This is a genomic window from Mesorhizobium sp. WSM2561, from assembly GCF_000513915.1.
Classification (GTDB): Bacteria; Pseudomonadota; Alphaproteobacteria; order Rhizobiales; family Rhizobiaceae; genus Mesorhizobium; species Mesorhizobium muleiense.
On the sequence record NZ_KI911325.1, the window covers coordinates 1 to 57,671 of the forward strand.

Consider the following 57,671-nt stretch of genomic DNA (forward strand, 5'->3'; position numbering starts at 1 on the left):
CCAGGGAAATCACATCGGGCAGGTCGAAAGGCTGATCCTCGAGAAGAGGGGCGGCAGGNTATCCTATGCCGTTCTCAGCTTTGGTGGTTTTCTTGGAATTGGCGACGACTACTATCCGCTGCCGTGGCAGAAGCTCGACTATGACGAGAGCCTTGCAGGCTTCCGCATTGACATCACGAAGGAGCAAGTTGAAGGCGCTCCGCGCTATGCTCGCGACCAGGATTTCGACTGGAATGCCGAGAGTGGCCGCCGCGTTTACGACTACTACGGCGTCCGACCGTATTGGGTGTAGCGAAGCCTCTATTGCGCGTTCGTGCCGGCAAGGCGAGTTGGACCGACGGGCCCTTCGCAGAGACCAAGGAGCATCTGGGTGGCTTCCTGCTCATCGAGCGAAGAACCTGGCGGAGGCGATGGAGATCGCGGAGCGGGACTCGCTCGCTCGGATGGGGGCGATCGAGGTGCGCGAAACCGCCGGTTTTTTAGCTTCGAAATGCCCCGGCTACTTCCACCAGCCGCAAACGTCCGCTTCCGTGACTCCAATAGGCGGCCGGAATGGCCGATTCGGGTCATGCGCGCTGGTTGGGCCCGAATGTCCGGTTTCTGAAAGTAAAATCGGTCCCGGAAGGTCCGGTCAGGGTCAACTTATTCCGTAGCGCGAGCGAATCTGGACGACTGGAACGGGTCGACCTTTGCCGTTCCCTAACGACGCAGAACCACTCAACACTGCATCCCTCGATGTGTTTAATGCCCTTCTTAAGGAGATAGGACAGCATGTCTGCCCTGAAGGCAGCGTAGTGGCCAAAAGGGCAAAGTAGCGTGGCAATCGACAACCGCCAAAAGGGCGGCCACGAGCCGCCCTTTTCACTGCAGCGCGAATTCCGCCGCGTTGTTTCCGAATGCGCTGGCGCCGTGGTCGGCACGGCCGACCATTTGCCGCAACCCGGCGAAAAGCTCGCGGCCGAAGCCGAATTCATTGCCGACAAGATCGCTGTCCGCCGCCCGCCGCAGCGCGAAATCGCCTGCCGGCACCAGAACTTCCAGCGTTCCGGCGTCGGCGTCGAGCCTGATGATGTCGCCGTCATGGATCCTGGCGATCGGCCCGTCCTCGACCGCCTCCGGCGTCACATGGATCGCCGCCGGCACCTTGCCGCTGGCGCCCGACATGCGCCCGTCGGTGACCAGCGCCACATGCTGGCCGCGATCCTGCAGCACGCCGAGCACGGTGGTCAGCTTGTGCAACTCCGGCATGCCGTTGGCTTTCGGCCCCTGGAAGCGGATGACGGCGATGAAATCGCCGGTCAACGTGCCGGCCTTGAACGCCTCGTTGAGCCCTTGCTGGCTGTCGAAAACCTTGGCAGGCGCCTCGATGATGCGCCGTTCCGGTTTCACGGCGGAAGTCTTGATGACGGCGTGGCCGAGATTGCCTGACAGCATCTTCAGCCCGCCCGTCGGCTGGAACGCCTTCTTGAACGGCGCCAGCACCTTCTCGTCGCCGCTTTCGCGGGGCGAGGCCTCGCGCACCACGCCGCCATCGGCGCCGAGCTTGGCCTCGACCGCATAAGGCCGCAGCCCTTCGCCCCAAACCGTCTGGACGTCCTCGTGCAATATTCCCTCGTCGAGCAGTTCGCGGATCAGGAAGCCGAGCCCGCCAGCTGCGTGGAAATGGTTCACGTCGGCAAGGCCGTTCGGATAGACCCGCGCCAGCAGCGGCACGGCTTCCGAAAGGTCCGAAATATCCTGCCAGGTAATGGCGATGCCCGCCGCGGCCGCCATGGCGATCAGGTGGATGGTGTGATTGGTCGATCCGCCGGTGGCGTGCAGGCCGACGATGCCGTTGACGAACGAGCGCTCGTCGATCATCCGGCCGACCGGCGTGTAGGCGTTGCCGAGCGCGGTGATCGCCAGCGCCCGCTTCGTCGCCTCCCGGGTCAGCGCGTCGCGCAACGGCGTGCCGGGGTTGACGAAGGAGGCGCCCGGCGTGTGCAGGCCCATGATCTCCATCAGCATCTGGTTGGAGTTCGCCGTGCCGTAGAAGGTGCAGGTTCCCGGCCCGTGATAGGATTTGGACTCGGCCTCGAGCAGCTCGGCCCGTCCTGCCTTGCCTTCGGCATAGAGCTGACGGACCTTGGCTTTCTCGTCGTTGGGCAGGCCCGTCGTCATCGGCCCGGCCGGGATGAACACCGCCGGCAGATGGCCGAAGCTCAGCGCCGCGATCACCAGCCCCGGCACGATCTTGTCGCAGACGCCGAGATGGACGGCGGCGTCGAACATGTTGTGCGACAGGCCGATCGCCGCCGCCATGGCGATCACGTCGCGCGAGAACAGCGACAGCTCCATGCCGGGCTGGCCCTGGGTGACGCCGTCGCACATCGCCGGCACGCCGCCGGCGACCTGGGCAATGCCGCCGGCCTCGCGCGCCGCGTCCTTGATCAGCGCTGGAAATGTCTCGAAAGGCTGATGCGCCGACAGCATGTCGTTATAGGAGGTGATGATGCCGAGGTTCGGCAGGCGGTCGCCGCCCAATGCCAGCTTTTCCGAAGGGCTGCACACGGCAAAGCCGTGGGCGAGGTTGCCGCAGGACAGCACGGCCCGGTTGGCGGTGCGGCTCGATGCCTCGGCGATGCGGCCGAGATAGGCCTCGCGCCGCGGTCTGGAGCGTTGGCGGATGCGCTCGGTGATGGCTTCGATGTCGCGTCTCGCGGTCATGGCGTCGGTCCTTTCAGGCGAGGTCCCGCAAACACGGTCCGTGCGGGATCCCTTGGCAAGTTGAAATCAGGGTGCCCAGAAAACCTGTACGGGTCTCTCGGCTGCGTCGAGCACGGCGCGAATGGGCTTTCGCATTTCCGATGCCATCGCGCTTTCGAATGCCTTGCGCTTGTCCTCACCCTCGATGTGCAGCGCGACGAAGCCGGCCCTGACGATCCGCGCCAGCGACAGCGTCAGCCGCGGCTCGCCGGCGCTTGTCGCGTGAACCGGGAGCACGACCCTTTCCGACGACGGGTCGAGCAGTGTTTCCAGATTGTCGGCGTCAGGAAAAAACGACGCGGTATGGCCATCGGTTCCCATGCCAAGCACGACCACATCGAGCGGCCAGGGCAGCGACCGCAACATCCTGCTATCGGCCTCCGACGTATTGCCGACGCTTTCTGCCTCTTGGTAGAGCGGCACGAAACGTGCGGCTGCGGCGGCGTGTTGCAAAAGATTGGCGGCGACCAGCCCGGCATTGGAGCGCGGCGAGGACGCCGGCACGCAACGCTCGTCGACCAGCGTCACCGTGACCTTGTTCCAGGCGATCGGGATGCTCGAAAGCGATGCGAAAAATTTCGCCGGCGTCGTGCCGCCGGAAACGGCGAGCAATGCCGTGCCGCGCTCAGCGATCGCAGTGGTCAGGCGGCCTGCGACGTGGCCGGCAAGTGCAGCCGCCAGATCCTGGCGTTCGGCAAATGCGTGCCAGTTGTAGGCGTCACCGTTCAATTGCTCTCGTGCCATGTCCGCCCGTCGCGTTCGATCAGCGCAATCGAGGCCGAGGGGCCCCATGTGCCGGCGGTATAGCCCTGCGCCTCCTGCCTGGCGCCTTCCCATGCGTCCTGGATCGGGTCGATCCATTTCCACGCCGCCTCGACCTCGTCGCGGCGCATGAAAAGCGTCTGGTTGCCACGGATGACGTCCATGATCAGTCGCTCATAGGCGTCGGGGGCGCGGCCGTCGAAGGATTGCGCGAAGCTCATATCGAGCGGGATCTGGCGCAGCCGCATGCCGCCAGGCCCCGGATCCTTGATCATGATGAACTGCTTGACGCCTTCGTCGGGCTGCAGCCGGATGACCAGCTGGTTGGCCGAGATCGGCCCGGCGCTGTCGCCGAAGATCGAATGCGGGATCGGCTTGAATTCGATGACGATCTCCGAAACGCGTGTCGCCAGCCGCTTGCCCGTTCTGAGGTAGAACGGCACGCCCGCCCAGCGCCAGTTGCCGATTTCGGCCTTGAGCGCAACGAAGGTCTCGGTGTTGCTGTTCTTGCCGAGCTCCTCGACATAGCCTTTCACCGGCCCGCCGGCCGAGGCCCCGGCACGGTACTGGCCGCGTACCGTGTGCTTGGGCGCTTCATTGCCGTTGATGCGTTTCAGCGCGCGCAGAACCTTCAGCTTTTCGTCGCGCACCGCGTCGGCGTCCATCGACGACGGCGCCTCCATGGCGACGAGGCAGAGAAGCTGCAGCATGTGGTTCTGAACCATGTCGCGCAAGGCGCCCGCCTTGTCGTAATAGGTGACGCGGTCTTCTAGGCCGACGGTCTCGGCCACGGTGATCTGCACATGATCGACATTGGCGGAATTCCACAGCGGCTCGTAGAGCGCATTGGCAAAGCGCAGCGCCATCAGGTTCTGCACCGTTTCCTTGCCGAGATAGTGATCGATGCGGAAAATCTGGCTTTCATGGAAATCGTCGCCGACCACATCGTTGAGCTGGCGCGCGGAGGCGAGATCGCGCCCGATCGGCTTCTCCAGCACGATGCGCGAGTTCGGCGTGATCAGCCCGTTCTCTTTCAGCTTGTGCGAGATGTCGCCGAACAGCGCCGGCGCAACCGCCAGGTAGAAGGCGCGGATGCATTCGCTGTCGCCGATCGCCGTCTTCAATTTGTCGAAGCCCGCGCCGGTCGTCGCGTCAGCCGAGACGTAGGAAAGCCGGGCAAGGAACGTCTCCAATTCCGCGGCGTCGATATCGGCCGGTTTCACATGGTCGGAAATCGCCTGCCTGGCGAAAGCCTGGAATTCCTCGTCGGTCATTTTCGAGCGCGACGTGCCGATGATGCGCGTCGGTTCGGAAAACTGATGGCCGCGCTGGCGATGATAGAGTGACGGCAAAAGCTTGCGTTCCGACAGATCGCCGGTGCCGCCGAAAATGATGAAGTCGAATGGGTCGACGGGAATGATCTGGCTGGTCATGGTCTGTCCGCTCTGACGCCGCTCGCTATGGTGCGGTGGATATAATCTAATCGATTTAGATTTTCCAGTGACACGGAGTCACATCCCAGGGCCAATCGATGTTTGCCGATTGTTCTGAGGTGTGCCCTTGACACTGGCGCAACCCGGACGCTTGTCGGCGAGGTGGTTCCGGGAGGCCTTCGCAGATGCAGCATAGAGCGGGATCGAGGCGAAAGCCAAAGGAGAAATCGAGAGTATGTTGATCTTTCGGCGGCCATTGCCGGAGGCTGCCGGAGCGGGGAGTCTTCAATCATGAGTAAGAAAGCCATCGAATCATGAGTGAGAAAGCCATGCGCCTGGAAAACAAAGTTGCCATCATCACCGGTGCCGCGTCAGGCTTCGGCGAGGGCATGGCCAAGCGTTTTGCCGAGGAGGGCGCCAAGGTCGTTGTCGCCGACCTCAACGCCAAGGGCGCCGAACGCGTCGCCAACGAGATCGGCCGGGCGGCGATCTGGACCCAGACGGACGTCTCGACCCGTTCCGAGTTCGACGAGATGGTCTATGCCGCAAAGAGTGCCTTTGGCCGCATCGACATCATGGTCAACAATGCCGGCTACACCCATCGCAACGGCGATATGCTCGAGGTCGACGAGACGACCTTCGATCTGATCACGGCCGTCAACATGAAGGCGATCTACCACGCTGCTCTGGCGGTCGTGCCGGTGATGGATAGGCAAGGCGGCGGCGTCATCCTGACCACGGCCTCGACCGCCGGCATCAGGCCGCGGCCCGGCCTCACCTGGTACAATGCGTCGAAGGGCTGGGCGATCATCGCGACCAAATCCATGGCGGTGGAACTCGCGCCGAAGAACATCCGCGTCAACTGCCTGTGCCCGGTCGCCGGCGAGACCGGCATGCTGGAAAAATTCATGGGCGCCGACACGCCCGAAATCCGCGAGAAATTCCGCGCGTCGATCCCGCTTGGCCGGCTTTCGACGCCGCTCGACATAGCCAACGCGGCGCTCTGGCTGGCTTCGGACGAGGCGGCCTTCATCACTGGCGTGGCGCTGGAGGTCGACGGCGGACGGTGCATCTGAGCCGTCCGGCCCTCGCACCCGGGCGGCTGATTGCGGCAGCCAAATGAGCCGTGGGCAATCACGTCACGTCAAAGAATGGCGTGACCAATCCTACGCGCCGGTCTTGACGAAGCTCTTGTAGATCCAGCCGCGTTTGCCGTTGTAGACGATCTGGCACCATTTCTTGCAGCCCATCACCTGAACCGAGGTCTTGGCGGGAATGGTGACGATGGCGGCCGCACTGTTCTTCGGACCGGTGCGCATGGTGACGCCCCTGAGGATGCGTCCGGTATCTGCCGCGCTCCGCTGCTTGGCCTCGACTTTGGCCTGGGTGCCATCCTTCTGTGTCGCGGCCGGCAGCGGCTTCGGGGTGGGGATGGCCGCGGTTGGCGCACCGTCCGTCGCCGCCTTGGCGGGAGCAGCGACTTTGGCAATCAATGCTGCCACTTTGGTTTTCGCTGCCGGATCGGCGAATGCTGCCGCAGTGGACGGCTTGTCTGCTTTTTCAGCCTGGCCCGCCATCTGGCCGCCCGCCGTCTGGCCGCCCGCCGTCTGGCCGCCCGCCGTCTGGCCGGTTGTGGTCTTCGGTCCCGATCCTGTCCAGCGGGGATCATTGGGCGCCAGCGCCGCTATCTCGGCCTTCGCTGCAACCACCGCCGACGAAATCGCATCGGTCTTGCTCGCAGCCTGCTGCGCCGCTTCTATCCTCGCGGCCGCGGCCGCGGCCGGCACGATCTTTGTCGTTTTCACCGGAATGCTGGAAACGATCTGCTCGGGACTGGCGACCGCTTGTCTCTCGGTGGCCGGCAATGCCAGCCATAGCGCCACCGCTGCCACGCCAAGCAGCGCTGCTGTACCAAACGCGGCGATGACCAGATGCAGGTTCGACCGGATTTGCCGCCAGAACCTGGGCTGCATGTCGTAGCCAAACTGCATGGCAAAGCGCCGTCGTTCCGGCGCGCCGAAACTGAAGGGCTCTCTCACTCTTACAACCTCCATTTGCGGGCCAACGTTCTTACGACCTGTGCCGGGAAACCGGCATCTGGTCGGCATCGGTCCCAATCCAACGCGGGCAGGCCCGCAAAATCCCCCTTCGACTGCCCAGAACCGGCATCCTTTGCCGGCGATTGTGGCTTCACTGCGCCCTTGCCGGGCGGATTCTGCACGTTTACCATCGATTCTGCAACTTGCAAGGGATTTTACAACCTGTGGTTATATGCGGTCCCTCAAGGCATACCAGTTGAGCGCAAGAAACAGCAGAGGCGCGCGCAAGCGCCGGCCACCGGGAAAGGCCGGGATGTTCAGGTCCTCGATCAGCCTCAGCCGGTCCCGGTTGCCGGCGACGGTTTCGGCATAGAGCTTGCCGAAAAAGTTCGACAGCATGACGCCGTGGCCGGAATAGCCGCCGACCGAGATCACATTGGGCATCACCTCGCGCACGAACGGTTTTCTCGGCATCGTGATGCCGACATAGCCGCCCCAGCCATGGGTGATCTCGACATCCCTGAGGTCGGGATAAAGCTCGGCGATCTGCCGGCGGATGTGGACATGGATGTCTTTCGGATCGTTGACGGCGTAGATCTCGCGCCCGCCGAACAGCAGCCGCCCATCCGTCGATTTGCGGAAGTAGCGCACGACGAAGCGGGAATCATCGACCGCCTCACCGCCCGGCAACACGTTTGAATCCGCAAGCGGCACCGTCGCGCCGATGAAGGAGCCGATCGGCATGATATGCGCGGCACTGATCGGCTCGAGCGTGCCGCCATGGGCGTTGACGCCGATCAGACATTTCTCGGCTGATATCGTGCCTTTCGGCGTCGTGACCCTGACCTTGCCGCCAACGGACGCGATGCTGGTCGCCGGAGTCTGCTCGAACAGCTGCGCGCCCGCCTGCGCCGCCACTTGTGCCGTGCCGATCACCAGCTTCAGCGGATGGATGTGCCCGGTGCCGGTGTCACGGGTGCCGCCGAAATAGCGCGCCGAGCCCAACCGCTCCGCCGTCTCCGTCGCGTCCATGAAGGTGATGTGCGGATAGCCGAAGCGGTTCGCCATGATCTCGGCATGCGCCTTGTAGTCGTCGACATAGCGCTGCTGGTGCGCCACCGACATCTGGCCGGGCATGTAGTCGATCTCGATCTTGTTGACGGCGGCGAATTCGAGGAGATGCGCCTTGGCCTCTTCGGCGAGGTCGAACAGCGCCTTGGCCCGGGAAAAGCCGTATTCCGCTTCGAGCTCCTCGGCCCAGGCGCGCTGACCGGTGCCGAGTTGGCCGCCATTGCGGCCCGATGCGCCGTCGCCGAAACGATGCGCTTCGACCAGCACGACATTGCTGCCGGCCCTGGCGAGGTGCACCGCCGCCGACAGGCCGGTAAAACCGCCGCCAACGACGACGACGTCGCACCTCAGGTCACCGTCGAGCGCCTTGTATTCGGGCCGTGGACCGGCCGTGTCCTCATACCAGGAGCGGCCGGGGGAGATTGGGGATTGGTAGGGCATGATGCTCGGAGTAGGGGAGTAGGGGAGTAGGGGAGTAGGGGAGTAGGGGAGTAGGGGAGTAGGGGAGTAGGGCAGTAGGGCAGTAAGGAGATGTTAGTCGGCTGAAAGTTTGCGGATTAGGAGCCGAAGAAGCTTTCCCACACTTTCGGTGCTCGCCAATAATGAAGCCGCTGTCCCGTTCGGCGCGATGCCGGTACGCTCAGCGATCAGAAGCTGCGTTTCCAGCTCCTTCAGTGACCCTTGAGCGATACGGAGAAATTGCTGATAGGAACCCCGTACCTCTCTGCCATAGCCTTCCGCTATGTTCGCCGGCACCGAGCTTGCGGCGCGCCGCACTTGGCTGGTCAGTCCGTAAAGCTCCTCCTTCGGCCACGATTTCGTCGCGCCGTAAACCGCCACCGCAAGGTCCATTGCCTGCTGCCAAACTATTAAATCCTTGTAAGAACCCGTTTTCTCAGTCATTCGCCCTACTCCCCTACTCCCCTACTCCCCTACTCCCCTACTCCCCTACCCCTCCTACACATTCAACAACAGATACTCCCGCTCCCACGGGCTGATCACTTCCATGAAGGTCTCGAATTCCGCCCGCTTGATCGCCGCATAGGTGGCGGCGAACGACTTGCCGAGCAGCGCGCAGAGTTCCTCGTCGGCTTCGAACAGGTCGACCGCCTCGAGCAGGCTGCGCGGCAGGTCGATCTCGGCCGCGTTGGCGGTGGTGAGAACCGGCGGTTCGGCCTTGATCTTGTTGGTCATGCCGATCAGCCCGCAGGCGAGCGATGCGGCCATCGCCAGATAGGGATTGGCGTCGGAGGAGGGGATGCGGTTCTCGACGCGTCTGGCTGCCGGGTCGGAGCGCGGGACGCGGAAGGCGGTGGTGCGGTTGTCGTAGCCCCATTTGTTGTTGACCGGCGCCGAAGCCGACTGCGTCAGCCGGCGATAGGAATTGACGTAGGGCGCAAACATCACCAGCGCGTTCGGCACATGTTTCTGCATGCCGCCGAGGAAATGGAAGAAGGCTTCGGTTTCCGAGCCGTCCTCGGCAGAAAAGACGTTCCTGCCGGTCTTCTTGTCGATGATCGATTGGTGGATATGCATGGCCGACCCGGGCTGCCCCTGGATCGGCTTGGCCATGAAGGTGGCATAGATCTCATGCTTCAGCGCCGCCTCGCGGATGGTGCGCTTGAACATGAACACCTGGTCGGCCAGTTCGATCGGATCGCCGTGGCGCAGATTGATCTCGAGCTGGCCGGCGCCTTCCTCGTGGATCAGCGTGTCGATTTCCAGGCCCTGGCTTTCGGAGAAATGGTAGATGTCGTCGATCAGTTCGTCGAACTCGTTGACGCCGGCGATCGAATAGCCGGCGCCACCGCCGATCGCCCGTCCCGAACGCCCGACCGGCGGGGTCAGCGGGTAGTCCGGATCGGGATTCTTGCGCACCAGGTAGAACTCGATCTCGGGCGCCACCACCGGCTTCAGCCCGCGCTTGTCGTAAGCGGCAAGCACACGCTTCAGCACGTTGCGCGGCGTGAACTCGACCGAGCGGCCGTCCTGGTGGACGAGGTCGCAGATGACCGCCGCCGTCGGGTCCTCTTCCCACGGCACCACGGTCAGCGTCGAAAGGTCCGGCATCAGCTTGAGGTCGCCGTCGTCTTCCGGATAGTTGAAGCCGTTGCCGTTCTCGGGGTAGCCGCCGGAGATCGTCGTCATGAACACCGCCGAAGGCAGCGCAAGCGAGGTGTTGGAGGTGAATTTCTTCGACGGCATCATCTTGCCGCGCGCAACGCCGGCCTGGTCGGGCGTGATGCATTCGATATCCTCGATGCCGCGCCACGCCAGCCAGGCGCCGACTTCCTTCCAGTTTTTCACACCACGTTGATTTTTCACGAAGGCAGGCGTGCGGATACGTCCTCCGCGGCTCGACGGACGGACTTCCTTTTTTGCAGGCGGCATCATTCACCAGATTGGGTTGCGGATTTGGGAGTATAGCCGGGGCCGGTGATGGAAGGGAAGGGGAGCCGGCCTTGCCTTCGCCCGCCAGTTGAAAATCGCTCCAGGCAGCTTAGGTTCGACGCAAGTTCAATGACCTCGTTTGAAGACGTCGAATGCGGAACAATTATGAATTGACCACGATCGGCTTCGATGCCGATGACACGCTCTGGCAGAACGAGCAGTTCTTCCGCATCACCGAAAAGCGCTTTGCCGCGCTGCTCGCCGATCATGCCGAGGAGGAGCATATCTCGGCAAGATTGCTGGAGGCCGAGAAGCGCAACCTCGCCGTTTACGGCTTCGGCATCAAGGGGTTTACGCTGTCGATGATCGAAACGGCGATCGAGATTACCGACGGCCGCGCGCCGGCCTCGGTCATCGCCGAAATTCTCGCCGCGGGCCGCGAGATGCTTGGCCATCCGATCGAGGCGCTGCCTCATGCGCGCGAAACCGTTGAAAAACTGGCGGATGCGTATCGGCTGGTGCTGATCACCAAGGGCGACCTTTTCGATCAGGAACGCAAGCTGGCGCAATCGGGCCTCGGTGACCTGTTCGATGCCGTCGAGATCGTCAGCGACAAGAGCCCCGCCACTTATACCAGCATCTTCAGCCGCCACGGTGATGGCGCCGAAAAAAGCATGATGGTCGGCAATTCGCTCAAGTCGGACGTGGTGCCGGCCATCGAGGCCGGCAGTTGGGGCATCCACGTGCCGCATGAGCTGACCTGGGCGCTGGAACATGTCGAGCCGCCGGTCACCGCGCCTCGCTTCCGCCAGATAGCCGATCTCTCGGAATTGCCCCGGCTGGTCGAAAGCATCGGGAAAGCCGGCTGATCGCATGTCTCGGCGTCGAACCGGACGTGCGCGGCAGGCGTATCGATGCCGGACATAGCGCGTCGCAATCCTTGTTGTTCGCTCCGCCAAAGAGCCGCGCTGTCGCTGACCCTCCATCGTGCGGCCCCTCCATCGCGCGGCCCCTCCATCGCGCGGCTCTTGAACAATCGATGCTGTAAAATCGTTTTCTACTTGCAAATCAGTCGCAATTGCAGAATATGCGACATGCGCGGCGTTACAGCGCCCGCGCGGCATGCGAGTAATCGCGGACAGGAGATTTTGATGATCGAGAGATACGGGCGATGGGTTGCCGTCGGGTTGATGGCTGCGGTTTTCGCTGCGGCAGTGGCTTCAAGCCCAGCGAAAGCGCAGGAAAAATTCAAGGCCGTGACGACCTTCACCGTCATCGCCGACATGGCGAAGAACGTGGCGGGCGACGCAGCGATCGTGGAATCGATCACCAAGCCGGGGGCGGAGATCCACAATTACGCGCCGACGCCGGGCGACATTCAGCGGGCTCAGGGCGCAAAGCTCATTCTGTGGAACGGGCTCAACCTCGAAGTCTGGTTCGAAAAATTCTTCCAGAACCTCAGCGACGTGCCCGGCGCCATCGTCTCCGAGGGCGTCCAGCCGATGAGCATCGCCGAGGGACCCTATACCGGCAAACCGAATCCGCATGCCTGGATGTCGCCGACAAACGCGCTGATCTACGTCGACAACATCCGCGACGCCTTCGTCGAGCACGATCCGGCGCATGCCGAGACCTACAAGGCCAATGCGGAAGCCTACAAGGCAAAGATAGAGGCGGCCGTCGCGCCGATCCGCGATAAGCTTGCCTCGATCCCGCAGGACAGGCGCTGGCTGGCGTCGAGCGAAGGCGCTTTCTCCTACCTCGCACGCGATTTCGCGCTGAAGGAGCTTTATTTGTGGCCGATCAACGCTGACCAGCAAGGCACCCCGCAGCAGGTTCGCAAGGTGATCGACGCCGTCAGGGACAACAAGATCGTCGCCGTCTTCAGTGAAAGCACCGTGTCGGACAAGCCGGCCCGGCAGGTCGCGCGCGAGACGGGGGTCCATTACGGTGGCGTGCTCTACGTCGATTCCCTCAGCGAGGCGGACGGCCCGGTGCCGACCTATATCGACCTGCTGCGTGTGACATCGGATACAATTCAGAAAGGCCTCGCCGCAGGGCTGTCGCAATGAACGAAGCCGTTCCGCCTCTTGCCGCCGCGTCCGAGGATGCGGGAGGCGGTCTCGCCGTGCGCGGCGCGACCGTCACCTACCGCAACGGCCTCACGGCGCTGCGCGATGCGAGCTTTGAAATTCCGACAGGCACGATCACGGCACTTGTCGGCGTCAACGGCTCGGGCAAGTCGACGCTGTTCAAAGCCATCATGGGCTTCGTGCGGCTGGCAAAGGGAGAGATTCTTGTTCTCGGACGGCCGGCCGCGGCCGCGCTGAGGAAGAACGTCGTCGCCTATGTGCCGCAGGCCGAGGAGGTCGACTGGGACTTTCCAGTACTGGTCGAGGACGTCGTCATGATGGGGCGTTACGGCCATATGGGCATGATGCGCATTCCGAAGGCTGCCGATCGCGAGGCGGTTACATCGGCGCTTGCGCGTGTCGGCATGAGCGATTTCCGCAAGCGCCAGATCGGCGAGCTTTCGGGCGGGCAGAAGAAGCGCGTCTTTCTCGCTCGGGCGCTGGCGCAGGACGGGCGCGTCATCCTGCTCGACGAGCCCTTCACTGGCGTCGACGTCAGGACCGAGGACGCTATCATCGAACTGCTGCGCGCGCTCCGGGACGAAGGCCGGGTGATGCTGGTCTCGACGCACAATCTGGGTAGCGTGCCGGAGTTCTGCGACCGTGCCGTGCTGCTCCGGAACACGGTCCTTGCCTACGGGCCGACAGGCCAGACCTTCACGCAGGCGAACCTGGAAAAGGCTTTCGGCGGCGTCTTGCGTCATTTCGTGCTGGGCGGCGCCGGGCTGCATGAGGACGACGACAGGCGCCGCCTTGCCGTCATCACCGACGACGAGCGGCCACTGGTCTTCTACGGAGAGAACGGAGCCATGCAGCACAAGATGCGGGAACCGGACGAATGAGTGTCCTGCTCGAGCCGTTCGGCTACGAATATATGCTCAATGCCATGTGGGTGTCCGCCCTGGTCGGAGGTGTCTGCGCCTTCCTGTCCTGCTATCTGATGCTGAAAGGCTGGTCGCTGATCGGTGACGCGCTCTCGCATTCGATCGTGCCGGGCGTCGCCGGCGCCTATATGCTGGGCCTTCCCTTCTCGATCGGCGCCTTCTTCTCCGGCGGGCTCGCCGCTGCGGCGATGCTCTTCCTCAACCAGCGCACCAAGCTGAAGGAAGACGCCATCATCGGCCTGATCTTCTCCTCCTTCTTCGGCCTCGGCTTGTTCATGGTGTCGCTGTCGCCGACCTCGGTGAATATCCAGACGATCGTGCTCGGCAACATCCTGGCCATCACTCCGGAAGACACGCTTCAACTCGCCATCATAGGCTTCGTCTCGCTCGCCGTCCTGCTGGTGAAATGGAAGGATCTGATGGTGGTCTTCTTCGACGAGAGCCATGCCCGCTCGATCGGCCTCAACCCGAGCGCGCTCAAGATCATGTTCTTCATGCTGCTTTCGGCCTCCACGGTCGCCGCGCTCCAGACCGTCGGCGCCTTTCTCGTCATCTGCATGGTGGTGACGCCCGGCGCGACCGCTTATCTTCTGACGGACCGCTTTCCGCGCCTGCTGGTCATCGCGGTTGTCATCGGCGCGGTCACGAGTTTCACCGGCGCCTATGCCAGCTATTTCCTCGACGGCGCCACCGGCGGCATCATCGTCGTGTTGCAGACGCTGATCTTTCTCGCCGCCTTCTTCTTCGCTCCCAAGCATGGAATGCTGGCAGCCCGCCGCCGCGCGGCGAGCGCCATGGAGGCCAGCCTATGAGCATCCTCGATACACTGCTTGCCCCCTTCCAGTTCGGCTTCATGGTCAATGCGCTGATTGCTTCGGTCCTGGTCGCCGTGCCGACGGCGCTGCTCTCCTGCTTTCTCGTTCTCAAGGGCTGGTCGCTGATGGGCGATGCCATCAGCCACGCCGTCTTTCCCGGCGTGGTCATCGCTTACATCCTCGGATTCCCCTATTCGATCGGCGCCTTCGCCGCCGGGATGGTCTGCGCTCTCGCCACCGGCTTCCTCAAGGACAATAGCCGCATCAAGCAGGACACGGTAATGGGTATCGTCTTCTCCGGCATGTTCGGCTTCGGCCTGGTGCTCTACGTAAAAATTCAGTCCGACGTGCATCTCGACCACATATTGTTCGGCGACGTTCTGGGCATTGGCCTGCGCGACATCGTCGAAACGGGGCTCATTGCTGCGATCACGGCCGGCATCATCGGCATCAAGTGGCGCGACTTCCTGCTGCACGCCTTCGACCCGGCTCAGGCTCGCGCGGTTGGTCTTCGGGTCAACCTGCTCCATTACGGCCTGCTTTGCCTGATCTCGCTCACCATCGTCGGCGCGCTGAAGGCGGTCGGCATTATCATGGCCATCGCCATGCTGATCGCGCCTGGCGCCATTGCCTTCCTGCTGACAAGGAAGTTCAGCGCCATGCTGATCCTGTCGGTGGCGATTGCGGTCGCCGCATCGTTCCTAGGCGTCTATATGTCCTTCTTCATCGACAGCGCACCGGCGCCGACCATCGTTCTCATGCTGTCTGCCGCCTTCATTGCTGCCTTCGTCGTCACCACACTCAAAGCGGGCCGAATGGAGCTCGGCGAGGAGGGCTAATGCTAATGCATGTCGCCCAAAAGCATGCCCTCGGGCCTGACCCGGGGGTGCACAGCGGTTTTGGGATAACGACATGCATAAAACAAGAACTTAAGCGCGTCGCATGAATCCCTTCAGACGCGACGCGCTTTAGAACTGGCGGTCATTCTCTGGTTGACGAGAGCGTCGCGCTTTCTGGATCGGCTTCACGTAGATCTCCAGTCTGTGGCTGATGATCGTGAATCCGTGCTGTCGAGCGATTTCCTCCTGGAGCCGCTCGATCTCCGCCGACTGGAACTCGATGACGTCTCCGGTCTCGATGTTGATGAGATGATCGTGATGCTCGCGGGGGGCGGTTTCGTATCTGGCGCGCCGATCGCCAAAGGTGTGCCGCTCCAGAATGCCCTTTTCGCGCAGAAGGCTGACGGTGCGATAGACAGTGGCGAGCGCGATCGTCGGCTCGATGGCGACAACACGGCGATGGAGTTCCACCACATCCGGATGGTCGCTGGATTCGGATAGAACGCGCATGATGACGCGGCGCGGACCGGTGATGCGCAGTCCGAGTTCCCTGCAAAGCGCGGCGATGGTCTGTTCTGAGGACATGTCATGATCCGCCAATATCGACAGCCATGTCGCGAAGTCGGAACATGCCTGCGGATTTGTTCGAAGGTGCTATCCCAGATGCGTCGCAATTGCAAAAGGACATCGGACTGGGTTCGCTGTCAGGCGGCACCGATCGGTCCCGTACTGACATAAATGTCCAGATTCGATCGCAAGAGCGAGGAAAGGCGTATGCGCCGGATCGGATGCCGGCTAGCTGCGTCCGAGCCCGATCAAATGGTCGATCACCGGCTGCAGCCGTTCGGTCGTGATCGGCTTGACGACCACCGCATCGACGACGCTCGACAGGCCGAGGCTCTCCGGTGTGCCGCTTTTGGTCGAGAGCAGGATCACCGAGGGACGCGACCTGCCCGAGGTGCGCCGCAGCGCATCGATGTCAGACATCAGCGCGTCGCAGTCCTTGTTGTCGGCTCCGCCATCGAGAACGACAGCTCCGGGAATCAGCGACCGCAGCGTCGTTGCTGCCGTTTCGGGCGATTCCGAGATTGGTTTGAGCCCGGACCGTTCGACGATTTTCGACACCACCACCCGGTTGACCGGCGATTTTCCGACGACGAGCACGCGGGTGAAGTCGGTGAGCATTTCGGGGTCCACATTCCGGCTCATCAAACTCAACTGGTTCACAGTGCGATTCAAGGGGCGCATGAGCAGGGCGGGCACTCGTTGGTTTCAATGCAGGGTTGTACTTTGGGAACAACTGCCGTGAGATCGCTGCCTATGTCAAGCTGAAATGGCCGGCGCCGAGAACATCGCAAGAAAGGTTAAAATTTAAAGCAAGTTCTTTTCTGGCCGTGCATGCAAACTGGTTGTGCAAGTGCAAATCACCTGCGCAGAGAACTGCGCAGGTGATGCCGGATCCGCCAGCAGGATTTCGTCGGATTCGATCAGCCGACGCTCCGCTGCGTGACGATGACCGGGATCAGCAGGTCGCCCCAGTTGCCGTCGCCGCCATGGTGTCGTGCCGAGCGCACGAGTTCTACCGACACACCGGCCTCGACCGCCTTCATCACCGACTGGTTGAGCCTGTGCAGGTCGTTGGCCAGCATGCGGATGGTCGCCTGCTGGTCGACGGTCATGGTGGTGGCCTGTTCTTCGGCCCGTTCCTTGACGCGGCTTATCGATGCCATTGGTCTTCTCCTTGCGTATTTTTACCCCTTTTGGGGCGTTGCCTCTATTTTGTTGCGTTCGTGCTATTCCGCCGCCGGTTTAAACTGGGCGTGCTCGGTCGATTCATGCATCGCCGTGGTCGAAGACCGGCCACCGGTGATCGCCATCGACACGGCGTCGAAATAGCCGGTGCCGACTTCGCGCTGGTGCTTGGTCGCGGTGTAGCCGTGGGCTTCCGCCGCGAATTCAGCCTCCTGCAGTTCGGAATAAGCCGCCATCTGACGCGCCTTGTAGCCGCGGGCGAGTTCGAACATGCCGAAATTGAGCTGGTGAAAACCGGCCAGCGTGATGAACTGGAACTTGTAGCCCATGGCGCCGAGTTCCTTCTGGAACCTGGCGATGGTGGCATCGTCGAGGTTCTTCTTCCAGTTGAACGACGGCGAGCAATTATAGGCGAGAAGCTTGCCTGGATGCTGCCTGTGCACGCCCTCGGCGAACTTCTTGGCCTGCGCCAGATCGGGCTTGGAGGTTTCGCACCAGATCAGGTCGGCGTGGGGCGCATAGGCAACGGCCCGTGCGATGCAGGGCTCGATGCCGTTCCTGACTTGATAGAAGCCCTCCACCGTACGGCCGGCGCCATAGTCGACGAAGGGCTGGTCGCGCTCGTCGATGTCGGAGGTGAGCAGCTTTGCCGCTTCCGCGTCGGTGCGCGCGACGACCAGCGTCGGCGTGCCCATGACGTCGGCGGCAAGCCGCGCGGCGTTGAGGTTGCGGATGTGTGCGGCGGTCGGGATCAGCACCTTGCCGCCGAGATGGCCGCACTTCTTCTCCGACGCCAGCTGGTCCTCGTAGTGGACGCCGGCGGCACCCGCCTCGATGAAGGCCTTCATGATCTCGAAGGCGTTGAGCGGTCCGCCGAAGCCGGCTTCCGCATCGGCGACAACAGGGGCGAACCACGTGTCGACCGAAAGCCCCTTGCCTTCGGAGGTCTCGATCTGGTCGGCGCGCTGCAGGGTGCGGTTGATGCGCTTGACCAGTTCGGGCGCCGCATTGGCGGGATAAAGCGACTGGTCCGGATACATGGCGGATGCGGTGTTGGCATCGGCCGCGACCTGCCATCCGGACAGGTAGATCGCCTTCAGCCCGGCCCGGACCTGCTGCATCGCCTGGTTGCCCGACATGGCGCCGAGCGCGTTGACGAAGTCCTCTTCGTGGATGAGCTTCCAGAGCCGGTTGGCGCCCATTTCGGCGAGGCTCTGCCGGATCTGGACCGAACCGCGCAGCCGCTTCACATCGTCCGGCGAGTAGGGCCGCTCGATGCCGTCGAAGCGGCCTTCCGGCGCCGAGGGGACGAGGTTGTAAAAATCAGTCATTGGTCGCTCCGACAGATCGTTGTTGGGATAGGAACGCCGCTTCATGAAAATTTCTGCGCCGTTTTGGTATGACAGCATTTACATTTTGGCGCGGGCCAGGCGAGGAAAACCAGAGGATTGGCTGGAAAATAAGGGAAAATCTGTGTTGCGTTTGACAGTCAGGCGCTGTAAATTTGTCATGACTGTAAAAGGCCGGCATGGCAGCGCCGCGCGGAAGTCATGTAAATTCTGTCAAGGACAGCCGAATGGCCGATCAAAAGATCTTCGCCGGGCCGCGCATCCGCCGCATCCGCAGCGCCAAGGGCCTGACCCAGACGGCGATGGCCGAAGGGCTCGGCATCTCGCCGTCCTACCTCAATCTCATCGAGCGCAACCAGCGGCCGCTGACGGTTCAGCTGATCCTCAAGCTGGCATCTGTCTACAAGGTCGACCCGCATGAATTGCAGGGCGAGGCGAGGGGGTCGGTCACCGCCTTGAAGGAAGTGTTTTCCGATCCGCTGCTGGTCGGCGAATTGCCTGGCGACCAGGAACTGATCGAGCTTGCCGAGGCGGCGCCCAACGCTTCCGCCGCGGTGATAAAACTGTTTCGCGCTTATCGCGAGCAGGCCGAGCGCCTTTCCGACCTCAACGAACTCCTGGCGCGTGAGGGCAAAGCGACGGCGCTGTCCGGCGCCCGCTTGCCGATCGACGAGGTGCAGGAGATTTTCGAGCGCCGTCCGAACCATTTTGCCGCGCTCGAAGAGGAGGCCGAGGCATTCATTTCGGTGCTCGATCCCGGCGACGATCTGCTCGGTGTGCTGAAGGCTTGGCTGAAGCGCGAATACGGCATCGTCGTCAAGGTGCTGCCGGTCGCCACCATGCCGAACTGGCGCCGCCGCTACGACCGCCACTCGCAGCGTCTGTTCCTGTCCGAGCGCCTGTCGCCGTTCGACCAGTTGCGCGAGGTGGCGATGGAGGCCTGCCTGATCCGCATGACGGTCGCCGTGGCAAGCGAGATCCAGGCGCTGAAGCTGACCACGGATGAGGCCCGCCGGCTCGCCCGCTTCGAGCTTGGCCGCTACGCTGCCCACGGGCTGATGATGCCCTATCAATCCTTTCACGCAGCCGCCACACGCGCGCGCTACGACATCGACGTGCTGCGCTCGCGCTTCGGCGTCTCCTTCGAGCAGGCGGCGAACCGGTTGACCACGCTGCAGCGGCCGGGCACGCCGGGCGTGCCGTTCTTCATGCTCGAGGTCGACAATGCCGGCAACCGCTTCCGCAAGGCTGGCAGCCAGGGTTTTCCGCAGAGCCGCTTCGGCGGCGGCTGTCCAAAACTTCCCGTGCATGCCGCCTTTACCCAGCCCGGCCAGATCTTCGTCGAGGCGGTGGAAATGCCCGACGGCGCCGAATTCCTCTGCGTCGCCCGCACGCTCGAGGGGCCGCAAGGCTCGTTTGCGGAGCGCCCACGCCGTACCGCACTTCTGCTCGGCTGCGACATCGGCTTTCGTGACGAGATCGTCTATGGCGCGGCACTGCCGGGGCCGGCTGCCGCTGCGAGCGGAAAAGCCGGACAGGGCACAAATCCGGCCACGCCGGTTGGCCCGGCCTGCCGGCTGTGCGAACGCATCGGCTGCCTCGCCCGCGCCGAGCCGCCGGTGACGCGCCCGCTCGGCCTCGACGAGATGGTGACCGGATTAAGCGCCTTCGATTTCCAGTGAGGTCCCGGCAGGCGAACTGCCGTCTTTGCCACAACCGTCGCTGCCCGGTGGACCACGCTCCGCCGCTGCCTTTGCGCTACGCGAATGTGGCACGTTTCTGTCGTCCGCTATGCATCGTGTTGCCTCGAAACCGCCGACAGTCGCCATCATGACCGATACATCATCACCGTTAGCCGTTTCGCCTTTCGTCTCGCCGCGTGACGAGCGTGTCGGCTTCCTGTTGATATTCCTGTCGGCGCTGATGTGGAGTTTCGGCGGCGCCATCGCCCGTTTCATCGACGCCGGCGACAGCTGGACGGTGGTGTTCTGGCGCTCGGTCTGGGCCGCCGCCTTCCTGATCTGCTTCATGGTCTGGCGCGACGGCTGGCACGGCACGGTAAGGTTGTTCCGCGGCATGGGCCTGCCCGGCCTTGCCGTGGCGTTCTGCTTCGCCACCGCATCGACCTCATTCGTCGTGGCGCTTGCCTACACCACCGTCGCCAACATCCTTTTGATGCAGGCCGGCGTGCCGCTCCTGGCAGCGCTGTTTGCCTGGGTGCTGTTTCGCGAACGGGTGGCGTTGGCGACCTGGGTGGCGATTGCCGCCGTCATTGCCGGCGTTGCCATCATGGTATCGGAATCGCTCGATGGCGCCGTCTCACCCGTCGGCGACGGCCTGGCGCTGCTCATCGCCGTGATGTTTTCGATCGCCACCGTCATCACGCGACGCTTTGCCCATGTGCGCATGACGCCGGCGACCTGCCTCGGCACGATGATTGCCGCCGCATTCGCGGCGTCCCAGGCATCGCAATTCGGCGTTTCCAGCAGCGACATGGGCTTCCTGTTTGCATTCGGCGTGGTCAATCTCGGTCTCGGTCTTGCCTTTTTCGCCACCGGCGCCCGGCTCGTTCCGGCTGCTGTCGCAGCACTGCTCGGCACTTTCGAGCCGATCCTCGGCCCGATCTGGGTCTGGCTCATCCATTCCGAGGTGCCGTCGGGACGCACCATCCTTGGCGGAACGGTCGTGGTCACCGCGCTGCTCGTCCATATCGGGCTCGAATTCAAGCGTCAGACGCGGCCGGTGCGGCCGGGTGTCACCGGCATGCCGTCGCCTAATTGATGCAGCGCACGCGCCAAAGCGAGATGAGCCATTGACAATGGCGCAGCCGCGCGGGCAGGCTGTCAATACGGCAACAACAAGACAGGCTCATCTTGCCAAGTCTCCCCTCCGGCCCGACCGAGACCGGACAACATCGTCGTATCCCTGCCCGCGCCGTGGCGAGAGCCTTTGACGGCGCCGGAATGCCACCTGGATCACGACATGGAAACCGGGGGCTCGGCCGTTGCGCATCGAACCGCTGTCGTGTTGGCGGTTCGCGCTTGTCGCTTGTCGGAAAGCCCAATAATCTGAAGCAAACGCCCAGCCGCGCAGCCCCGCGACGAGCTGGCGATGGAACACTCATCAAAGGAGAGACGCATGATCCGCAAAGCATTCTGGCTTTCGGCGACCTCGGCATTTCTGGCGCTTTTCACCCTCGGCGCTCATGCCCAGGAGCGCGTCGTCAACGTCTATAACTGGTCGGATTACATCGACAGCTCGATCATCGACGACTTCACCAAGGAAACGGGCATCAAGGTCACCTACGACACCTTCGATTCCAACGAGCTGCTTGAGACGAAACTGCTTGCCGGCGGCAGCGGCTACGACGTTGTCGTACCGACCGCCAATTTCCTCGCACGCCAGATCCAGGCAGGGGTGTTCCAGAAGCTCGACAAGTCGAAGCTGCCCAACATTTCCAACATGTGGGACGTCGTTTCGGAGCGCACGACCAAGTACGATCCCGGCAACGAATATTCGATCAACTACATGTGGGGCACGGTCGGCCTCGGCTATAACGTCAAGAAAGTGCAGGAAGCGCTCGGCACCGACAAGATCGACAGCTGGGACGTGTTCTTCAACCCGGAAAAGCTGGCCAAGCTGAAGGATTGCGGCGTCTATGTCCTCGATTCTCCGAGCGACATCCTGCCGAACGCCTTCAAATATCTGGGCATCGATCCCGAGACCACGTCGCCGGACGATTTCGCCAGGGCCGAAGAAGTGATGCTGAAGGTCAGGCCTTACATCCGCAAGTTCCACTCGTCGGAATATATCAACGCGCTGGCCAACGGCGACATCTGCCTGGCTGTCGGCTGGTCGGGAGACGTGTTCCAGGCCCGCGACCGTGCGACGGAGGCAAACCAGGGCGTTGAGATCGGCTATTCCGTGCCGAAGGAAGGCGCCGAAATGTGGTTCGACCAGATGGCGATCCCGGCCGACGCGCCGCATGTCGCCGAGGCGCATGAATTCCTGAACTACATGATGAAGCCGGAAGTCATCGCCAAGGCGAGCAATTTCGTCTTCTACGCCAATGGCAACAGGGCGTCGCAGCAGTTCATCGACAAGGAGATACTCGAGGATCCGGCGATCTACCCGGACGAGGCGACGCTGGCGAAACTGTTCACCATCGCCCCCTACGATTCCAAGTCCCAGCGCGTCGTCACCCGCACCTGGACCAGGATCGTCACCGGGCAGTAAGCGACAATCAGCGACCCCGGCAGGTGCTGCCGGGGTCAAGTCCTTTTGGGGATAGAACGCAGGACGGAGTGGGACATGAAATCGCTTGGCAGCATCCGCAGGGATTTCGCGCCGTGGAACGATCCGAACGCCAAGCCATATATCCAGTTCGACAAAGTGACCAAGAAGTTCGGTGACTTCACTGCCGTCAACAATTTGTCGCTGACCATATTCGAACGCGAGTTCTTTGCCCTGCTCGGAGCGTCGGGCTGTGGAAAATCGACGCTACTGCGGATGCTCGCCGGCTTCGAGGAGCCGACCGCCGGCCGCATCCTGCTTGATGGCCAGGATCTGCGCGGCATCCCGCCGTACCGGCGGCCGGTCAACATGATGTTCCAGTCCTATGCGCTGTTCCCGCATATGACGGTCGAAAATAACATCGCCTTCGGCCTCAAGCAGGACGGCATGCCGAAGCCCGAGATCGCGGCGCGCGTTGGAGAGATGCTGAAGCTGGTCAAGCTCGAGCAGTTCGCCAAGCGCAAGCCGCACCAATTGTCCGGCGGCCAACGCCAGCGCGTCGCGCTTGCCCGTTCGGTCGCCAAGCGGCCGAAAGTGCTGCTGCTCGACGAGCCGCTGGGCGCGCTGGACAAGAAGCTGCGCGAGGAAACGCAGTTCGAGCTGATGGATCTGCAGCAGTCACTCGGCCTCACCTTCGTTGTCGTCACCCACGACCAGGAAGAGGCGATGACCATGGCCGACCGCATCGCCATCATCGACAAGGGCGAGGTGATGCAGGTGGCAACGCCGGCCGAAGTCTACGAGGCGCCGGGTTCCCGTTTCGTCGCCGGCTTTGTCGGCAACGTCAACATGTTCGAAGGCAAGGTTGCGCATGGCGGGGCGGGTGCTGCAAGCATAGATGCCGGCAATGGCATCACCATCCGGACCGAGAATGCCGGCGATGCCGCAACTGGCGCGGCCGTCGCCTTCGCCATCAGGCCGGAGAAGATCAGGATATCGTCGACGAGACCGGCCGGCGCCGTCAACGCCATCGAGGGCGAGGTCTACGATATCGCCTATCTCGGCGATATGACCGTCTATCACGTCAGGCTGGACGACGGCCAGGTGGTGCGAGCGAGCACGATGAACGCGGCCCGCATCACCGAGGATCCGCTGAGTTGGAACGACCGTGCCTGGGTGTCGTTCCGGCCGGATGCCGGCGTCGTGCTGACGCGATAGGGGGCGGCCATGTCGAATGCCGCTGTCACCGCTGCAACAAGCTCCCGAGCCACCGCAGCCGGCAAATCCGCCCTGGCCAGACTGGGAGAGGCCTTCGTTGGCCGTCTTGTCATCCTCATCCCGTATCTCTGGCTGGTCTTCTTCTTCCTCATTCCGTTCGTCATCGTCTTCAAGATCTCGCTGTCGCAGACGGCGATCGCAATACCGCCCTACACACCGGTGCTCGGCTTCGGGGATGGGCTTGCCGGTTTCTTCGCCCAGCTGAATGAGCTCAGCGTCGACAACTACACGTGGCTGACGCAGGACGCGCTCTACGTCAACGCCTATGTGACCAGCGTCATCGTCGCCGCCATCTCGACGGTGCTGACATTGCTTGTCGGCTACCCGATCGCCTACGGCATGGCCCGCGCCCCGGCGATGCTGCGCCCGACTTTGCTGATGCTGGTGATCCTGCCGTTCTGGACCTCGTTCCTGATCCGGGTCTACGCCTGGATCGGCATCCTCAAGCCTGAGGGGCTGCTCAACCAGCTGCTGCTCGCCACCGGCGTAATCAGCCAGCCGCTGATCATCCTCAACACCTATACGGCGATCTTCATCGGCATCGTCTATTCCTACCTGCCGTTCATGGTGCTGCCGCTCTATTCGTCGCTGGAAAAGATGGACTATTCGCTGATCGAGGCGGCCAAGGATCTCGGCTGCCCACCGACCAGCGCCTTCTGGAAGATCACCTTTCCATTGTCGCTGCCCGGCGTCATCGCCGGCTGCCTGCTGGTGTTCATCCCCGCGGTCGGCGAGTTCGTCATTCCCGACCTGCTCGGCGGCTCACAGACGCTGATGATCGGCAAGACTTTGTGGAACGAGTTCTTCGCCAATCGCGACTGGCCGGTGTCTTCGGCCGTCGCCGTCATCCTGCTGTTGCTGCTGATCGTGCCGATCATGCTGTTCCAGCGGGCCCAGGCCCGCGCCCAGGAACAGGATCGGTAGACCCATGAACCCGACCTGGAGCCGCTTCAACATCACTTCGATCGTGCTCGGCTTTGCCTTTCTTTACCTGCCGATCGTCCTGCTCGTCGTCTTCTCATTCAACGAATCGAAACTGGTCACCGTCTGGGGCGGCTTCTCGACCAGATGGTACGTCTCGCTGTTCCACAACCAGGGCCTCATGGACGCCACCTGGGTAACGGCCCGCGTCGCCGTCATCTCGGCCACCGTGGCGACCGTGCTCGGCACGCTGGCGGCTCTCACCTTGACGCGCTACACGCGCTTCAAGGGCCGGACGCTGTTTTCCGGCATGGTCTTTGCGCCGCTGGTCATGCCGGAAGTCATTACCGGCCTGTCGCTGCTGCTGCTCTTCGTCGCCGTCGGTCTCGACCGCGGCTTTCTCACCGTCACGCTTGCCCACATCACCCTGACCATGTGCTTCGTCGCCGTCGTCGTGCAGTCGCGCCTGATCACGTTCGACCGCTCGCTCGAAGAAGCCGCGATGGATCTTGGCGCGCCGCCGGTAAAGACCTTCTTCCAGATCACGCTGCCGGTCATCATGCCGGCGATCGTATCCGGCTGGATGCTGGCGTTCACACTGTCGCTCGACGATCTGGTCATTGCCAGCTTCACCTCAGGGCCTGGCGCCACCACGCTGCCGATGAAGATCTACAGCCAGGTTCGTCTCGGTGTGACGCCGGAGATCAACGCCGCCTGCACCATCCTGATCGCGGTTGTGGCGGTTGGCGTCATCATCGCTTCGCTCGCCAACAAGCGGCGCGAGGTCCAGCGCCAGCGCGATGAGCAGGCCGCTCAGCGGGGGTGACGAAAGGGGCGGCGCCAGCAAAGCCGGCAGGAAGCACTTCTGACGACGACCGCAGCAGCTTCGTTGCCTACTCGCCGGATACCCCGCGGCTTATCGGCGAAATGAACGGCGTGCTCCACGTTCCGCCTATGAAGAACGAAGACTGGTTGGGACCTTGGCTATTTGTCTGCGTGGCTGGCTGGTCCGCCTGAATGATGCCGCCGGACAGCGCCAGTCCGCGCCCGGCATAGGAGGCGATACCGGAAAGCCAGATCTTGTACTTCGCCGAATTCGCTTCGGCCTTGTCGATCTTCGCCACACCGTTCGAAATGCTCGCCTTGAGTTCGGCCCCGTCGATCGGCAGTGTTCCGTCGGAGACATCGTCGAGCGCGAAGAACCCGCCCTGTTCGTTGTGTTTGAGAAACGCCGGCAAATTGAACCGGCTCAACGCGCCTTGGCCGAATTTCGCCGAAACCGAGCCGTCGGCATTTTCGAAAATGGAATCCCAGGTTCTGCCCGGCCCTTTGAGGATGACCGAAACGGTTCCCGTGCCAATCGGCACCAGTCGCGTCATTCCGGCTGCCGTGCCAAAAGCGCCGCCGTCGATGTCGGAGGCGAGCAGCCTGATTTCGACCTGCGTGCCTTCCGGCTTGCGGTCAAAACGAAGGCTGCTCTGGATGTTGCCGCCAAAGGCCGATGCATCGGAAATATCGAAGACGGCAAGACCGTTCTTGACCTGGGCAGCGGCGGCGACGTCGGCAAGCTGGATGGCGCCTGCGGTGGCCTGCGCTGCCGACACTCTGAGATCGAGATCGATGCGGTCGGCGACGCTTATGTCGATTTCGCCGGGGCCAGCGCCGTTCGCGGGCGCCAAGGGCGTGAAGGCGGAGAGAAACGACCGCAGGTCGAGCGTCTCGAAGGCGAGCGTACCGGAGACCACCGGGCGCGCCTCGCCAAAGGAGAAATCCAGCGCACCCATTCCCGGATTGTCGTCCAGGGCGATCTCGGTGTTTTCGAATTTAATGCGGCCGGAGGTCGCCGTGAGCTTGCTGGAAACGGAAACCGAGCCAATTGCTGCGCCCGGCGCGATGCCGGCCCGCGACCATTCGAGCGCTCGCCTGAGCGAGGGTGCAGCAAATTTTGCCTGGCCGTCGAAATAGGCATTCTCGGACATGCTGGCCACGCCATCGAACGAAAAACTGGCAGGGGCCGCCTTGAAGGAAAGCGTCATCGGCGCCGCACCTCCGCCAAACAGCACCAGCGGGTTTGACGACGCGGCATCCACGGCGACGCTTTCGCCGCGCCAGATCCCGGTCGCCGACAGCGTCGCATTGCTGTTCATTGCGGCCCAGTTCGCCTGGCCGCTCAGGCTGCTCAGTATCTCAGCGTCCTTGCCATCGACGGAGGTCACCACGCGGCCGTTCCTGAACTCCACGGTGCCGAACGGATCAGCCGGCAGCTTGCTGAGGTCCGGCTTGGCTGGATTGGCGCTGACAACGGCGCGAGCGACGTCGATGGACCGGGTGATGCGCCCGCCTGAAGGCAGGGCGGGCAGGAAAAATCCATGTGCTGCGCGTTGAACCCTGATCGTCGGCCGGATCAGCCGCGCCGTCGAGAACACCACATTGCCACGCAACGCCGCCATGGCGGAGAGATTGACCTCGACCCGTTCAGCCTCGATCACCGGCGGCGCGTCGGTCTCTGTCCATTGCGAAAGCGTCACGTCGGCCAGGATGGCACGGAAATTCGGCCAGACCTCGATCCGTGGCGCGCCGTCGATGGTGACCCTGAAACCGCTCCACGCACTCATTTCCCAGGCGATGCGGTCGCGCACGATACGGGTCGAGGCGACGAGCGGCAGGGCGGCAACGGCCAGCGCGATGACGAGCACGGCAACGCCGATCGCCCATATTCCGCGCCGGATCAAAGGTGATGGCATGTCGCCCCGTATGCTTCCGTTCCGACAAAAAAATCGCCCGACGGGTGTAACCCACGGCTGACGCATTTCAAGTCTTTATGGCCCAGCGATGGCATTTGCGCACATCCGCGTCGCTCGGCCGAACAAAATCTTGCTCTGCTGCGCTGCGATATGCATAAGCGATGCCAATGCATGTCGCCAAAATGCGCAACGTTTTCGGATAACGACATGATAATAACAAAAGTCTAAAGCGCGTCGCGTGAATCTCTTCAAGCGTAACGTGCTTTAAGGAGGAACGATCATGGCTGGCGACGCACCGCTCTGGATACCGACCAAAGACCAGATCGACGCGGCGCCGATGACCGCCTTCATGCAGGCCGCGGCTGCCGCAACCGGCAAGGTTTTTTCCTCCTACGGCGACCTTCATCGTTGGTCGATCGACGATCGCGAGGCGTTCTGGAGCCTGGTCTGGGAGTTTTGCGGCATCGTCGGCGACAAGGGCGCCAATGGGGGCGCCGGTGGCGGGGTCAGTGGCGGCGAGCGCGTGCTTGTCGATGGCGAGACGATGCCCGGCGCCGCCTTCTTTCCGGACGCCAAGCTTAACTTCGCCGAGAACCTGTTGAAAAAAACCGGGCTCGGTGACGCCATCGTCTTTCGCGGCGAGGACAAGGTCGAGCGCCGGCTCTCCTGGAACGAGTTGCATGCGCTGACCTCGCGGCTGCAGCAGCTTTTCCTGTCGCTCGGGGTGAAAAAGGGCGACCGCATCGCTGCCATGATGCCCAACATGCCGGAGACGGTCGCGGCAATGCTGGCGACAGCCTCGATCGGCGCCGTGTGGTCGTCCTGCTCTCCCGATTTCGGCGAGCAGGGCGTTCTGGACCGGTTCGGTCAGATCGAGCCTGTTGTCTTCATCGCGCCCGACGGTTACTGGTACAATGGCAAGGCGATCGAGGTTGCCGACAAGATCGCGGCCGTTGCGGCAAAGCTCGTCACCGTCCGCAAGATCCTGATCGTCGACTATCTCGGCACATCGACCGACGTGGCGGCGACCATCGAGAAGGCGACTGCGCTGGACGAGGCGCTCTCATCCCTTGCCGCCAGGCCCGTCACCTTCGAACGGTTGCCGTTCGCGCATCCGCTCTACATCCTGTTTTCTTCCGGAACGACCGGCATTCCCAAATGCATTGTCCATTCGGCCGGCGGAACGCTGATCCAGCATGTCAAGGAAGAACGGCTCCACGCCGGCCTGCTCGACGGCGACCGCTTCTTTTATTTCACCACCTGCGGCTGGATGATGTGGAACTGGCTGGTCTCAGGCCTGGCGTCGGGCGCAACCCTTCTGCTTTATGACGGGTCGCCCTTCTACCCCGACGGCAACGTGCTGTTCGACTTCGCCGACGCCGAGAAGATGACCTATTTCGGCACCTCGGCCAAATTCATCGATTCCGTGCGCAAGGCCGGCCTCAGGCCGATCAACACGCACGATCTTTCCAGCGTGCGCACGATCTCCTCCACCGGCTCGCCACTGTCGCCGGAAGATTTCCGCTTCGTCTATGACGGCATCAAGAAAGACGTGCATCTCGCCTCCATCTCCGGCGGCACCGACATCGTCTCCTGCTTTGTGCTTGGCGTGCCGACCCAACCGGTATGGATCGGAGAGATCCAGGGACCTGGCCTCGGCCTCGCCGTCGATGTCTGGGACGACGACGGCCAGCCACTCAGGCAGGAAAAGGGTGAGCTCGTCTGTACGAGAGCGTTCCCGGCGATGCCGATCGGCTTCTGGAACGATCCCGAAGGCAAGAAATACCACGCCGCCTATTTCGAGCGCTTCGACAATGTCTGGTGCCACGGCGACTTCGCCGAATGGACCGCCCATGGCGGCCTGATCATCCAAGGCCGCTCCGACGCGACGCTCAACCCGGGCGGTGTGCGGATCGGCACGGCGGAAATCTACAATCAGGTCGAGCAGATGCCGGAAATCCTGGAAGCGCTGTGCATCGGCCAGGACTTCGACAATGATGTGCGCGTCGTGCTGTTCGTGCGGCTGGCGGCCGGCGTTGAACTCGACGCCGAGCTGGAAAAACGCATCCGCGCGAAAATCCGCAGCGGCGCGAGCCCGCGCCACGTGCCGGCTAAAATCGTCGCTGTCGCCGACATTCCACGCACCAAATCGGGCAAGATCACCGAGCTTGCGGTGCGCGACGTGGTGCATGGCCGCGCTGTCAAGAACAAGGAGGCGCTGGCCAATCCCGAAGCGCTCGAGCTGTTCCGCGACCTGCCGCAGCTGGCCGATTAGTTTCTCGAGGTCCAAGACATGCGATCCGTCACGCGTTCAAACGGAGCCGAGCATGGTTAACGAAATATCTCGCTCGAATTTACCTAGATTTCATGAGTGGTACACATTGGTAAATTTTTCGCGGTGCCGGTAAGGTTTTGTTAAGGGCCGACATCGATAGTCGTGCGTAACTTGAGGGAGAAATCCCGTTCCTCTAAATCCCCAGAGGATCTGAATTCGCTCAAGCCCCGATGTACAGCAATCGATCTTTCAAGGCGTCCTGTTGGACGCCTTTCTTTTTGGAGCATCGGACCCAAAAGTGGGCACCGGTTTTCGCAAAATCCGATGCTCAACAAAAAGACAAAGCATCGGACCCAAAAGTGGGCACCGGTTTTGGGAAAATCCCATGCTCAAACAAAGAGATAGAGCGGCGACACGGACGACTGAAGATCCGCCGCCCTAATCCGCCAGCACGCGGGTCGACGGGAAGGCGACTTCGACCAGGGTGCCCTCGCCGGGCGTCGAGTTGATGGTGAACCGGGCCCGGTTCGCCTCGACCATGGCCTTGGTCAGCGGCAGCCCGAGACCGGTGCCGTCGCCGCGCCCGCGCTTCAGCGCGTTGAGCTGCTTGAACGGCTTGAGCGCCTGCTCGATCTCGGACTGGCTCATGCCGATGCCGGTGTCGCGCACGCGCATCACGACGTCGCCGGAGTTCTCGTAGGCTGTCGATACGATCACCTGGCCGCCGGCCTGCGTGTAGCGGATGGCATTCGACAGGATGTTCAGCGCGATCTGGCGCACGCTGCGCAGATCGGCCACCACTTCCGGCAACCTCGAGGCGAAGCTGGAGCGGATGATGACACGTTCGCGGTTGGCCTGCGGTTGCATCATCGCCACCGTCTCGGCCAGCGTGTCGTTGAGCGACACTGCCTCATAGGCCATCTCCTGCTGGCCGGCCTCGATTTTCGAAATATCGAGCAGATCGTTGACCAGGTCGAGCACATGGTTGCCCGACCGGTTGATGTCGCGCAGATAGTCGCGGTAGCGGTCATTGGCGACCGGTCCGAATTTCTCGTCGACCATCAGCTCGGAGAAGCCGATGATGGCGTTGAGCGGCGTGCGGATTTCGTGGCTGATGCGGGCGAGGAAGTCGGTCTTCTGCGAGGAAGCGCGCTCGGCCACGGCGCGCGCCTGGGTCAGATCCTCTTCGGCCCGCTTCCACTGGGTAATGTCGCGCACCACCGCGCAGAAACCGCTGTCGTTGGGCAGCCTGCCGATGGTCATGAACAGCGGAATGAAGCGCCCCTGCGCCTCGCGTCCGATCACCTCGCGGCCGTCGTTGAGCACGCTCGCCACGCCGGGCTCGGACAATCCGTCGAGATAGTCTCGCGCGGCGCGCTGGCTTTCGATCGCGAACAGCGAGACGAAGGGTTTTCCGGTCACCTCGTCGCTGTCGAAACCGAACAGCGCCTCCGCCGGTCGGCTGATCGAGCGGATCGTTCCGTCTCGGCCGATCAGCACGACGCCGTCGGTCGCGGTGTCGATGATGGTGCGCATCTCGGCGATGCGCGCCTTGAGCTCGAAAGTGTCCGGCTGCGTCTGGTCGTCGGCGGCACCTGCTGCCTCGTCGTCGCCGGAACGGCGCACGACCAGCATCAGCGCCTTGCCGCCACGCCATGGCACCGAGCGCAAAATGGCCTCGATCGGGAACTCCTGACCATCACGCGTCTTCAACCGCAGCGCGTGGTCGGTTCCATCGGAGGCGCTGCCGTCGTAAGGATCGGCAAACAGCGCGTCGAGGCCACCGGCATCCTCCAGCTGGTCGAGCGTGTCATAGCCGGTCAGGCTGAGGAATTCCTCGTTCGCATAGTGAAGATCGTCGCCGGAATGGATCAGCAGCGGCACCGGCAGCTTGCCGAGGATCGAAATGTCCGGAGCCTTGTTGTCGTCCGCGGTCGAAAAAGCCGACGGCACGAACCCTTCGAGCTTGAGCGGCGGCACCGGCAGGCGCGGCCGCTCGACCGTCGCCGGCTCGACGTCGCCGGCATCGCCGATGCCATCGGTTGGCGAACCGGTTTCGCCGTCATCGGGTCGCGCCCAGTCCTCGCTGTCTTCTGCATCGCGGAAATCGGCGGCCGTCATGCTGTCGGCGTCTTCGGCGATCGATCGACTGGCGGCGTCGGTGGGCTCAGCGATCTCCTGCGCCGGTTTGTCCGGCTCGGAGACCGGCGCACCGTCGCTATCGTCGGCGACATAGTCCCGATCGGCATAGTCGAGCAGCGAGCCTGAGAGGTCGGACGCGGTTGCTTGCGGCTGCTCACCGTCGAGCCTTGCGACATCCTTCTCGTCTTCGACATCGGTTTCGGTCGGTTCCGCCGCAGCCGGCTCTGCCGCAATTGCGGCAGCGGGCTGTTCGGTCGGGGGATTGTCCTTCTTGAGCCGCTCGCCGATCTCACGGAATGCACTGCGTTCCAGCGTCGACAGGCCTTTGTCGTTGGCCGGCTGCCTGTGCTCCGCCAACCGGATCACCTTGTCGGCTAAGCGCCGCTCCGGCTTCGGCACGATGGTCAGCGCCGGCACCTCGCCCTGGAACGGGTCGGTTTCGTCAGGCGTTTTGGCGACTTCCGGCTCGACGGGAACGTCGGCATTGGCGACAAGCGCCATGCCGATCGCTTCCGGATCGACCACCGCATCGCCGGTGCGGGCAACGCCGAAACCGCGAAAGCCTTCGAAGGCACGGCTGCGGCCGTAGACGGGCAGCGCCGCCAGGTCGACGGGTATCTTGAAATCGGTGCCGGCGACCGGCCACAGCACCGAGCGGCCGGACCAGGTATCGCGTCGGTCGAGCAGGCCGGTGATCTCGCCGGTCGCATCGAGGTCGAAGGTGGCCGCGACGTCCCTGAAGCGCCGGCCGATCACATCGGCGGCAGGCTTGCCGACGAGTTCCGCGAATTCCGGCGACAGCGCACTGAACCTGCCCTCGGCGTCGGTGCGCCAGACGAAACGCAGGGGCGCCGCCGCGCGGTCGATCGAGGGGATGGCATTTTTGACCGGGGAGGCGGCCCTGACGGCATTTTGTGCGAAGCTTTCCGCCGAAGCATCCGCCTCGACAGGACCGGATGCATCCGGTCCCGGCATTTGCGCCTCGTCCTCGCTGGCGCTGAAATACCAATGGTCATGCTGTGGAGGTATTCCGCCAGCCGCTTCCGGACCCTGCTCGGTTGAATCAGGCGCAGTTGAATCAGATCCGGTCGAATCGGGCCCGGTGGAATCGGGAACATCATGCTCCGCCGACACCGAAATGTTTTCGTCGGCTGCCGCAACTGTCTGCGCTGCCGCATCCGTTTTCGCGACTGTTGCCGGCGGGTTGTCCTGTTGTGCTTTTGCCTGGACTGCGGTATCGGCCGCTGCCCCCGCGCTGGGCTCGCCAGCAGGGGCTGTTTCGGAGTCCAGCTGGTTCTCGTCGATCACCACCAGCAGGTGCCGCTCATCCGTCAGCCGGGCGAGGCCGGCCGGGTAGGAAGCGGCGCCGCCAGGAACGAGGCGTTTGACGACGCGACCGCTCTCGTTCGCAACATCGGCGACAAGCGCTGTCAGCGTTTCGGGCAGGATGCCGAGTGCCGAAAAACCATCGGAAGCGGCCTCTATGTTGCCGTTGGCGTCGACGAAGGCGATGAAATGACCGTCTTCGGTAAAGCCGCTGATGGCCCGAGCGGCAAGCTCGGCGGCGCTGCGCGAGCCGGTCTGCGTCGCCGGCACCGCCAGCATGATGGCGTTTTCGCCGTCAGGCGTTGTCACCGCGCTGGCCAGAAAGCCAACCGCGCGGCTGGTCAGCCCGGTTGCCAGCCGCACCGTGATGGCGCGGTCGCGGCCGATCTGTGGAAAACCGCTTGTCGCCATGATCTGGCGCCTGGCGATCGGCGGCAAGCCGGCCGATGCGCCGATGATCGCCTCGATGTCGGGGTGGCCGAACACCGCTGCCCCTGGTCCGTTTGCCCAGATCACCTGTTCGAGGTCTGCCGACAAAAGGGCGATCGCGTCGCCGGCGGCAAAGCGCTGGCGGACCGCGTCGAGCACGGCGACGTCGAGGAAGGAGTAGTTTTCAGACGGCATGCGCTTTGGGAACCCTTACGAAGCGGGCAGTTTGCAGTTAACGCTTTGTTAATAAAAGCCGACGGCGCGAAGGTCCACAAGCCATAGCGTGCAACCGCCGGAATCTCTGGGCGCGTGGTTAACGCTGGGAGAGAAAATTTATGGTGCGCTGCAACAAAGATATTGCAATGCACAAGATTTGCCTTTATATTGACATCATACATGAACGAGACGGCTTTCCTATCGAAGCCGCTGCCACTGCAAAGGATGGAAAATTGTCCAGGACCAAGACCGCTGATACCATCGAAAATGTTGAATTCCCGAGCTTCGACGCTTCCAAGGCCACCGACCAGATCCGCGCTTTCGCCGAAAAGGGCGTCGAGCAGTCGAAAGAGGCCTATGCCAAGCTGAAGACCGGCGCCGAAGACACCCAGAAAGCTCTTGAGTCCACCTTTGAGACCGCCAAGACCGTTTCCAACGATCTGTCGCTCAAGACCATTGCCGCTCTGCGCGCCAATACCGAAGCCGGCTTGTCGCATTTCGAAGCTCTGATCGGCGCCAAGTCGCTGTCGGAAGTCGTCGAACTGCAGACCGCATTCCTGCGCAAGCAGGTCGAGATGACTGTCGAGCAGGCAAAGGATTTCCAGACCGTCGCCTCCAAGGCGGCCGAGGACGTCTCCAAGCCGATCAAGACCGCCTTCGAGAAGGCGATGAAGGAAGTTAAGATCGCCTAATATTTGCGCATAATTCGAAGATGCAACAAAAGGTCGCATTTCTTCGAACAGGATTATGTGAGATATAGTGGTCCAAGCGAATACCCGGCGGGTGGAACCTCCTCCCTCTGCTCTCCGGGATGACCAGCCAGCACCTCCTCCCGCTGGCTCGGAACAGGAAAAGGCCGGCACCTCCTCCCGCCGGCCTTTTTCTTTGCCCGGCGAATATGATGTCGGTGCCGGAGCACCCTTTGCCTACAGCGCCGGGCGCCTTCCTGGACGCGCAAAGGGCGCTGCGGAACCCGGGATTTTGCGCATGATCCCCAGCGAAATCGATTCTGATTTTCCGGGTCATGCGCGGCCAAAAGCCTTGAATTAAACTCCGATAGCCCGTATGGACGCATCGCCGAACGACAGAGCGGGTCGCGGAGAATGAACGTTCCCATCCCGCTCAGGCGAACGTGCCGTTGTAGCTCAGATGGTTAGAGCGCCGGATTGTGGATCCGGAGGTCGCTGGTTCGATCCCAGCCAACGGTACCATTTGTGCACGGTCGCCCTCTTCGGTTTCGGCCGCTTCTCTTGGCTACAGATGTCCGTTCTTACGGAGGGACCGGTCGGTGCCCCGCTTGGTTCGGATTCCTGATGCATGTTGCGCAAAAGCATGCCCTCGGGCCTGACCCGAGGGTGCGCAGCGTAAAGCGCGTCGCATGAATTCCTTCAAACGCGACGCGCTTTAGCCTTTGTCGAGCTTCCGAGTAACGGCAATGTGATGCGAGATTTAGTTACCCACCATCTCAGGCGACACGTGCGGCGAAGATGTCCTTCTTCACCACCGCATGCACCCCCCAGTTTCCATCGACGACCTGGGTGATGCCGAAGTCTACTCCGATCGACATCAGGGAAATCGCCTCGTCCTCTGTTAGTCCTTTGGTTGTCATGAGGAAGTGGCGCATCTTCCGGAAAGCATCGCGCAGCGCTCTGTCGACAGACGACTTGGAATAAATGTCGCTCTGAGCGCTCGGTCCCAGTTCCTCAAGATAGTTGGCGTAGGAAAACCCATGCACCAGCCAGTCGGTTTGCGTCTCGAGCATGGGGTAGTTGAGCTCCTCGAGTGGCGTGCCGGCAAGGTCCGCTTTCTTGTGCAAGATGAGCTGGAACGTGCCGGTGAGCGAGCATTCGATCGCCGTGCCGCATAATTCGCTGTCGCCTTGGCTGGCATGGGGATCACCGACCGAGAGCAGCGCGCCGTCGACGGAGACCGGATAATACATCGTGGCGCCCTTGCCGATGCGCCAGTTATCGATGTTGCCGCCGGTGTAGCTGGGCGGGATGGTGTCTACGACGTCCGCTTCTTTCGGTGCCAGTCCGATCGTCCCGAAATGCGGGCGAATAGGCAGTCTCACGCCCTTCAGCACATCGTAGTTTCGTTTGGTCAGGCTATGGTCGACCGGAACCCCGGGATAGTCGATCGTGTCATGCCTGACGCCGAACGGATCGGTCTGCGGCACCCATTGGAAATTGTAGACCGCTTCGGCCCAGCTTTTGCCGCCGGCAACGTCGACCTCGTAGATGGTGACGACCTCGCGCTTAGTGCCGCCAAGCAGGTCATTGTAGTGGAAGCCCCAATTGGCCGCCGCGTTGGAGCCATATGATTTGCCGCTGAACTTGGGATTGCCAGAGGGACGCGGCCCGCAATCGAGAATCCGCACCTCTAATATGTCGCCCGGTTCCGCGTCGCGGACATAGACCGGGCCGGTCATGATGTGCACGCCCTGCCCCTCACCAGAGCCTTTCTTGTACTTGGCCGGGTCGGTAGGGCCGGCACCGCGGCGATCGACGCCCTTCTTCTCTTTCGTCCAGAGATAGACGCTCTCTGCACCCTCGTCGCCGTCGACCATGCGCTCCAGGTCATCGCCCGCATGGTGGGTGAGCGACTCGATCGTGACCATGTCGCCGGAATTGACCTCGATGCGCGGCTTCAGCGATTTGCTGAAGTAGCCCCAATGCACGGTCTCGGCGTTGGCCGGCAAATAATGATAGGCGCGTTGTGCAGGCAGCTTCGATGACGTGGCCTGCGCCAGTGCGGGTGTGACCAGCGAGATGCCACCGGCGCCCAGCGTGGCCAGACCGCTGGCTGCGAACAGGCCCCCCTTCAGAAAGCCGCGTCGCTCGGCATTTAGATCTTGCTTCAACTTGTTGTAGTGAAGCTCGAAATGCGGACAGCTGATATCATCGCCTTTGCACATGAACAGTCCCCTTGTTTTTGTTGGAAGGAATGTGCGCGATTTTATGCATCACGCGCGCCATCGGCAATCCAGCCAGCCGGCCGCGAAATCAATGCATCGCGCTGTTGCCTAAATAAATACGGGTCAATTCAATGGCTTACGCTCACGCCGGCAAGACCGGCGAGCTTGAGCTCCGCCTGGTGACAGGGTAAAGTCAAGAGATTGTTCGCATGCGCACAAATACTGTGGCCGGCGTCGCGCTAAAGTGAATCTCGGCGGGCGGGTCGTCTGATGGACGTAACGCGCCCCGGAAAGGCCGCTGCAGTATGCAACAAGGACCCTCTTCTCTTATGGTTGCGGCTCTGCGATCGATCGACCATCTGCCCCTCGAACACCGCGACAGGGCGTGGCTCGACTGGTTTGAGGAGCTTTCGCTTTCCGCGTCTGTCGACGACCAGCCGATCCCGAGAGGCACTATGCACCTGCGGGCAGCGAACGCCACCACGCGCCTCGCCGACGTCTCTGGTACACCCCAGCGCATCGTGCCGATGCGCCGGGACCACGGGATTCTATTCGCTCTCATCGTTGCTGGGCGCGGGCGTCTTGTCGCCCCGCACCAGGCGTTCGATCTCGCTGACGGCGACATGATGGTGCTCGGCACGGCCGACGACTGGTCTATGACCTTTCGCAGTGACTTCCGCGCGTTCATACTTCAGGCGGCCGCCGGTCCGCTGGAAGCACGGCTGGGCCGCAGCGGCATCCGCTTGCCGAAGGTGCTAGGCAGCACCGTCGTCGCTGCGGTTGCGAAATCCGGATTGCGAACGCTGGGCTCCAATCTCGAGACTTCCGGTGCGGCCGATCTGACAGCCGCCGAAGTGGCTTTGACGGAACTCGTGGCAAGCGCCCTGCTTGGCGAGGTACGTGAGCCCGCTGGCAGCCTGACCGGGGTGCAAACGGCACATTTCAGGCGCGTCGCGGCGACGATTGACGCCCGGCTGTCGGACCCGGATCTTGCCTTGGCCCTGATCGCGAGACTGGAAGGGCTTTCCGTACGCTACGCGCAAAAACTGTTCGAGGGGCGCGGCGAAAGCTTCTCCGAATATGTGCGCCAGCAGCGCCTCGAACATTGCCGCATAGACCTGGCGGATCCCAACCATGCACATGAAAGCGTGGCCGCGATCGGACAGCGCTGGGGCTTTCGCGATCAATCGCATTTCAGCCGCACTTTCGGCGCGACGTTTGGAATGAGTCCCAGGCAGGTGAGGCGCGCCAGGTCGCAGACGGATGAAGCTTATCCGCTGCGCGGCAAACCGGACGGCCGCAAGTCGGCGGCGGCGCGGCCGGCCCCGATGCTGCAGGCCGCTATGGATCGCCCGCCAACGGCAAGAGCGCGCGAACGCACGGACCATTGGCATTTGCCAGCAACAGCGGAGACCGTGCATTGGGGCTTTTTCAGCCGCTCGCTGCCGCCGGTGTTGCGCGTCGATCCGGGCGATTCAGTCACCGTTGAGACACTCACTCAGCACGCGGGCGACGACTGGCAGCGGATGGTGGCGGGTGACAGCGGGGCTGAAAGCGTGTTCGATTGGTCACCCGAACACAAGCGCGTCGACCGTCGTGGGGCCGGTCCGGCAAACGCTTCCATCTTCGGGCGCGGCGCCGGCGAGGGGTTCGGCGTTCACATCATGACTGGCCCGATCTATGTGCGCGGCGCCGAGCCCGGCGACGTGCTCGAGATCGAGTTCGTCGAAATTCGGCCACGGCCGAGCGCTGCCTTTCCCGGCAAGGCCTTCGCATCGAACGTATCGGCGTGGTGGGGGTATCAGTATCACGACCTTCTGGACCGGGATGCCAAACGCGAAACGGTGACTATCTTCGAGATCGACATGCGGTGCCCGGCCGCAGCGCGGCCGCTGTACAGCTACGAATGGCAGCCGCAGACCGACCCCTTCGGCGTTGTCCACGCGACGATCGACTATCCTGGCATACCCGTCGACCACAGCAAGGTTTCGCATCGCGACTTGAGCGGTAGCGACGTGCGCATACCGGCGCGCCTGCATTTCGGGTGCATCGCGGTGGCTCCGCGCGAGGCCGACCTGGTCGATTCCATCCCGCCGGGCTATTTCGGCGGCAATATCGACAATTGGAGGATCGGAGCCGGCGCGAAGCTTTATTTGCCCGTTGCGGTTCAGGGCGCACTGCTCTCGCTCGGCGATGGACATTTCGCGCAGTCGGACGGCGAGATCAATGGCACGGGTCTTGAGTGTTCGCTGACCGGCGACATCATCATCAAGCTGCACAAGGCGGGCGAAGGGTGCCCGGCTTTCCTGCGCGGTCTCAACTCGCCGCTCATCGAAACCGAGCACAGCTGGGTGATACAGAGTTTCAGCCATCCCAACTACCTCAGGGACCTCGGCAGCAACGCGCAGTCGGACGTCTACAAGACATCCACCATCGAGTTGGCGCTGCGCAACGCCTTCCGCCAGACGCGCCGATTCATCATGCAGACATACGATCTCACGGAGGACGAGGTGTTGAGCATCATGTCGCTTGCCGCCGACTTCGGCATTACGCAAGTCGCCGACGGAAATTTCGGCGTGCACGCCACGATCACCAACGCCGTGTTCGGCGAGCGACAGCACAGCCAGCGTACCGCTCGCGCCTGACCACCCATGATCAGAGATCACGCAGCGGTTTCATTGATGGCGTGTGCCCTCACAACTCCGTGGCGTGCTCTTTTAGTGTCACCTCAAGCGCCTGGCTTAGCGGCACCGCCTTGGAGAATAGGAAGCCCTGAGCAGTTCTGCAGCCGAGCTTGTACAGAATTTGCCGGTCCGCCTCTGTTTCGACGCCCTCGGCCATGACATCGATCCCCAGCGCCCGACCAAGATCGATCACCGTTTTGACAAGCAGCCGGTCCTCCCGAGACTTGGCCAAGCCGCGAATGAAGCCTTGGTCTATTTTCACCTTGCGTATCCGGCTGTCCTTGAGCGACGCCAACGTGGAAAAGCCGGTGCCGAAGTCATCGAGCGCGATGGAAATGCCGGCATGTGAAAGCCGTCCGAGCTTTTCATCCAGTCTTTCCGGGTCCACTGGAGATTCTTCGGTAATCTCGATTTCGAACATCGTTGCAGGGAGGTCTTTTGCCGCCAGACCATTCAGAACCATGTCGTCGATATCGCCGGCTTCCAATTCGCGCGGTGAAACATTCATTGCCACACGAACATCTCGACGGTCAGCTTTCACCAAGCCGTCGATAAGAGCACAACAGTCGGAGAATACCGTTTGCGTTAACAGTTGAAGCATTCCGGTTTCGCGTGCGGCTGTCATGATTTCGGGTGGAGAGATGGAACCATGGATCGGATGGGACCATCTTAGCAAGGCTTCAAAACCGATCACGGCCTCGGTATCGAGTCTTACGATGGGCTGGAACCAAGGCGCCACCCTTCTCGCCTCTATCGCCGAATGAAGGTCGCGTTCGATGGACTGGCGACGTTGCAATTCCCTGTCGAGTTCGGCATCGAACAGGCGAAATTCGTTCCTGCCACGACGCTTGGCCGTGTAAAGAGCGACATCCGCCCGCAGCAACATTTCCGTCAGCCCCGGCCTTTCGGCCAAGTATATTCCGATCGATGCACCGATCCGGACGGACGCGACTTTAGGATAGGGGCTGGCGACTTTGGCTATGATATTGGATGCTAGGTTACTGGGAGAAAGCGAACTCCTGAGTGAGGGAAAAAACAGCACGAACTCATCGCCGCCGATACGGGCGAGCGTTGAGCCTGCCGGCGCTTCCTGCTCTATGCGGCGGGCGATCATGATGAGCAGTTCATCACCGGTCCTGTGACCGTAGGTATCGTTGACAGATTTGAAGCCGTCCAGATCAATCAGCATTGCAACGAACGGGCCGTCCGTATTCTCGAACTGATTGATCGCGTGTTCGAGGCCCCGTCTGTTGAGAAGGGCCGTTAGGTGGTCCTCCCTGGAATTGCGCTCCATTTCCGCCGCAAGCCGCTCCGCCTCATGTCTCAGGCGGCTTGCTTCGCGGAAGCGGGCTTGCCCTACAAACGAGCCTCGAACCAAGCCGCCCACGAAGAGCAGAACGGCAAAGGCCAGAATGTAATCTTCAAAGTTGCCTTTCGCCAACAGGCAACCCATCGCGATCACAAGCGGCGGCGTGATGAAGTTGATCGCGGCCGCGGCATATGAACTGCCGTATGTAACCGCACCAGCTGAAATGCCCGCCAGAATAATCAGATGCAGCGGCGCTTGCGGCGTTGTGTAGCCAACGGTAAGGACGGCAAGAAAGGACCAGGCAAACCCTGACAGAAGCGCAAGGATGCCAAACCAGCGAAGCCGCTGCGAAATCCCTGTTAAATCGTCCTGATCCCCCGTCTCGTTTAGCTGATAACGGGCGAGTCCGAGGCGGGCGGCATTTATGGCATTGATAACCAGGAACCAGATTGCGGCGGCAAAGCCCCCGCCAGAAAAGGCCTGCACCGTCAAAATCAGGCCTGATAGCATAGTGCTTATCGGCATCGATACGAAGAGACCGGCCTTCAGATCAGCAAGCTGATCTTGAAGGATTCTGGCCTCCAGCGCGTTTTCTTTCTTTAGGGCCATAGACCAGTCGGTTCGCTTCCCATGCCGATTCGCAACGTAAGCTTATGCAAGCCCACTGAAGGACGGGTTAACTACTCAGCTTGTATCAGCCTTCTGCGAGGCCTTTGTATGAATCCTCCTCATTTGTGCGGTGATAGAGAACATGGATCGGCAGCATCCTGGCGCTCGGGAATAACTTAAGGCGCGTCGCATGCATCCGTTCAAACGCGACGTGCTTAGGGGCTGCGCTGCCTATCTGTCAGCCGCAATCGTCGCCTGCAGCCATTGCGTGATGGCGTCGAAAGCGATCGGTCTGGTCGTGTCGACGTCAAACAGCGGTCCGCGCCGCAGCGGCTCGGCGCGCTTGGCCAGTTCGATCAGTTCGGGGATGTAGGCCGCGCCGGGATGGCCGGCGGGACGCTGGTCGAGCCTTGCGCGATAGCGCTCGGCCAGAACTTCGCCGGGCGCATGGCACCAGATCTCGGCGGTCTGCTCGACGCCGGCGCTGCGCAGGTGATCCTCGAGCACCTGGCGCGGCTGGAAGCCGAACCAGGCGTCGACGACAAATATGGCGCCCGCCGGGGCCTCGCCGACGACCGACCAGATGGCCTGGTAACTGGCGCGGCCGAGTATGCGGTTGAATTCGCGATCGCCGCCGCCGAGCACTTCCAGGAACGGGTTCTTGATCGTATCGAGCGCCAGCAATGGCCAACCCATGCGCGCGGCGATGCCGCGCGAGACCGTGCTTTTGCCGCTGGCGGGGATGCCGTTGACGAGCACGGCGCGCCGGCCGGGCACGGCGCGCCTGGTGCAATCAAGCCGGGCGGTCGGCAAGGGTACTGGCGAGGCTTGTGCAACTTCTGATTGTGCAACTGCCGCTTGCGTGGCGAGCGCTTGCAGACCGGCGCCGATGATCCCGGCGTCGTCGCCCAGTTGCGCCGCTTCCACCGGGCATTGGTACCAGGGCGCGAGGGCAGGAGCCCTGGCAAGCGCCCGACGGGCCGCCAGGCCAAGTCCGCCGCCGAGCAGCACCAGGTCGGGGTCGAACATGGCCACGGTCGTATCGATTGCCGCACGCAGCGGCCCGGCCCAGGCTTCCAGTATACCGCGCGCCAAGCGATCGCCGCCCGCATCCCGGGCAAAAAGCTGATCGACCGAAACGTCCGGACCGAGGCCTGCCCGCGCGATGTGCCGGCCAAGCGCCGTGCCTGAGCTGGTGGTTTCAACGCAGCCGCGCCGGCCGCAGACGCACGCTTCGCCTGATAGGTCGACGGTGATGTGGCCGAGCTGCCCCGCCGTCCCTTTGCCGCGGACGATCCGCCGGTCCTGGACCACGGCACCGCCAATGCCGGTCCCGATCGTGAACATGACGATGCTTTCATGGCCTCTGGCAGCGCCGAGGGCCATTTCCGCGACCAGTGCCATGTTGCAGTCATTGTCGATCACCACGGGCTTGCCCGCCAGGCTTTCCAGTCGTTGCGCAGGGGAGACCGAGGCGAGGTTGACATAGCCCCCTGACAAGACCGCGCCAGACCGCGCATCGACGCGTCCTGGGACGCCGATGCCGATGGCCGCAACTTCGGGGGAATCGAGCCGGCGCACCATTTCGGCGATCCGGAAGAGCACGAGCTCGGGGTCCGGCGCGCTTTTCTCGGAAATGCGCTCGAGGATTTCGCCCGTGCCGGAAACACGGGCGGCGCGCAGATTGGTGCCGCCGATATCGATTCCTATGGCCATCGAACCAGAGCCTGTTCCATTTCGACTAAATCGAAATGGGGCTCTATCTTGCTGTTTGACCATGATCTTCTCCGAAAACCGGTCCCCACTTTTCGGGATCATGGTCAGAGGCATGACGTCCCGTGCGTGCCTGGTGTGAACGTCGGATAGCTACAGCGCCGCGCATCCTGGTGCGCACAGGACGCTATAGTACTTTTATTTGCGCATGATCCTTTTCGAAGATCGACTACGATTTTGCATCGCGGACCTTCGGTTCGGGGTCATCGTGCTAAGCGGCTTTCTGCCGGTAATTTCCGATCACCGCCTGAAGCTCGCGCAATCTCGACACCGCGATAGTCCTGAGCCTTTCACGCTGAATGTCACGGTCGAGCGAGATGCAGTCCTTCCACAGCGACCGGCCGGCGATGACGCCCGACGCGCCGTTCCTCATCGCGATCTCGACCTGGCCCAGGAAGGTTGCGTGGTTGACGCCGGCGGAGAGGACCGCCCAGGGCACCTCGCCAGCCATGCTGGTGATCCTGGCGCAGGCTTCCGGCGTTCCGGGATAAGGAAGCTTGAGCACCTTTGCCCCGCATTCCAGCGAAATACGGGTGCCCTCTTCGACGAGCCAGGGGATCTTGGCCGTATACTCTTCAAGGCTTTCCGCTTCGAACTGATAGGTCAGGAACTCGACGACGAGCAGGAGGTCCTCTTGCGCGAAATCGGTGATGCATTGGCGCAGAATGGCGACATTATGCTCGTTCGCCTCAGGCCTGTCGGGCCTGAGATAAACCATGATCTTGCCGCCGGTGCCGCCGAGCTCGCGCACGCGGCGCGCGCCGATGCCGGGAACGAGACGCGACAGGCGGTAGCCGGCAGGCGAGACGTCGAAGCCCGAAGCGTCGAGGCCGATGAGCAGAGCCGTATCGCGGCTCAGCACCCCGTCATCGACAACCCGCGGCACCGCGCAGAGCGGGTCGAGCAGCACGCAGGATGCCTGGCTGGCGAGGTATCGCGTGATGTCCGACTTGGTGTCGCCCAGCATGTCGTTGGTGATCTTGGCCTGTTCTTCAGGGTCCGACGCAAGCAAGCTTCGCATGCCGCCGCGCTGGTCACAGGCGATGGCCATCATCGCCCCGTCCCTGCCGCATATCTGCTGGTAGCCGCGCAACTCTGCGGTCGTCATCTTTGTCATGGGTCTTCTGTCCGATGTTGGCGCCCATTCACCGGGGCGCAGATCAGTGGAAACAAGAAAGGTTCAGTTTTACCCTGCCTCCCGACAGGAGGTTTTGCCGCTTTGCTGCGCTAGCGGACCGAGAAATTCGGCCTTGGCCCGCAATCTGCCGTGGAAACCAGCCCACGTTGCGAGTCAGCCGGATTTGCGCGATAACTCCCATCGGTCGATGGGTCTGTAACACATTGCTGAAAGGAATTGCAAGCTGTCTGCACCTCCCGCACAAGATGCAGCCGCATCGCGGACGATGCTGCATACGGTCGCCAAACTGCACTATGAGGCGGACATGTCGCAGGTCGATATCGCGCGGCGGCTTGGCGTCTCCACCGCGACCATATCGCGCCTCCTGCAGCGGGCGAGAGCGGAGGGCATCGTGCGGATCGAGGTTCTCGATCTTGCAACCCCCGAAGGCATCACCACGCAACTGGTCGAGGCACTCGGGCTGCGTGACGCGGCGGTCATCGAAACGCCGGCAGCCGGTGCGCTGGCGGCGCTCGCTGCGCCGCTCGGCGCCTTGCTCAAGCAAGCGGGACTGACGGCCGGCAAGGTCGTCGCCATCGGCTGGGGGCGAGCCATTCGCCAGGTGATCCAGGCAGGCCTGCCGCGCATTCCTGGCGTTCTTACCGTCGCTGCCACCGGCGGCATGCAGCAGCAGGCGGCGCATTTTCAGATCAACGAGTTTGTGCGGCTCGCCGCAGAAGAGTTGGGCGGGACGCCGCATTTCATCCATGCGCCCTATCTGCCGTCGTCCGAATTGCGTGAGGTCTTCCTCGGCGATGCGGCCATCCGCGACAGCGTCGCGCTTTGGGACCGGACCGACGTTGCGATCGTCGGCATCGGCCTGCCCCATGCCATCAATCCGCCCGAAGCGAGCGCGGCCACGCTGAGCGAACAGGCCCTGTTTCATGCGGCGGGAGACGTCATCCGCCACTACTTCGACGCCGAAGGCACGCTCATCCCGTGGGAGGGGGAGGGCCGGATGATCGCAATGTCGCCGGCCCAGCTTCGAGCCGTCCCCCTGGTGATCGGCGTTGCCGCCTCGCCGGAGAAGGCGAAGGCGATCATAGGTGCCGTCCGCGCCAGGCTTATCAATGCTCTGGTGACGGACACGAAGACGGCCCAGGCCATTCTCGAGGCTCTCTTGCCCCGATAATGCTGGGCACGCCGATACGTGACATCGGCACAGCTGATCGATTCCAGACCGATCGACACCAAACCCGCAGCGAAATCATCAGTTGTGTCGTCAAGGCGTTGGGGCAATAGTCTGCGGGAGGGGCTCTGCGGAGCAGACAGATGGTGTCCGGTGTGAAAGCGTTTCGATCCCGGAAATACGCGGTTGCAATTTCTTTCAGCAAAGTGTTACAACATTGCGGCTAGGCAAGCATGCGGGCCGAGCGGCGCAGTTTCCTGCACCCTTGCGGAGGCTAGTAACGGGACTGCGCATCGGGCTGGTCGGTTTCGACGGTCGATTTAATGACTGGGGCGCTTGGGAGGAGACTGCCCCATAACAGCAAGCAGGCGAAACCCGCTTCTCGCCGCCAGCACTTCACAGAGCCGGGACGACTCGCAACGGCAAAATCTGCCAACATTAGGAGGAGGATGTTATGAAGAAGATTGTTGCCGCTCTGGCGGCTCTCGCCATCTGCGCAGCGGCGCTGGTCACGCCCGCATTGGCGCAGGACAAAAAATACACCATTGCGCTCATTCCGGGTCTTACCACCGACGGCTTTTACATCACCATGCGCAAGGGAGCCCAGGCGGCAGCCGATGCCCTTGGTGTGACCCTGGTTTTCCAGGGCGCCCCGGATTTCAATCCGGTAACGCAAGTCCCCGTGCTTGACGCGGTCATCGCGAAGAAGCCGGATGCCATCCTGATCGCGCCGACCGACAAGGTTCAATTGGTCGAACCCCTGCGCAAGGCCCATGACGCCGGCATTCCGGTGATCACCGTCGACACCTTCATCGGCAGCGGCGTCTACCAGACCGGCGCCGGCGAGGCGGATTTCCCACTGTCCTATATTGCCTCCGACAACATTCTGGGCGGCGAAATCGCCGCGCGGGCATTGGCCAAGGCCATAGGCGACAAGGGCAAGGTCTACGTTTCGAACGTCAAGCCTGGCATTTCGACCACCGACCAGCGTGAAGAGGGCTTCAAGAAGGAGATGGCGGCCAACCATCCCGGCATCACCGTTCTCGAAACCCAGTTCAACGACAATGACGCCAACAAGGCCGCCTCGCAACTCCAGGCTGTGTTCGCGCGCAATCCCGATCTCGTCGGGGTGTTCCGCGCAAACCTGTTCTCGGCGCTTGGCGCGGCGAATGGCGTCCAGCAGGCCGGGCAGACCGGCACCGTCAAGGTCGTGGCGTTCGACGCGCCGACCAGCATTGCCGACAACATCAACTCTGGCCTTGTCGACGTCGCGATTGCCCAGCATCCCGCGGAAATCGGCTATTTCGGCGTCGTGTCGGCCTATGCCCATCTGACCGGCCAGTCGATCCCGGTTGCGATCGGCACCGGCTTTACGATCATGGACAAGGCCAACATCGCCGACCCGAACATCTCGAAATACCTCTATTCCGAATGAGTCCAGCCAGTCTCCTTCCGGCCTGCCGGAAGGAGACCTGCGCCGGTCGCTTTGACCCTGTTTGTCGGAGGCCGCCCTGCGGATCGGAACCATCCATGACTTCAACATCGCCAACCGAAACGCATGTCGCTCCTCAGGCGGATCACGGTGATCCGGCCAGGAGCTGGCTCGCACGCATCGCCGAAGGGCGCGCCTGGCTGTTCCTTGCGGGCCTGATCATCTGTTTCGAGGTCTGGTCGAGGCTCTCCTTCGGCGCGACCTTCGTGCTCAACCCGTTCAACGTGCAGTCCATTGCGATATTCGCCGTGGCGCCGTTGCTGCTGGCGACCGGGCAGACCTTCGTCATCATTTCGGGAGGCATCGACCTCTCGCTGGGCTTCATCATGGGTCTCGCGGCCGTCGTCGCCGCCCACGCCACGAATATGGCTGGCGTCGCCATGCCGGTGCCTCTGGCCATGATGTTGGGCATTCTGGCGGCCGTGATCGTCGCCGGCGTGCCTGGCGTCATCAATGGCTTGCTGATCTCGCGCCTCAGAATTCCCCCTTTCATCGGCACGCTTGGCATGTTTGGCGTGGCGCGCGGCGCTGCGTTCCTGCTGGCCGGCGGCACGACGGTGCCGGTCCAGAATTCCTGGTTCGCGCTGCTTGGCAACGGCAGGTTCTACGGGGTGCCTTATCTCGTCATCATTGCCGCCGTCTTTGTCGTGGTGATGCACTACATCCTGAGCCAGACCCGGTTCGGCCAGCATAACTACGCCATCGGCGCCAATGTGCAGGCGGCGCGCCGCGCCGGCATCGACATCAGGGGCCACATCCTGCGCCTCTACGTGCTTTCGGCGATGTGCGCCGGCCTCGGGGGCGCGCTCTATGCAGCGCGCTTCACCGCGGGCGCCGCCCAGGCCGGCGAACCCTTGCTGCTCGACAGCGTGGCAGCCGTGGTGATCGGCGGCGCCAGCCTGTTCGGTGGCTCAGGCACCATCTTCGGGACGGTCGCCGGCGCCTTGGTCATCGCGGTCATTCAATACGGGCTGGTTTTCGTCAATGTCGAGCCGTTCTGGCAGTTCATCGCCGTCGGCCTCGTCATCATTATCTCCGTCCTTATCGACCAGGCGCAGCGCCGGTTCAGTGGAGCTCGCCAGGATGAATAGTTCCGAACCAACCACCCCCCTTCTCGAAGTCCGACACCTTTCCAAGCATTTCGGTGCGGTGCAGGCGCTGAACGATTTCTCCATGGCCGTGCGGCCGGGCGAAGTGGTGGCGCTGGCCGGCGACAACGGCGCCGGCAAGACGACGCTGATCAAGGCGATATCGGGCGTCTTTCAGCCGACCGGCGGTGAAATTCTGCTGAGGGGGCAGCCGGTCACCTTCGCGACGCCGCAGGAGGCGCGCGAAAAAGGCATCGAGACCATTTACCAGGATCTCGCTCTCGCCGACAATTTGTCCATCGGCGCCAATATCTTCCTCGGCCGTGAACCCATGCGCAAGGCTTTCGGTTTCTTGCCGGTGCTCGACCGCAAGGCGATGGCCGTCGCCGCCAAGCAGACGATGGGACGGCTGGACTTCCATGTCAGCCGGCTCGACGCCCCGGTCAGCAATTTCTCCGGCGGTCAACGGCAGGCCGTTGCCATCGGCCGGGCCGTCTATTGGGATGCGCAGATCCTGATCATGGACGAACCGACCGCGGCTCTTGGCGTGCCGGAGCAGCGTAAGGTCATTTCGCTCATCCACCAGCTCAAGGCGCAGGGCCGGGGCGTGATCTTCATCTCGCACAATCTGCAGGATATTTTCGCCGTTTCCGACCGCATCGTCGTGCTGCGCCGCGGCATCCAGGCCGGCGAGCGCAAGATCTCGGAGACCAATCATGACGAAGTCGTCAAGCTCATGGTTGGCGGCTAATGCATGTCGCCCAAAAGCTTGCCCTCGGGCTTGACCCGAGGGTGCGCAGCGGTTTTGGGACAACGACATGCATAAAAACAAGAACCTAAAGCGCGTCGCATGAAATCCCTTCAGACGCGACGCGCTTTAGGCCGATACTTTCGATTGCTGAAGCAATGCACGTCCCGAGGAATTGAGCTTCCCGAGTGGCGAGCCGGCCAAGCCGGCAATTCTCCGGCGAGAAGCGACTGCGGCAGGATCGCCGGCACAGCTACCGCGCCTGGCTGCTCAGCATCTCAATGCCCCCGACCGATTTCCGGCGAAATTTGCTCGCCCCCGACGTTGACAAAATGCCATCCAGATACGCTCGGCGCGACGGAAAGAAGCAGGTCGGCGAGCAGAGTCGACATTGCCTGAGGATGTCACTATATAGCGGCGGCTTTGACCGCGTACCCTAGGGTTGCGCAGCGAATGGCGCCGCAAACGTGCCGCGTAATGTGATACCTATTGTCATACAAATTGACTGGATTGCCGGAAAATAACAAGTAGAAACAATGGCGCGATCCGGGACCTGATCCCAGCCAACGGTACCAGTCTGCTCAGGAAAATAGAATCTCCTTCAGAATTAGAATGTGCTCCTTGAACCTTCGATTTCCGTCAGCCCTGTGGAGCTTGGGCAAGATCGGCTTGCCGGGTGACGGCGACTCGGTTGGAATAGGAGCGTGCATCTTTTCGGGGATGCCGGCGTTTATGATTACCAACCGGCGCAGCCGCCAGGGAACAGCAGCATGAGCGAACACGCGATCGAGTTCTTGCAGGAGTGGATCGGCGAAAAGGTCCACTGCCAGTCCTCGCTGGACAGGATCGAGGAGCAGGCCGAGACCCTCGCCAAGGAATGCGCGGCGAAGGCGGCTGAGGCCGGCATACCGCTGGAGGATATCCAGGAAGAGGTCGGCGACATTCAGGAACTTATCGCGTCGAGGCTGGAAGAGGCGGCTGAGGCCGACCAGGACGAAAAGAATTCGGACTAATGCATGTCGCCCAAAAGTGCGCAGCGGTTTTGAGATAACGACATGCATAAAACAAAGAACTAAAGCGCGTCGCATGAATCCCTTCAAACGCGACGCGCTTTAGCGAGTGACATGCCGACCCGGCGAAAGGCATCTATTCACCTGTGCGACGCGTGACACGCCACACAGTTCTACTTTCCCTGCCTAGCCCCGAATTTGCTCTTGAGCCATGCCGTTGGCAGCGCCGGCACGAAATTGCCGTCGCGCCCGGTCATGTCGTCATTGGCGACCAGCGCATTGAGGATCGCTTCCTCCACACTCCCGATCACGGCGTCGAAGAACGGGTCGATGTCGGTATCCGGGATAAAATCGGCGCTGGCGATGCGGCCTGGCGGCGCCAGCGCCGCCTCGCGGTTGGCGGTCGAAAAGGCCAGGAAAATATCGCCCGAGCTGTGATAGCCGAAGCCGCCGGTCATGGCGACGCCGAGCGGCACCCGGCGTGCCAGCCGCTTCATCTGATGCGGCAGCAACGGCGCGTTGGTGGCGATGATCCCGATGATCGAGCCCTTTTCGGCGCGCGGCGTGCTTTCGCGGATCGCGGTGCCACGAGATCGGGCCCGGCGCGCAGGCCGCGAATGGTAAAATTGCTCCGCGTGCCGAAATTCGCCTGCACGAACGCGCCGACCGTGTAGCGCCGGCCGTACCATTCGACGAGCCGCGATGCCGTGCCGGAGCCTGCCTTGAAACCGAAGGCGATCATGCCGGTGCCGCCGCCGACGCTGCCTTCCTCGATCGATCCGCTGGTCGCGCCATCGAGGGCCGCGGCGACATGCTCAAACCCGAGATGGTGGCCATTGATGTCGTTCAGGAAGCCGTCATAGGTCTCCGCCGCCACCGGCAGGCCCCAGCCGCTGTCGAGCGCGGCCGGCAGCACGCGCTGCATCCAGCGCAGCGTTCCGTCGCGTGAAACGCCGCAGGAATGCGTGTTGGTGATGGTGATCGGAAAATTGAAGGCACCGGTTTCCTCGATGATGTGCGAGCCGGTCAATTCGCCATTGCCGTTATGGCCGAAAATGCCGGCAAAAACCGGCGTGGCCAGTTCGGCGCGCGGTCTGGGCAGGATGGCGGTCACGCCGGTGCGCACCGGCCCCTCGCCGACCACCAGCGCACCTTCGCCCGAAATCAGCGTCGAATAACCGACCGCAACGCCAGCCACATCGGTGATGGCGTTGAACGGTCCGGGCGTGCCGTCAAAACGAATGCCGAAGGCTCGCGCGCGCTGCTTGCCGGAAGGCGTCGTCTGGTGATGTGGATTGCCGGAAATCATCGGCACTCAAAACAGCGAGCCTTGGCTGCCAGGCTCCTTGGCTTTGGCGGCCGGCTTTGCAACAGTTTTCGGCCGTGCCGCGCCGCTGGTCGCAATCGCATCGGCGGTCCCGTCGGCGAACTCCAGCGAAAGTGCCAGCCCCGGCGTCACTTCCGCCGCTTGCTTGATCACGGCACCGTCGGCGTCTTTCACCAGGGCGAAGCCGCGCGCCAGCACCGCCTTGTGCGACAGCGTCGCCAGCAGCCGGTCGGCCTGGGTCAGTTTCCCGCGCAAGCGCTCGAGCCGCACCGAAATCACCCGGTCCTGTCGTCGCGACAGCGCTGCCAGGGCATCTGCCTGCAATTTCTGCCGCCTTGCGAGCGGCGCCGCCGACAGCCGCGCCGCGGTGCGCGAAAACCGCGTTCGCCGCTCGCGCACGATGGCGAAGAACGCCGCTTGCGCGCGGCCAAGGTCGCGGCCGGCCAGTGTGCGGGCCTCGTTCATGCGTCGCGACAGGGTGGCCGGCGTCAGCCGCTGCGCCTGAAGCCTGGCTCGCTTGCGCTGGACGCTGACGGACAGCGCCCGGCCAAGCCGGCTCGTCGCCTCGTCGAAACGCCGGCGCGGCAATGCCAGCAACTGGTCGGGCGAGGGCAGCGCCCGGGCGGCGGCACGCACCGCCTGGCGCTTGCGCTCGAAATTGCGCGATACCGCAGCCTTTAGCCGCGCACCAAGGCCGGTAAGCGTCACTTCGAGGTCGGCGCGTACGGGCACGGCGATTTCGGCGGCACCCGTCGGTGTCGGCGCCCGCACATCCGCCGCCAAGTCGATCAGCGTCCAGTCCGTTTCATGGCCGACGGCGGAAATCACCGGAATGCGCGAGGCGGCGACGGCGCGGGCCAGCGCCTCGTCATTAAACCCCCAAAGATCCTCGAGGCTGCCGCCGCCGCGCGCCACGATCAGCAGGTCGGGCTGCGGGATCACGCCATCCTGCGCCAGTCCGTTGAAGCCGTTGACGGCGGCGGTCACTTCGGCGCCGGCCGTTTCGCCCTGCACTCGCACCGGCCAGACCAGCACATGCAGCGGAAACCGGTCCTTGATCCGGTGGATGATGTCGCGGATGACAGAGCCTGTCGGCGAGGTGACGACGCCGATGACGCGCGGCATGAACGGCAGCAAGCGCTTGCGGCCGGCATCGAACAGGCCTTCGGCCTGCAGCCGGCGCTTGCGCTCTTCCAGCAGTGCCATCAGCGCCCCGGCGCCGGCGGGCTCCAGATTGTCGATGACGATCTGATAGGTGGACTTTCCTGGATAGGTGGTGAGCCGGCCGGTGGCGATCACCTCCATGCCTTCTTCCGGGCGGAATTTCAGCCGGCCCATCGTGGTCTTCCAGACCACGGCGTCGAGCCGTGCGCGGTCGTCCTTGAGGCAGAAATAGGCATGGCCGGAGGAGTGCGGCCCGCGATAGCCTGATATTTCGCCGCGCACCCGCACATTGCCGAAGACGTCCTCGACCGTTCGCTTCAGCGCGCCGGAAATCTCACTGACCGTGTATTCGGTGGCGTTGGTACGTGATTCGGATGCTGCGTCGCTCATTGGCCGATTGGGGGGCGGTTGTTGGCCGGCGTCAAGGCCGTCGCTCGTAGCCGACGTCATAACTCGATCTTAACCCGATCTGATGACTGTGCGGAAAAGAGAGTGGCCAGGACGCATGAGCCGTCGTCTTCAACGCAGCCCATTAACGTTCCAGGTCACGCTGACGGTGATGGCGCTTGCCATTTTCGCGCTTGCCATGGTCGTCGGCTTTGGCTTTTACGCCACTGTGCAGGCGGATAGCGCCTCCTTCGAGCGGCAGAAAATCCTTTTCGCCAACGGCATGCGGGACCGGATCGCGGCGGTGGGTCGCGAGCAGGAAAGCATCGCCGTCTGGGACGATTCCGTCATCAATGCCAAGGCCGGCAACGTGGACTGGATGATCGATAACATCAGCGTCTGGATGTATTCCTACTATGGGCATGATCGGGTCTATGTACTGGATGCCGCCGATCGTCCGATCCATGCGATGCGTGAAGGAAATGTGCTGTTGCCGGCGCGTTACAGCGAGGATGAACCGGTTCTGTTGCCCACGGTCGAAAGGGTGCGCCGGTTGATCCGTGAGCCGGCGGAAGAAGACCAGGCCGGCGGTCCGGTCAAATTGGCCGCAGGGGATCTGGTGGAGCTTGACGGAAAACCTGCCATCCTCAGCATCATGCCGCTGGTGCCGAGTTCCGACCGCGTCATCCAGACGCCTGGCAGCGAATACCTTCATATCTCGGTGGACTTCATCACCGACGCGCTGCTGGCCAAGATCGCCGGGCAATATCTGTTGGCGGGCGCCCGCATGCTGCCGTTGTCGCAGCCGGTCGGCGGGGCTGCCATTCCGCTGGTCGACTCACGCGGCGTCATCCTGGCTTATGCCGGCTGGGATCAGGAGCGGCCCGGCAGCACGCTTGTGCGCGAGGCAGGGCCGGCCCTGATCGGTGGCGCGCTGCTCGCGGCAGGTGTCCTGGCATTCCTGCTGCGCCGCCTCCGCCGTGCATCGTCGGCGCTGCAGACCAGTCAGGCCGAGGCGCAGTATCTCGCCTTCCACGACACGCTTACCGGCCTTCCCAACCGGGCGCTGTTCGAGGACCGGCTCCGGCGCGCTTTGCTCACGGCCAGTCACGAAACAGCCAAAGTGGCACTGCTTTATCTCGACCTCGACCGTTTCAAGCACGTCAACGACACGCTTGGCCATCCTGCCGGCGACGAGCTTGTCCGCCAGACCGCCGCGAGGCTCCAGCAGGCAATCCGGGAGGTCGACACGGTGGCACGGCTCGGCGGCGATGAGTTCGCCATGATCCTGATTGATGTTAACGACATCCGAGGCGCCGAAGATGTTTCGGAGGGTCTGCTTCAAAAGCTGCAGGAGCCGTTCAAGCTGGCCGACGACCAGGTTTTTGTCAGCGCCAGCATCGGCATAGCGTTGTCGACCGGTCCGGATGCCGATGCGGACGACTTGCTGCGCAAGGCCGATATCGCGCTTTACGAAGCCAAGAAGAACGGCCGCGGCCGCTACCAGGTCTTCGCCGGCGACATGGACGACCTGCTGTTGCGCAAGCGCCAGGTTGAGAGCGAGCTTCGCCATGCCCTGAATGGCGGAACCGGGATCAAGCTGGCGTATCAGCCGATCTTTGCGGCGGACGGCAGCACGATCCTCGGTGCCGAGGCGCTGATCCGCTGGGGACATGAGGTCCATGGTGGCTTGCCGCCAGCACAATTCATCGCCATCGCCGAAGAACGTGGCATGATCGGCCAGCTTGGCAAATGGGTGCTGCAAGAGGCTTGCCGCTTCGCTGTCGGCACCGAATTGCCTTGGGTGGCCGTCAACGTGTCGCCGCTGCAACTGCGCGACACCGGTTTCGCCGAGCAGCTTGCGGCGGTTCTCGCCGAGACCGGATTGGCGCCAGGGCGCCTGCAGCTCGAGATCACCGAGGGCGTGCTGTTGGACAACAACGATACGACCAGGGCGGCTCTGGCTGTCTTGCGCCGGTCGGGGATCGCCATAGTGCTCGACGATTTCGGCACCGGCTATTCGTCGCTGAACTATCTGCGCCGCCACGCCATCGACAAGCTCAAGATCGACCGCTCCTTCGTGAACCTCCTCGGCCGCGACGAGAGTTCGGCGGCGATCGTCAGGGCGCTGGTCGATCTTGCCGACGCTCTTAACGTCGGCGTCACCGCGGAAGGCGTGGAGACCGAGGAGCAAAAGGCGCTGCTCGTCGCCATGGGCTGCCGAGAGTTTCAGGGCCACCTGCTGTCGCTGCCGCTGGAGCCGGCGCAATTGCTGCGGCTGGCCGGCCTTTTGCCTGGCAAGGACAGCACGCCGGCAGCAGTTTCCGCCTGATCCTTACCAGCCCGGCACGATCTGGTTCGGCTTGCCCCGCTTCATCTTCGAAAAGGCTGCGAAGTCGAAGCTTCCCGTCTCTTCGCCGAGCGGCACGGAAATATTGTCGAGGCTTTCCGAAATGTGACGGGCCAGCGCGTCGACGATCTCCGGCCGCGACGTCTGGCCGCGCATGATGCCGATGCGGCAATCGGGCAGGGCGCCGAACCCGTCGGCGTCGCCCAGCACCCGCATGCCGGGGCGCAGCGCGCATTCCGGCAGCACCGAAATCGCCAGGCCGGAAAGCACCGCGGCGGTGATGACGGTTGCCGAGAAGCTGGTGAACAGGATGCGGTAGTCTCGGTTCTGCCGGTCGAGCACGTCGACCGCGGCCCTCCGCCAGATGCAGTTCGGCCGGCCGAAGGCCATCGGCAGAACGTTCTGTTCATGCGTCGCATGGTTGGCCGAAGTCACCCACAGCAGCGGTTCGCGCCGCACCACTTCCGACTGGCCGTGCGCGTCACTATGCGTCACCAGTGCCAGATCGAGATTGCCACGCTTGATATGCTCGACCAGCCCCGGCGTCGGCTCGCAGATCACGGTCAGTTCGACACGTGGGTTGGAACGGGCGAAGCGGGCCATGATCTCGGGCAGGAAGCGATCGGCATAGTCGTCCGGCGTGCCGATGCGGATCGTGCCTTCGAGCCGCCGGTCGTCGAAGGCGGCCAGCGTTTCCCGATTGAGGAACAGCAACCGTCTTGCGTAGGAGAGCAGCCTGTCGCCTTCCTCGGTCAGCCTGTTGGTGCGCCCGTCCTTTTCGAACAGAGGCTTGCCGATCCGCTCCTCCAGCCGGCGCATCTGCATGGACACCGCCGACTGGGTCCGATGCACCGCTTCCGCCGCGCGGGTGAAGCTGCCGGTGTCGACGATTGAGACGAAGGTCTGCAACTGATCGAGATCGAGTGGCGCTTTCATCGGTCCCATCCATCACTAGTGTTGATGTTAAAGATTAGAAACATTCGTTGGATTAATCAATCGAACGATGGCAAATTTACGACTGTCCACATGACAGCATGTGAATCGGGACCGGAACGGCCGCTGTTGCCAGCGCCGATCGCGCGTCTTCGTCCGTTCGAATGAAGGAGACTGACATGGCTACGTTTGATTTCGCCACCGAGACTTCGCGCATCACGTCGCGTCCGGCTATTGCGACGCGCGTGGTCAACACCATCTCCAGCGTCTATCGCGCCTGGAAAAACCGCCGCGCCTTCTATCGCCTTGGCGAGATGTCGGACGCCGAACTTGCCGACATCGGCTTGACGCGCGCCGATCTCCACGTCGCCATCGACGTGCCGTTTGGCCGCGATCCAACCGAGAGGCTTCGCCTCATCGCGGCCGATCGCACAGACACGATCGAGGATATTGCCCGCAAGGTGACCTGATCGATGGTTGCGTGCCCCTAGGGCGCGCGGTGCCAGGATTTCGCAGGCACCCACTCCCTGCCGGTTTCCCCGCCGGCCCGCCTGCACACTGCCCGGTCCTCCCAAGGATCGGGCTTTTTTCTATTTGAAATCAGGCGAAGGCCAGCTTCACGCTACCGCCGGTCCATGCCTCGCTTGAACTGATCGAAGATCGACTCCATGCCCTTCTGGTAATCGTCGCGTTGCTGCGCGCCCGCTTCGAACATCTTGCCGAACAGATCGTCGAACGGATTGCGTGGCCTGCCGCTCGGATTGGCCTGTGGCTGCGGTGTTTCGCGCTGCTGCGGCGCCTGACGCGGCTGCGTCTGCTGTGCACCACCGCCGAACATGTCCTGCAGCACCTTGCCGAGCGGATTGTCGCCGTAGGGATTGGGCGCCTGCTGCGGCTGACCCTGCGGCTGCTGTGCGCCGCCGAACATGTCCTGCAGCACCTTGCCGAACGGATTATCCATCGGGCCGGGCTGCGGTGCCTGGCGCTGTTGCGGCGCCTGCGCGCCGCCGCCGGCCTGCCGCATCATCTGCTCGATGATCTCGCCGAGCGGATTGCTGCCGCCGCCGAATCCGCCTGCTGCCTGCATCTGATTTGTGGTCTGCTTGAACAGGCCGCCCATCATCATCGAAGCCACGACCGGCAGCATCTGCTGCAAGATCTGCTGGCTGACGCCGCTCGCCTGCGCTGCCTGGCTGGCAACGGCGCGGGACAGGTCTTTTGAGCCGAACAGATGGCCAAGAATGCCGTTGCCTTCATCGACGCCCTGCGGCGAGAAGGCCCGGCCTGCGTCCTCGAAATATTTGGCATGCTGGCCGCTGGCCATTGCCGTCATGAACGCGCCGAGCCCGTAGGGGTCGGAGGTGCTGCGCTTCAGCCCCTGTGAAAAGGCCGGCAGCAGCGCCTCGACCGCCGATTGCGCTTGCTGCTGCGAAAGGCCGAACTGTTGGGCCAGGGCCTGCATGCCGTTACCGTTCTGCGCCTGCGCCAGAATGTCGAACAAGGAAGCCATTGGTTTTCTCCTCGGGAAAATCCTCGTAGGAGAGCCTACCGCATCGGCCAGAAAATCGGAATCGATTTCGGAAAGCGCGTTTTCCCGAGCTGTCGGCCAAGCCGATAGCAAACAGCTAATACGCATACTCCATGAACACCGGCTCGATCGAGCCGCCCCAGCGCGTATGATAGGCGGAGAGCAGTTCCTCGGCGCTGGTGGTGCCGCGCGCGACGACTTCGTCCAGCGTGCTGAGGAACGACGTTTCGTCATAGCCGTCGCGGTTCTTGCGGCCGCGGTTCTTCAGCC

Annotated in this window: 44 protein-coding genes, 1 tRNA gene and 2 pseudogenes (1 of these 47 running past the window's edge); 25 read left to right on the forward strand and 22 right to left on the reverse strand. The window is 62.7% G+C overall.

The features are described from left to right. Positions 1 to 292 (forward strand): PRC-barrel domain-containing protein (locus M727_RS0134450; protein ID WP_027156295.1); only part of this gene is annotated, 292 nt, incomplete at its 5' end. An 11-nt stretch (positions 293 to 303) separates the two neighbouring features. Continuing rightward, a pseudogene (locus M727_RS41240) lies at positions 304 to 479 on the forward strand (YciI family protein); the annotation flags it as partial. A 382-nt stretch (positions 480 to 861) separates the two neighbouring features. Here the strand turns inward: M727_RS41240 and edd are convergent. From edd to zwf, 3 genes are all read right to left on the reverse strand, one after another. Then, the gene (gene edd / locus M727_RS0134455) at positions 862 to 2,706 is read right to left on the reverse strand and encodes a phosphogluconate dehydratase (protein WP_027156296.1); all 1,845 of its coding nucleotides are present in this window, start codon (positions 2,704 to 2,706) and stop codon (positions 862 to 864) included. Between the two features lie 66 nt (positions 2,707 to 2,772). After that, on the reverse strand, positions 2,773 to 3,489 hold the full coding sequence (gene pgl / locus M727_RS0134460) for a 6-phosphogluconolactonase (protein WP_027156297.1): 717 nt from the start codon (positions 3,487 to 3,489) through the stop codon (positions 2,773 to 2,775). Then, entirely contained in the window at positions 3,471 to 4,940 is a 1,470-nt protein-coding gene (zwf, locus tag M727_RS0134465) for a glucose-6-phosphate dehydrogenase (RefSeq protein WP_023800301.1), read from the reverse strand. The genes pgl and zwf overlap by 19 nt, the downstream gene beginning before the upstream one ends. 329 nt (positions 4,941 to 5,269) lie before the next feature. On the opposite strand from zwf, the gene M727_RS0134470 reads away from it, so the two are divergent. Next, positions 5,270 to 6,016, forward strand: coding sequence for an SDR family oxidoreductase (locus M727_RS0134470; RefSeq protein WP_027156298.1), 747 nt, complete (start codon positions 5,270 to 5,272; stop codon positions 6,014 to 6,016). A gap of 90 nt (positions 6,017 to 6,106) precedes the next feature. Here M727_RS0134470 and M727_RS0134475 read toward each other — a convergent pair whose 3' ends face one another. From M727_RS0134475 to M727_RS0134490, 4 genes are all read right to left on the reverse strand, one after another. After that, a complete protein-coding gene (locus tag M727_RS0134475; RefSeq protein ID WP_027156299.1) occupies positions 6,107 to 6,979 on the reverse strand; it encodes an SH3 domain-containing protein in 873 nt (290 codons plus the stop codon). A gap of 228 nt (positions 6,980 to 7,207) precedes the next feature. After that, the gene (locus M727_RS0134480; protein WP_027156300.1) at positions 7,208 to 8,491 is read right to left on the reverse strand and encodes an FAD-binding oxidoreductase; all 1,284 of its coding nucleotides are present in this window, start codon (positions 8,489 to 8,491) and stop codon (positions 7,208 to 7,210) included. A 93-nt stretch (positions 8,492 to 8,584) separates the two neighbouring features. Beyond that, positions 8,585 to 8,953: a four helix bundle protein gene (locus tag M727_RS0134485; protein WP_036264561.1), complete on the reverse strand. Its 369-nt coding sequence runs from the start codon at positions 8,951 to 8,953 to the stop codon at positions 8,585 to 8,587. Between the two features lie 54 nt (positions 8,954 to 9,007). Further along, positions 9,008 to 10,444, reverse strand: a complete 1,437-nt coding sequence (locus M727_RS0134490) for a glutamine synthetase family protein (protein ID WP_027156302.1) — start codon at positions 10,442 to 10,444, stop codon at positions 9,008 to 9,010. 149 nt (positions 10,445 to 10,593) lie between these two features. Here M727_RS0134490 and M727_RS0134495 point away from each other — a divergent pair, with 149 nt between their 5' ends. The 5 genes from M727_RS0134495 to M727_RS0134515 all read left to right on the forward strand — a co-directional run bounded on the left by M727_RS0134495 (position 10,594) and on the right by M727_RS0134515 (position 15,111). Further along, positions 10,594 to 11,310: an HAD family hydrolase gene (locus tag M727_RS0134495; protein ID WP_027156303.1), complete on the forward strand. Its 717-nt coding sequence runs from the start codon at positions 10,594 to 10,596 to the stop codon at positions 11,308 to 11,310. A 321-nt stretch (positions 11,311 to 11,631) separates the two neighbouring features. Next, on the forward strand, positions 11,632 to 12,513 hold the full coding sequence (locus M727_RS0134500) for a metal ABC transporter substrate-binding protein (protein WP_198032763.1): 882 nt from the start codon (positions 11,632 to 11,634) through the stop codon (positions 12,511 to 12,513). Continuing rightward, on the forward strand, positions 12,510 to 13,415 hold the full coding sequence (locus tag M727_RS0134505; protein ID WP_027156305.1) for a manganese/iron ABC transporter ATP-binding protein: 906 nt from the start codon (positions 12,510 to 12,512) through the stop codon (positions 13,413 to 13,415). Before M727_RS0134500 ends, M727_RS0134505 begins: the two co-directional genes overlap by 4 nt. Continuing rightward, complete coding sequence (gene sitC / locus M727_RS0134510; RefSeq protein ID WP_027156306.1) at positions 13,412 to 14,269, forward strand: iron/manganese ABC transporter permease subunit SitC; 858 nt, start codon at positions 13,412 to 13,414, stop codon at positions 14,267 to 14,269. The genes M727_RS0134505 and sitC overlap by 4 nt, the downstream gene beginning before the upstream one ends. Next, complete coding sequence (locus M727_RS0134515) at positions 14,266 to 15,111, forward strand: metal ABC transporter permease (protein WP_027156307.1); 846 nt, start codon at positions 14,266 to 14,268, stop codon at positions 15,109 to 15,111. The genes sitC and M727_RS0134515 overlap by 4 nt, the downstream gene beginning before the upstream one ends. 129 nt (positions 15,112 to 15,240) lie before the next feature. Here M727_RS0134515 and M727_RS0134520 read toward each other — a convergent pair whose 3' ends face one another. The 4 genes from M727_RS0134520 to aceA form a co-directional block, all read right to left on the reverse strand. Then, entirely contained in the window at positions 15,241 to 15,696 is a 456-nt protein-coding gene (locus tag M727_RS0134520) for a Fur family transcriptional regulator (protein WP_027156308.1), read from the reverse strand. A 210-nt stretch (positions 15,697 to 15,906) separates the two neighbouring features. Then, positions 15,907 to 16,320 carry a response regulator gene (locus M727_RS0134525; protein ID WP_084647036.1) on the reverse strand — a complete coding sequence of 138 codons (414 nt, stop codon included), beginning with the start codon at positions 16,318 to 16,320 and terminating at the stop codon, positions 15,907 to 15,909. A 278-nt stretch (positions 16,321 to 16,598) separates the two neighbouring features. Continuing rightward, entirely contained in the window at positions 16,599 to 16,841 is a 243-nt protein-coding gene (locus M727_RS0134530; protein WP_027156310.1) for a hypothetical protein, read from the reverse strand. 63 nt (positions 16,842 to 16,904) lie between these two features. Continuing rightward, positions 16,905 to 18,194, reverse strand: a complete 1,290-nt coding sequence (aceA, locus tag M727_RS0134535) for an isocitrate lyase (RefSeq protein ID WP_027156311.1) — start codon at positions 18,192 to 18,194, stop codon at positions 16,905 to 16,907. Between the two features lie 245 nt (positions 18,195 to 18,439). On the opposite strand from aceA, the gene M727_RS0134540 reads away from it, so the two are divergent. The 6 genes from M727_RS0134540 to M727_RS0134565 all read left to right on the forward strand — a co-directional run bounded on the left by M727_RS0134540 (position 18,440) and on the right by M727_RS0134565 (position 25,470). Next, entirely contained in the window at positions 18,440 to 19,894 is a 1,455-nt protein-coding gene (locus tag M727_RS0134540) for a helix-turn-helix domain-containing protein (protein ID WP_027156312.1), read from the forward strand. Between the two features lie 148 nt (positions 19,895 to 20,042). After that, positions 20,043 to 20,993 carry a DMT family transporter gene (locus M727_RS0134545; protein ID WP_027156313.1) on the forward strand — a complete coding sequence of 317 codons (951 nt, stop codon included), beginning with the start codon at positions 20,043 to 20,045 and terminating at the stop codon, positions 20,991 to 20,993. 357 nt (positions 20,994 to 21,350) lie between these two features. Continuing rightward, positions 21,351 to 22,448 carry a polyamine ABC transporter substrate-binding protein gene (locus tag M727_RS0134550; protein WP_027156314.1) on the forward strand — a complete coding sequence of 366 codons (1,098 nt, stop codon included), beginning with the start codon at positions 21,351 to 21,353 and terminating at the stop codon, positions 22,446 to 22,448. Positions 22,449 to 22,523: 75 nt separating this feature from the next. After that, a complete protein-coding gene (locus M727_RS0134555) occupies positions 22,524 to 23,663 on the forward strand; it encodes an ABC transporter ATP-binding protein (RefSeq protein ID WP_027156315.1) in 1,140 nt (379 codons plus the stop codon). Positions 23,664 to 23,672: 9 nt separating this feature from the next. Next, positions 23,673 to 24,647, forward strand: a complete 975-nt coding sequence (locus M727_RS0134560; RefSeq protein ID WP_027156316.1) for an ABC transporter permease subunit — start codon at positions 23,673 to 23,675, stop codon at positions 24,645 to 24,647. A gap of 4 nt (positions 24,648 to 24,651) precedes the next feature. Beyond that, positions 24,652 to 25,470, forward strand: coding sequence for an ABC transporter permease subunit (locus tag M727_RS0134565; protein WP_027156317.1), 819 nt, complete (start codon positions 24,652 to 24,654; stop codon positions 25,468 to 25,470). Between the two features lie 67 nt (positions 25,471 to 25,537). On the opposite strand, the gene M727_RS0134570 is transcribed toward M727_RS0134565, so the two are convergent. Beyond that, positions 25,538 to 27,388 (reverse strand): AsmA family protein, encoded by a 1,851-nt coding sequence (locus M727_RS0134570; RefSeq protein ID WP_027156318.1) that lies wholly within the window; start codon positions 27,386 to 27,388, stop codon positions 25,538 to 25,540. Between the two features lie 280 nt (positions 27,389 to 27,668). On the opposite strand from M727_RS0134570, the gene M727_RS0134575 reads away from it, so the two are divergent. After that, a complete protein-coding gene (locus M727_RS0134575; RefSeq protein ID WP_027156319.1) occupies positions 27,669 to 29,663 on the forward strand; it encodes an acetoacetate--CoA ligase in 1,995 nt (664 codons plus the stop codon). A 438-nt stretch (positions 29,664 to 30,101) separates the two neighbouring features. On the opposite strand, the gene M727_RS0134580 is transcribed toward M727_RS0134575, so the two are convergent. Further along, on the reverse strand, positions 30,102 to 33,755 hold the full coding sequence (locus M727_RS0134580) for a PAS domain S-box protein (RefSeq protein WP_027156320.1): 3,654 nt from the start codon (positions 33,753 to 33,755) through the stop codon (positions 30,102 to 30,104). Between the two features lie 254 nt (positions 33,756 to 34,009). Between M727_RS0134580 and M727_RS0134585 the strand changes: the two genes are divergently transcribed. Continuing rightward, entirely contained in the window at positions 34,010 to 34,468 is a 459-nt protein-coding gene (locus tag M727_RS0134585; protein ID WP_027156321.1) for a phasin, read from the forward strand. Between the two features lie 442 nt (positions 34,469 to 34,910). Further along, positions 34,911 to 34,987 (forward strand) — tRNA-His (locus M727_RS0134590). A gap of 254 nt (positions 34,988 to 35,241) precedes the next feature. On the opposite strand, the gene M727_RS0134595 is transcribed toward M727_RS0134590, so the two are convergent. Further along, entirely contained in the window at positions 35,242 to 36,693 is a 1,452-nt protein-coding gene (locus M727_RS0134595) for an acetamidase/formamidase family protein (RefSeq protein ID WP_027156322.1), read from the reverse strand. Between the two features lie 329 nt (positions 36,694 to 37,022). Here M727_RS0134595 and M727_RS0134600 point away from each other — a divergent pair, with 329 nt between their 5' ends. Continuing rightward, positions 37,023 to 39,338 (forward strand): acetamidase/formamidase family protein, encoded by a 2,316-nt coding sequence (locus M727_RS0134600; protein WP_027156323.1) that lies wholly within the window; start codon positions 37,023 to 37,025, stop codon positions 39,336 to 39,338. Between the two features lie 49 nt (positions 39,339 to 39,387). Here M727_RS0134600 and M727_RS0134605 read toward each other — a convergent pair whose 3' ends face one another. From M727_RS0134605 to M727_RS0134615, 3 genes are all read right to left on the reverse strand, one after another. Beyond that, positions 39,388 to 41,295 (reverse strand): bifunctional diguanylate cyclase/phosphodiesterase, encoded by a 1,908-nt coding sequence (locus M727_RS0134605; protein ID WP_027156324.1) that lies wholly within the window; start codon positions 41,293 to 41,295, stop codon positions 39,388 to 39,390. A gap of 231 nt (positions 41,296 to 41,526) precedes the next feature. Continuing rightward, complete coding sequence (locus M727_RS0134610) at positions 41,527 to 43,011, reverse strand: ROK family protein (RefSeq protein WP_027156325.1); 1,485 nt, start codon at positions 43,009 to 43,011, stop codon at positions 41,527 to 41,529. Positions 43,012 to 43,279: 268 nt separating this feature from the next. Further along, entirely contained in the window at positions 43,280 to 44,185 is a 906-nt protein-coding gene (locus tag M727_RS0134615) for a tagatose-bisphosphate aldolase (protein ID WP_027156326.1), read from the reverse strand. A gap of 286 nt (positions 44,186 to 44,471) precedes the next feature. On the opposite strand from M727_RS0134615, the gene M727_RS0134620 reads away from it, so the two are divergent. From M727_RS0134620 to M727_RS0134640, 5 genes are all read left to right on the forward strand, one after another. Beyond that, positions 44,472 to 45,377: a sugar-binding domain-containing protein gene (locus M727_RS0134620; RefSeq protein WP_027156327.1), complete on the forward strand. Its 906-nt coding sequence runs from the start codon at positions 44,472 to 44,474 to the stop codon at positions 45,375 to 45,377. A gap of 451 nt (positions 45,378 to 45,828) precedes the next feature. Beyond that, positions 45,829 to 46,809 (forward strand): ABC transporter substrate-binding protein, encoded by a 981-nt coding sequence (locus M727_RS0134625; RefSeq protein WP_027156328.1) that lies wholly within the window; start codon positions 45,829 to 45,831, stop codon positions 46,807 to 46,809. A 95-nt stretch (positions 46,810 to 46,904) separates the two neighbouring features. Beyond that, complete coding sequence (locus tag M727_RS0134630) at positions 46,905 to 47,957, forward strand: ribose ABC transporter (RefSeq protein WP_027156329.1); 1,053 nt, start codon at positions 46,905 to 46,907, stop codon at positions 47,955 to 47,957. Further along, a complete protein-coding gene (locus M727_RS0134635; protein ID WP_023800331.1) occupies positions 47,950 to 48,705 on the forward strand; it encodes an ATP-binding cassette domain-containing protein in 756 nt (251 codons plus the stop codon). The genes M727_RS0134630 and M727_RS0134635 overlap by 8 nt, the downstream gene beginning before the upstream one ends. Before the next feature lie 767 nt (positions 48,706 to 49,472). Then, positions 49,473 to 49,715 carry a DUF768 domain-containing protein gene (locus M727_RS0134640; RefSeq protein WP_027156330.1) on the forward strand — a complete coding sequence of 81 codons (243 nt, stop codon included), beginning with the start codon at positions 49,473 to 49,475 and terminating at the stop codon, positions 49,713 to 49,715. Positions 49,716 to 49,885: 170 nt separating this feature from the next. Here the strand turns inward: M727_RS0134640 and M727_RS38935 are convergent. Together M727_RS38935 and xseA are read right to left on the reverse strand one after the other, a co-directional pair. Beyond that, a pseudogene (locus M727_RS38935) lies at positions 49,886 to 51,021 on the reverse strand (P1 family peptidase). Positions 51,022 to 51,027: 6 nt separating this feature from the next. Then, positions 51,028 to 52,593: an exodeoxyribonuclease VII large subunit gene (gene xseA, locus M727_RS0134650; RefSeq protein WP_027156331.1), complete on the reverse strand. Its 1,566-nt coding sequence runs from the start codon at positions 52,591 to 52,593 to the stop codon at positions 51,028 to 51,030. Positions 52,594 to 52,708: 115 nt separating this feature from the next. Between xseA and M727_RS0134655 the strand changes: the two genes are divergently transcribed. Further along, entirely contained in the window at positions 52,709 to 54,922 is a 2,214-nt protein-coding gene (locus M727_RS0134655) for an EAL domain-containing protein (RefSeq protein ID WP_027156332.1), read from the forward strand. Between the two features lie 3 nt (positions 54,923 to 54,925). Here the strand turns inward: M727_RS0134655 and M727_RS0134660 are convergent, their stop codons facing one another. After that, complete coding sequence (locus M727_RS0134660; RefSeq protein ID WP_027156333.1) at positions 54,926 to 55,876, reverse strand: LysR substrate-binding domain-containing protein; 951 nt, start codon at positions 55,874 to 55,876, stop codon at positions 54,926 to 54,928. Positions 55,877 to 56,052: 176 nt separating this feature from the next. On the opposite strand from M727_RS0134660, the gene M727_RS0134665 reads away from it, so the two are divergent. After that, positions 56,053 to 56,343, forward strand: coding sequence for a DUF1127 domain-containing protein (locus M727_RS0134665; RefSeq protein ID WP_027156334.1), 291 nt, complete (start codon positions 56,053 to 56,055; stop codon positions 56,341 to 56,343). A gap of 152 nt (positions 56,344 to 56,495) precedes the next feature. Here the strand turns inward: M727_RS0134665 and M727_RS0134670 are convergent, their stop codons facing one another. Beyond that, a complete protein-coding gene (locus tag M727_RS0134670) occupies positions 56,496 to 57,383 on the reverse strand; it encodes a DUF937 domain-containing protein (RefSeq protein WP_027156335.1) in 888 nt (295 codons plus the stop codon). Positions 57,384 to 57,498: 115 nt separating this feature from the next. Next, positions 57,499 to 57,671 carry the 3' end of a glutamate--cysteine ligase gene (locus M727_RS0134675; protein WP_027156336.1) on the reverse strand. The gene runs 1,201 nt beyond the window's last position, so 173 of the gene's 1,374 nt are visible here — the last part of the coding sequence; the start codon falls outside the window, past its right edge; it ends in the stop codon at positions 57,499 to 57,501.

Bases quoted from the DNA above. Each gene is read 5' to 3' on its own strand.
- M727_RS0134660 (WP_027156333.1), bottom strand. From the start codon at position 55,876: ATGAAAGCGCCACTCGATCTCGATCAGTTGCAGACCTTCGTCTCAATC.
- edd (WP_027156296.1), bottom strand. From the start codon at position 2,706: ATGACCGCGAGACGCGACATCGAAGCCATCACCGAGCGCATCCGCCAA.
- M727_RS0134545 (WP_027156313.1), top strand. From the start codon at position 20,043: ATGACCGATACATCATCACCGTTAGCCGTTTCGCCTTTCGTCTCGCCG.
- M727_RS0134655 (WP_027156332.1), top strand. From the start codon at position 52,709: ATGAGCCGTCGTCTTCAACGCAGCCCATTAACGTTCCAGGTCACGCTG.
- M727_RS0134635 (WP_023800331.1), top strand. From the start codon at position 47,950: ATGAATAGTTCCGAACCAACCACCCCCCTTCTCGAAGTCCGACACCTT.
- M727_RS0134520 (WP_027156308.1), bottom strand. From the start codon at position 15,696: ATGTCCTCAGAACAGACCATCGCCGCGCTTTGCAGGGAACTCGGACTG.
- M727_RS0134625 (WP_027156328.1), top strand. From the start codon at position 45,829: ATGAAGAAGATTGTTGCCGCTCTGGCGGCTCTCGCCATCTGCGCAGCG.
- M727_RS0134595 (WP_027156322.1), bottom strand. From the start codon at position 36,693: ATGTGCAAAGGCGATGATATCAGCTGTCCGCATTTCGAGCTTCACTAC.
- M727_RS0134600 (WP_027156323.1), top strand. From the start codon at position 37,023: ATGGTTGCGGCTCTGCGATCGATCGACCATCTGCCCCTCGAACACCGC.
- M727_RS0134505 (WP_027156305.1), top strand. From the start codon at position 12,510: ATGAACGAAGCCGTTCCGCCTCTTGCCGCCGCGTCCGAGGATGCGGGA.
- zwf (WP_023800301.1), bottom strand. From the start codon at position 4,940: ATGACCAGCCAGATCATTCCCGTCGACCCATTCGACTTCATCATTTTC.
- sitC (WP_027156306.1), top strand. From the start codon at position 13,412: ATGAGTGTCCTGCTCGAGCCGTTCGGCTACGAATATATGCTCAATGCC.
- M727_RS0134495 (WP_027156303.1), top strand. From the start codon at position 10,594: ATGCGGAACAATTATGAATTGACCACGATCGGCTTCGATGCCGATGAC.
- M727_RS0134670 (WP_027156335.1), bottom strand. From the start codon at position 57,383: ATGGCTTCCTTGTTCGACATTCTGGCGCAGGCGCAGAACGGTAACGGC.
- M727_RS0134615 (WP_027156326.1), bottom strand. From the start codon at position 44,185: ATGACAAAGATGACGACCGCAGAGTTGCGCGGCTACCAGCAGATATGC.
- M727_RS0134620 (WP_027156327.1), top strand. From the start codon at position 44,472: ATGCTGCATACGGTCGCCAAACTGCACTATGAGGCGGACATGTCGCAG.
- M727_RS0134500 (WP_198032763.1), top strand. From the start codon at position 11,632: ATGGCTGCGGTTTTCGCTGCGGCAGTGGCTTCAAGCCCAGCGAAAGCG.
- M727_RS0134480 (WP_027156300.1), bottom strand. From the start codon at position 8,491: ATGCCCTACCAATCCCCAATCTCCCCCGGCCGCTCCTGGTATGAGGAC.
- M727_RS0134515 (WP_027156307.1), top strand. From the start codon at position 14,266: ATGAGCATCCTCGATACACTGCTTGCCCCCTTCCAGTTCGGCTTCATG.
- M727_RS0134530 (WP_027156310.1), bottom strand. From the start codon at position 16,841: ATGGCATCGATAAGCCGCGTCAAGGAACGGGCCGAAGAACAGGCCACC.
- M727_RS0134570 (WP_027156318.1), bottom strand. From the start codon at position 27,388: ATGCCATCACCTTTGATCCGGCGCGGAATATGGGCGATCGGCGTTGCC.
- aceA (WP_027156311.1), bottom strand. From the start codon at position 18,194: ATGACTGATTTTTACAACCTCGTCCCCTCGGCGCCGGAAGGCCGCTTC.
- xseA (WP_027156331.1), bottom strand. From the start codon at position 52,593: ATGAGCGACGCAGCATCCGAATCACGTACCAACGCCACCGAATACACG.
- M727_RS0134565 (WP_027156317.1), top strand. From the start codon at position 24,652: ATGAACCCGACCTGGAGCCGCTTCAACATCACTTCGATCGTGCTCGGC.
- M727_RS0134610 (WP_027156325.1), bottom strand. From the start codon at position 43,011: ATGGCCATAGGAATCGATATCGGCGGCACCAATCTGCGCGCCGCCCGT.
- M727_RS0134630 (WP_027156329.1), top strand. From the start codon at position 46,905: ATGACTTCAACATCGCCAACCGAAACGCATGTCGCTCCTCAGGCGGAT.
- M727_RS0134640 (WP_027156330.1), top strand. From the start codon at position 49,473: ATGAGCGAACACGCGATCGAGTTCTTGCAGGAGTGGATCGGCGAAAAG.
- M727_RS0134580 (WP_027156320.1), bottom strand. From the start codon at position 33,755: ATGCCGTCTGAAAACTACTCCTTCCTCGACGTCGCCGTGCTCGACGCG.
- pgl (WP_027156297.1), bottom strand. From the start codon at position 3,489: ATGGCACGAGAGCAATTGAACGGTGACGCCTACAACTGGCACGCATTT.
- M727_RS0134555 (WP_027156315.1), top strand. From the start codon at position 22,524: ATGAAATCGCTTGGCAGCATCCGCAGGGATTTCGCGCCGTGGAACGAT.
- M727_RS0134575 (WP_027156319.1), top strand. From the start codon at position 27,669: ATGGCTGGCGACGCACCGCTCTGGATACCGACCAAAGACCAGATCGAC.
- M727_RS0134490 (WP_027156302.1), bottom strand. From the start codon at position 10,444: ATGATGCCGCCTGCAAAAAAGGAAGTCCGTCCGTCGAGCCGCGGAGGA.
- M727_RS0134665 (WP_027156334.1), top strand. From the start codon at position 56,053: ATGGCTACGTTTGATTTCGCCACCGAGACTTCGCGCATCACGTCGCGT.
- M727_RS0134560 (WP_027156316.1), top strand. From the start codon at position 23,673: ATGTCGAATGCCGCTGTCACCGCTGCAACAAGCTCCCGAGCCACCGCA.
- M727_RS0134485 (WP_036264561.1), bottom strand. From the start codon at position 8,953: ATGACTGAGAAAACGGGTTCTTACAAGGATTTAATAGTTTGGCAGCAG.
- M727_RS0134525 (WP_084647036.1), bottom strand. From the start codon at position 16,320: ATGAGCCGGAATGTGGACCCCGAAATGCTCACCGACTTCACCCGCGTG.
- M727_RS0134550 (WP_027156314.1), top strand. From the start codon at position 21,351: ATGATCCGCAAAGCATTCTGGCTTTCGGCGACCTCGGCATTTCTGGCG.
- M727_RS0134540 (WP_027156312.1), top strand. From the start codon at position 18,440: ATGGCCGATCAAAAGATCTTCGCCGGGCCGCGCATCCGCCGCATCCGC.
- M727_RS0134470 (WP_027156298.1), top strand. From the start codon at position 5,270: ATGCGCCTGGAAAACAAAGTTGCCATCATCACCGGTGCCGCGTCAGGC.
- M727_RS0134605 (WP_027156324.1), bottom strand. From the start codon at position 41,295: ATGGCCCTAAAGAAAGAAAACGCGCTGGAGGCCAGAATCCTTCAAGAT.